Source organism: Rhodococcus sp. Leaf247 (genome assembly GCF_001426185.1).
In the GTDB taxonomy this organism is placed as follows: Bacteria; Actinomycetota; Actinomycetes; order Mycobacteriales; family Mycobacteriaceae; genus Rhodococcoides.
The window spans coordinates 343630-400741 of sequence record NZ_LMRP01000004.1 but is presented as its reverse complement, the minus strand read 5'-3'; the positions used below and the strand labels follow the sequence as shown (position 1 = coordinate 400741).

Below are 57112 nucleotides of genomic sequence, written 5' to 3'. Positions count from 1 at the left end.
CAGATCGCGCTGCAGTGCCGCTGCCTGTTCGGTCAGCGACTGGTTCTCCGCGCGCCCGGCACTGAGCAGATACGAGTCCTCGGCCGCCCGCGTACTGAGCAGAAGGGTCGAGGCCAACCCGATCGCGAGCAGCCCCATGATCGTGGCCACGAACGGCACCCGTCCGGCGAGGGATCGCTGCGTCCGAGCAGCGCGCGGATCCGACTCGTGGGACATCGCACGCTGTCGGCGCTTGTCGTACGCGCGTCGTGCCGCGCCGGTGCGAGCCGGTGGGCGGGGTGTACGAACGGTCTCGAGCGAAGAGCCGACGTCGCGGCGACCGCCCGTTCCGGGTGTATCCACCGGAACACTCATGACGACCTCCTGGAAATGCGTTCGGCTGCACGGAGTCTCACCGGTGCAGCACGGGGGTTGTCGTCGATCTCGTCTTGCGGGGCCTTCTCGGCCCCGCGGGTGAGTACGCGGAATTCCGGTCCGCTGCCGGGCAGCTCCATCGGCAGACCGTCCGGGGTGGTCGACCGAGTGAGCGGCGTCAGTTCCTGCTTGACGACGCGGTCCTCGAGCGACTGGTAGGACATGAAGACGATGCGGCCGCCGATCACCAGCGACTCGAGTGCCGGCGTGATGGCGTCGCGAAGCGAGTCCAGCTCTTCGTTGACGGCGACCCGGAGTGCCTGGAACGTCCTCTTGGCCGGGTGTCCCCCGGTACGGCGGGTGGCGGCGGGAATGCTGGCGTAAAGGAGTTCCACCAGTGGGCCACTGGTGACGAACGGCTCGGTCTCGCGGCGGCGCACGATGGCCGAGGCGATCCTGCCGGCGAACCGCTCTTCGCCGTACGTGCTGAGGATGCGGGCGATCTCACCGTGTGTCGCGGTGTTGAGGATGTCCGCGGCGGTCCGGCCGGTGGTGGGATCCATCCGCATGTCGAGCGGGGCATCGACGGAGTAGGCGAATCCGCGCTCGGCCGAGTCGAGCTGCATGGACGACACTCCGAGGTCGAACAGGATCCCGTCGACACTGTCCTTCGCTGCGAGGCCGGCGGTGTCCAGGGCGTCCTCGATGCCGTCGTACGTGGTGGCGATCAGAGTGACGCGGTCACCGAATCGTGAGAGACGCTCCGCTGCCATGGCCAGTGCATCGGGATCGCGATCGAGACCGATCAGGCGAAGGCGCGGGTACGTGTCGAGGAAATGTTCGGCATGTCCGCCGAGTCCGAGAGTGGCGTCGATGTAGACGGGATCTCGATCGGTGTCGACGGCTGCACCGAACGCGGGACCGAGAAGTTCGTCGGCGCGGTGCAGTCGGACCGGTACGTGAGAGAAGCGGGAAGCGGATCGGGGTTCGTCCTCCGCCATCGTGGTGATCTCCCGCCTGGTTCGCATGTCGTGCTGTGTGACTGTGCCGGAGGTGGCGGGGAGTGCGTCGAGGTCTCTGTCCGACAGTGGAACCTGGCGTTGGGGAAGTACGTCAGGGTCCGACCGGTACTTGGCGTTGGGGAAGTACGTCAAGGCCCGGTTTCGGGCAGAGGCCACGCGGCACTCGCCGCCGGCCCGAAATCTGTTACGACATACGGGTTTACAACATTCCCATCAATGATTCATCGACAGCTTGCGAGAAATCTTCTTCATGCTCCTGCGAGTACCGCTCCCATGCCGCGGCATCCCAGAGTTCGAGGTGATCCATCGAGCCGATGACGACGCAGTCCTTGGACAGCTTCGCGTACTCGCGATGCGAGGACCCGATGGTGATGCGACCCTGCGTGTCAGGCCGCTGCTCGTCGGTTCCGGCCGCCAGGTTGCGGATGTACGCGCGAGCCTGGGGGTTGGAACGAGAAGCCTTCGACAGCTTCTCCACCCGCTCCGCGAATACGTCACGGGGATAGATGGCCAAGCTGTAGTCCTGCCCTTTGCTCACCATCACTCCTCCCGCCAGGTCTTCGCGAAACTTCGCCGGCAGCGTCAGCCGGTACTTGTCGTCGAGTCTGGGCGTGTAGGTACCGAGAAACACTCGGCACCTCCTGCTCGGACCCGCATCGTGCATGTCGCGGGGCGTTCCTGATCTCCGCTGTCCACCACATTACCCCACTTTCCCCCACATTCAATCGATGTGGAGCATCGAATTAGTGAGGGATCACGAAAGATGCAGGTGACAGCGGTGGGGGTGGTGGGAGAAATTATTTCGCCCGGACAGTGGCCGCGGCAGGCCCACGGCAACAGATGGCCGAGTGGGGCTCACCGCAACGAATAAGGCCAGGTGAGAGGGGGCCCTGTAATCGGTGGTGTCCGCGATCAGCGATTGGTGAGTTGCTGTGGGGCGCGGTGGGGATTCGCGGGATCGCGGAGCCGATCGTGGGGCGAGGTGGGGCGCGAGTTGCCCGAGACCGCTATGCGACGCCACCGGACCCACACAGACGACAACAGCGCGGCACCCCGTCGGGGGTGCCGCGCTGTGGCGGTCGATGCGGACCAGGATCCGCGCGCGTCGGTTCTGTGCGCGCTACTCCTGGTCGAAACGGCGTTTGAAGCGGTCTTCCATACGTGAGGAGAAGCCCCGGCGGGGGCCGCGGCGCGGCGCGGATCCCGGACGACGTGTCTCCCCTGGCGACGCGGTGTCGGCGCCGCCGGATCGATCGGACTGTGACGTGGCGGGCTTGCGCAACAGGAGAAGCACGCCCGACCCGAACATGAACACGAAGCCGACGAGGCTGATGATCGGGAATCCACCGGGCTTGATCGGGAGAGCCACACCTGCGATGAGCAGAATGAGGCCGATCACGAACAGGGCGACGGCCTGGAAACGACGCCGCGTGGACGCGGCCCGAATCCGTCCGCCGCGCACGGTAGACGCGAACTTGGGGTCCTCGGCATAGAGAGCGCTCTCGATTTGATCGAGCATGCGCTGCTCGTGCTCGGAGAGTGGCACGGTACCTCCCCCGGCACTGGATGATGGCTCTCGCTTCTTTGCCAGAAGCGAGAGGTAGCCGATCGGTCCCGGCTACCTGTTGACGATGATACGAGCAGAATCGGCGGCGTACCACCTACCTGCACCACCAGTATGCGAGAAAAATCGCCGCCGTGGTGGCGACCGGCCCTAGGCGGGCACCGCGACGTCGTCGGAACGGACGTTCACGCGGTCTTCCACACGGTGCAGAAAGCGCCCGACCTGCAGGAAGAACTCGTCGGCCTCCGCCTCGTCGAGACGATCCGCGGATCCGGCCTCGATGGAGGCGCGGAGCGCGGAGTACGCGGAGAAGTACGCAGCCCACTCGGTGAAGTCCGGAGCAGCCACCTGCATGCGCACCCACGCGCTGCGTGACGCGCCGCGCTTGGGGACCGGATCGACCGCGTCGAGCAACGCGCCCGCGCCGCGCAGAGCCGCTACGTAGGACTCCAGGAAACGGTCCGCCGCCGACGGCGCACCGGCAGCATCCCCCAGGATGGCGTCGGCACGACGGAGCAGCATCCGAGCCCGCGCATAGGGACGCGGTGCCGACGTCTTCGCACCGATGGACACGACAGTGGAGCGCTCCGCACTACCGCCGACCGGGGCGCGGTGTGCCGCGTCTGCCTCTGCCGGACCGCGCGCCGCAGAACCGCGAACCGTCGAGCTGTGGACTGTCGGGTTTGCCATCATTGCCGGACCTCCCTGTCTGACCCATCCCTCGTGTCGGTGTTCTCTCCGTACAACACCGCGGACCCTTCGAACAGTCCGCCGAGCGGCCCGAACGAGGGCGATGTAAGCATGGAGGTCGGACATCGTTGCAGAATCGACCTGCCGGAACCGTTCGGCGCCGAGGCACGATCCATTCGAACGCGTGTTCGATGGATTCACCATAGCGCGGGCCACCGACAGGAAGCCAGGGATCGAGGCGAGGAATCGAGGTGAACACCGTGTCGGACGCCGCCGAACAGGTCTCGGACCACGGTCCGGTGCTGATCGAGCTGTCTCCACAGGAGATGCGGCGACGGCTCACCGAGGCGCTCTCGGTCTACGTCGCGGCGATGGGCTATCCACGCGGCACCGAACTCCACCGTGCGCCGATGTGGGCGGAACACATCCTGCGTCCCGGCTGGCGCGCCGTCGGCGCGCTGGCACCGGAGGGAGACGAAGGTCACCGCCCGCTCGTCGCCATCGCGTACTGCTACCGAGGCGCACCCCACCAGTGGTGGCACCAACAGGTTCGTGACGGAATGCGGCGAGCCGGGTGGTCACACGAGCGCTCCGAAGCGATGCTGGCCGACTACGTGGAACTCACCGAACTCCACGTCTCTCCGGAGGCGCAGGGGCACCGTCTGGGAGAACGCCTCCTGCTCGCGCTGCTCGACGGACGCCGAGAGAGCGCGGTGCTGCTCTCGACACCCGAAGTGGCGGGCGAGGACAACCGAGCATGGAGGCTCTACCGCAGAATGGGTTTCGTCGACGTCGTGCGACGTTTCCACTTCGCCGGTGATTCCCGACCCTTCGCCGTCCTCGGCCGCGAATTACCTCTGACAGAACGCGGCCTACCGTCGACAGAGGGAACCGCGTCACCGTTCACCACCACCACAGAAATGAGGCCGACCACGTGATCGATGCCGCCGTCATCGGATCCGGCCACAACGCACTGGTCTCCGCCGCCTACCTCACCGACGCAGGATGGTCGGTACGGGTGCTCGAACGCGACACCGTAGTCGGTGGGGCCGCCTCCACGGTGGAGCGCTTCCCCGGCCACAAGGTGGACCGCGGATCGTCCGCCCACATCATGATCCGGCAGACCGGCATCATCGAGGAACTCCGCCTCGGCGACCACGGCCTTCGCTATCTCGACTGCGATCCGTGGGCTTTCGCTCCCCCGCCCCCCGGAACGGATCAGCCCGGAATCGTCTTCTCCGTCGATCTCGACGCGACGTGCGCGTCGATCGAAGCCGCGTGTGGCCGCAAGGATGCGGATGCCTACCGGGCGTTCGTCGCGCTGTGGGGTCCCCGCAGCGCGCGGGTGATGAAGTCCTTCGGCAGTCCCCCGACCGGTCGTGCCCTGCTGTCGTCGTTCTGGGGAATGGACGCGAGTGATGGCGCGGCGGCTCTGTCGCGCGAGTTCCTCGCCTCGGGAGATTCCCTGTTGAACCGGTGGTTCGACAGCGAGCGGCTCAAGGCGGCTCTCGCATGGTTCGGCGCGCAGTCCGGTCCCCCGATGTCCGAGCCGGGAACCGCGCCCATGGTCGCGTTCAACGCGCTCATGCACACCACTCCGCCGGGCCGGGCGGTCGGCGGTAGCGGGGCACTGAGCGTGGCCCTCCAGACGAAGATCGAGGCGGACGGCGGAACGGTGTCACTCGGCGACGCCGTGACGTCGGTGACGCGACACGGTGACGGGTGGGCCGTCCGCACCGCCGGCGGCGAGGAGGTTCGCGCCCGGACCGTCATCGCCGGGTGTCACATCCTGACCACGCTCGACCTTCTCGACGCGGGTGGATTCGACACCGCCACGACCGAATCCTGGCGTCGACAGATCGACGTCGGCCCCGGCATCGGCATGGTCGTGCGTGCGTCGACGTCCGAGCTCCCGCAGTACCCGGGCGCTCCCAGCCTCGAATCGTCCACGCGGGGACTGCAACTGCTGGTGCACGACCGAGCACAGCTACGTCGTGCGCACGGTGCCGCATCTGCCGGAGACCTACCTCCGGCGCCGGTCGTGCTCGCCATGAGCTTCAGCGCGGTCGATCCGTCGATCGCCAAGCCGGGCGAGCATCAGGTGTCGCTGTGGTCCCAGTGGCATCCGTACACGCTCGCCGACGGACGGACCTGGCGAGGCAACAGCCCGGACGTCGCCGAGCTCGAAGGCGACCGGATCGTCGCCGAGGTCGACAAGTACGCCCCCGGTTTCGCGGACAGCATCCTCGAGCGCCATACCCAGTCACCGTGGGACCTCGAGCAGGAACTCGGGCTCATCGGCGGCAACGTCATGCACGTGGAGATGTCGCTGCACCAGATGATGATGTGGCGACCAATGCCCGCACTCGCCGGGATGACCGTTCCCGGAGCGCCGTCCTTCTTCCTCACCGGAGCATCCATGCATCCGGGCGGCGGGGTGTCCGGATCGAGTGGGCGTAGCGCGGCACGACTGGCGATGGCCGAGCGTGCGGGCAGCCCCCTTCGCCGCGCCGTGTCGCGGGTCGGGTCGGCGCTGCCCTCACGCCGATGACCCGGCCGTCCGTCCGGAACAGGGCGCCCACGCCGGTGGCACTGGCGTTCGCACTGGCGGCGGTGCTCGCACAGATCAGCTACCCGCTCGTCTCGGGCGGCACCAAGGACGCGGTGACGTTCTGCGTGGTCGCGCTGCTCGCCGCAGCGTGCATCACGCATGCTGCGTCGGCGCGAGGTGTCGGCTGGGCGACGGCCATGGTCGTCGTCACCGCCGGCATCGGGCTGACGGCCGAGATCATCGGGACCCGGACGGGCATGCCGTTCGGCTGTTACGCCTACGCGCAGGACCGGATCGGACCCTCGATCGCGCACGTGCCGGTGGTCGTTCCGTTCGCCTGGACCGCCGGGCTGTACCCCGTCTGGTGCGCGGCACGGGTCGTGACCGGGAGACTGCGCGCCCCCGTGCTCCCCCGCATCGCGCTGACCACCGTGGGCGTCGTCGGATGGGACCTGTATCTCGACCCGCAGATGGTGGCGGACGGCCAGTGGGCATGGTGCAGCACCTTCGCGGCTCTACCCGGGCTGCCCGGCATCCCGTGGACCAACTACGTCGGCTGGCTGCTCGTCGCGACGCTCATGGCCTGCGCCATGGAACTGCTGGGACGCGTCGGACGATCGAGAATTCGAGACGTCTCGTACGTCGTCCCGTGGGGGCTGTTCGTCTGGACATGGCTGGGATCGTCACTGGCGCATGCGGTCTTCCTGCCGAACCTCGGATGGTCGGCGCTGTACGGCCTCGTCGCCATGGGTGTCGTGGGCGTTCCGTTCCTGTTCGCCGTCACCGCCCGGCGGCGTGGTCTCGTCCGGGTCGACACGACGCGCGCGCTCGACAGACCCGTTCACTGACATCGGCGGGGCACCCTGGCACGATGACCGCTGTGTCCCAGCCCGCTGCCGTAGCCTCCACCAGACGCCTCCGCCCGTCGCGTCGAATTCTGTCCGTCCTCGTCCTCGCGCTGATGACGGTCCCCCTGCTGGCGGGCTGCCTGCGCGCGCAGGTGTCGATGGGAGTGTCGTCCAACGACCGGGTCTCCGGTCGCATCGTGGCGGCGACCGTGCCCACAGCCGACGGTGACACGGGCCCCGGCCTGGAAGTACCGCAGTCCCTCGGAAGCAAGATCCGCGTGCAGTCGTACAACTCCGACGGCTACGTGGGCAGCGAGGCGCTGTTCAACGACCTGACGTTCGGAGACGTGCAGCAACTTGCCGCGTTGTCCGAGCAGTCGGTCGGCCTGTTCCAGCTCTCCCTGGTCCGTTCCGGGGATCTGGTGACGCTGTCCGGACAGGTGGATCTGTCCAACATTCCCGCACAGGGCAGCGACGTGCAGTTCACCATCGCGTTCCCTGCGCGGGTCGCCACCACGAACGGTGCACGGGAAGGCGACAACGTCGTGTCCTGGAAGTTGCCCGCGGGCGAGCGGAGCACGCTACGGGCGGAGGTTCGCTACTCGGATCCGAACACCCGCAGCTTCGCAGGCTGGGCCGGGATCGTCTTCGGTGTGACCGTCGGCGTCGCCGCGATCGTGGGCGGCATGGCGTACGTCGCTCGTGGGGCCTCCCGGCCCGGGCGTCGTCAGCCGGCCGACAGGACGTGACGATCGGCCGTTCCTCCATGGCCGCAGTCGGTCGCCGGACGGTGATCGCGGGAACGCTCACCTCCGTCGCCGCCGCGGCGGTGGCGTCGGCGAATGCCCTCTCCGCGCCCGTCGTCCGCCCACGGGATGCCGCTGCGGTACGCGACGGAGAGCGGATCACCGTCTGCATCCCGGCCCGCGACGAAGCGGCGCGGCTGCCGCATCTCCTGCGCGACCTGATGGCCCAGCGGACCCGCTCACAGCTGACCGTGTTGATCCTCGACGACGAGTCGTCGGACGATACCGCCGAGGCTGCTCTGGCCGTCGTCGGTGACGACCCGCGTTTCGACGTGCTGCACGGACGCACCCGGGCGGGCATCGACGACGCCGGGATGGGCAAGTCCCTCGCGTGCATCGACCTGGGGACCCGCGCCCTGGCCACGACGGACCCCACCGTCGTCGTGTTCCTCGACGCGGACGTCCGCCTGCACCCCGACGCTCTGGACGCCGCCGCCGCGTCGATGCGTGATCTCGGCGCGGCCTTTCTCAGTCCGTGGCCCGGCGAGGTCGCCGTCACCGCGGTCGAGCGTCTCGTCCAACCCCTGCTGTCGTGGTCGTGGTCCGTCACGTTGCTGGTGCGCGCCGCGAACAGCGGGCGGCGCCCGTCGATGGGCGTCGCCAACGGACAGTTCCTCGTCGTCGACGCCGCGGCCTACCGCGATGTCGGGGGTCACGAGTGCACACGGTTCGCGGTCGCGGACGACCTCGCGTTGGTGCGGCATGTTCGACGACACGGTTTCTCGACCGCGGTGGCGTACGGCGGACGGGTCGCGAGCTGCCGGATGTACACGGACGCCGCCCAGGTTCGTGCCGGCCACGCGAAATGGTTGTGGTCCCAGTTCGGCGGTGCTGCAGGCACTCTCGCGGTATCGGCGGTCGCTACCGCGATCTGGGTCATACCGCCGGCAGCACTGGTCGTCGGTGGACCGATGCGCCGGTGGGGCGCTGTCGGCTACGCGGCCGGAGTGGTGTCGCGACTGGCTGCGAGACGAGCCGAGGGCAGTGGCGACACGTTCGCGCGGGACGTCGTCACGTCGGCACTGCACCCGCTGTCGATCGCTGCCGGCACGGCGTTGCTCGCCTCATCGGACCGGGGACGCCGCCAGGGAACCCTCGTATGGAAGTCCCGAGTTCTCGACACTCGGCGCTGACGCGACACCGGTCCCACCCGAGGACTCCGGAACAGGCCTGGCCAAGCCGAGGTTCTCGACGACCTCGGTGGTGGCCTTGGCAAAGTTCAAGGTGATGAAGTGCAGACCCGGCGCGCCCTCGGAGATCAGGCGCTCCCCCATCTCCGTGGCCAGTTCGATGCCGACGGCCCGAACGGCGGCGCGGTCCTCCTCGCTGCCCGTACCCGCGGCGGCGGTGAGGCGCTTCTCCACGGCGGGTGGAACCGAGGACCCGGAGAGCTCCATGGCTCGGCGGATGGTCCGCAGCGACGTGATGGGCATGATCTCGGGGATGATGGGCTTGAGTCCCTGCTCGGGATCGAAGGCCTCGACGCGGTCCCGCAGCCGCAAGTAGTCCTCGACGTCGAAGAACATCTGGGTGATCGAGTACTCCGCACCGGCGCGCAGCTTCGCCACCAGGTGCTTCGTGTCGTGGTCCAGGTCGGGAGCTCGGTGATGGCCCTCCGGGAACGACGCGACGCCGACATGGAAGTCGCCCAACTCGCAGACCAGTCGAACGAGTTCCTCCGCGTATTCGACGCCCTCGGGATGCTTCTCCCACGGTCCGAGCGGATCACCGGGCGGATCACCGCGGAGAACGAGGATGTTGGAGATACCGCGATCGGCGTAGGCACCGACCATCGACCGCAACTCCGTGCGACTGTGCGACACCGCCGTCAGATGAGCCACGGGCAGGAGTGTCGTCAGTTCCGCGAGCTCGCCGGTGACGCGCACGGTCCGGTCGCGGGTGGATCCGCCGGCCCCGTACGTCATGGACACGAAGGCCGGATGCATCTGCTCGAAGGATCGAACGGTCCGCCACAGGCGGTCTTCCGCTGCCTCGTCGCGCGGCGGCGAGAACTCGACGGAGAACGGAACGCTCCCGTGCGCGGCCGAATTCAACCGATCCACCACCGAGGGTGTGCGGCTCACGCGCGCAGTGCGCAGCTCGTCTGTCACACACACATCATAGATTCATCCGACGGGGCCTCTTCCCCGCCGGCCGCGGCGCAGCGTTCCGTGGATCACAGGGAGCCGAGTCGTCGCCCGAGCCGTCGTGTCCGAATAGACGGATAAGATTCTGCGTATCACCTCGAGATGCGCTCGTCCTACGTCACAGCAGCTATCACCGGAGGAAATCCTGTCCACCGCCTCGCACTCGCCGGTCATGTCCGACACGTCCACCAGCACGTCCGTCGGCGCGGACCGCTCCGAGTGGCCTCAGGGATCGTTCGTGACGTCGGTCGAACGGTCGTTGCGTACGTTCATCGCCTCACAGCAGAGCACGATCGACGCTGTCGGCCCGATCTACGCGGAGGCAGCGGAAGAACTGGCGGCCTTCGTTCTGCGCGGCGGTAAGCGCATCCGTCCCGCGTTCGCCTGGACGGGGTGGATCGGCGCGGGTGGTGACCCGCACAGCGTCGAGGCGGATGCCGCACTCGACGTGTTCGCGGCGCTCGAATTCGTGCAGGGCTGCGCGCTGGTGCACGACGACATCATCGACTGCTCGTCGACACGTCGCGGATTTCCCACCGTTCATGTCACCTTCGCCGAGCGGCATCGCGCCGCCGGGTGGAGCGGAGACTCCGACAAGTACGGCGAGTCGGTGGCCATCATTCTCGGCGACCTCGCGCTGACCTGGGCCGACGATCTGGTCCGTTTCGCAGCCCTCGACGCCGACGCCGCGAGACGCCTGACTCCGGTGTGGTCGGCGATGCGCACCGAGGTGCTGGGCGGGCAACTGCTCGACATCGCCGTCGAGGCGAGGGGGGACGATTCACTCGAGGCCGCCCTGCAGATCGATCGCTACAAGACGGCCGCCTACACGGTGGAGCGGCCGCTGCTGATCGGCGCCGCGCTCGCCGGAGCGGGCGAGGATCTGCAGTCGGTCTACAGCACGTTCGGCGCCGATATCGGCGTCGCCTTCCAGCTTCGGGACGACCTTCTGGGTGTGTTCGGTGATCCCGCCGTCACCGGGAAGCCGTCGGGAGACGACCTCCGTGAGGGCAAGCGGACGGTGCTCATGGCCGCCGCACTCGGCGAGGCCGATCGCAGCGCACCGGCAGCCGCCGCCCGGCTCCGCGCAGGACTCGGCACCGATATCTCCGACGAGGAGGTCGACGTCCTTCGCGCCCACATCGTCGACCTCGGCGCGGTCGAGGACGTCGAACGACGCATCACAGCACTGACGGAGAGCGCACTCGCCGCCCTCGACGCGTCGAACGTCACCGCGGACGCCAAGGCCCGCCTCACCGCCATGGCGTACACAGCAACCAGGAGAAGTTCATGACCCGTGCGACAGTGTCCGGACCCACCGATCACGTGGTCGTCGTCGGGGCGGGGTTGTCCGGCCTGGCCGCCGCACTGCACCTGCGCGGAACCGGCCGCGAGGTCACCCTGCTCGAGAAGTCGGACTCCGTCGGCGGCCGGGTGGGCTCCGTCGCGGCACCCGGGTATCGGATCGACACCGGCGCCAGCGTGCTGACGATGCCGCACCTCATCGATCAGGCGCTCGCCGCGGTCGGCGCGACCCGGGAATCGACGACGCCGCAACTACGTCTGCACGCGCTCCACCCGGCCTATCACACGCGTTTCGCCGACGGCACCACGATCGACGTGCACTCGAACCCCGAACGGATGATCGCCGAGGTCGAGGAGAAGTGCGGCCCCGACGAAGCACAGCGATACCGGACGCTGCGCGCCTGGCTGGGGTCGATGTTCGACGCCGAATTCGATAGGTACATCGACGACAACTTCGACTCACCGCTCGACCTGGTCGCGGAGAAGAAGGCCCGTGCGAACACTCTGACGTTGCTACGCCTCGGCGGATTCGCCAAGTTGGGCAAGCGTATCGACGCGTTGATCTCGGATCCCCGCTTGCGTCGGATCTTCACCTTCCAGGCTCTGTACGCCGGTGTCGCACCCGAGAAAGCTCTGGGTGTCTACTCCGCGATCGCGCACATGGACACCTCGCTGGGTGTGACGTTCCCCGAGGGCGGCATGCAGACCATCGCCCAGGCCATGGCAGACGCATTCGTCGGCGCGGGTGGCCGACTGGAACTGAACACCGGTGTCCGCAGCGTGGAGATGGGCGGCTCGCGCGCCAGGGCCGTCGTCACCGAGGACGGCGGCAGGATCACCTGCGACTCGTTGATCCTCACTCCCGACCTGCTGATCACCGACCGGCTGCTCGCCACCGCGGGCATCACCTTCCGCCGGAAGGTCAGAGCGTCACCGTCTGCCGTCGTGTTCCACGGACGCGTTCCCGTCGACGTCACCGCCGGCTGGTCGTCGCGATCGCACCACGTCATCGACTTCGGCCACAACTGGGCCGAGACGTTCCGTGAACTGACCGCGTCCCGTGGCCGCGGTCGCTTGATGTCGGATCCGTCCCTGCTGATCACGCGTACGTCGGTCACCGATCCCGGCCTGCGTGTCACTCACGACGGCGTGGTGCAGGAGCCGATCTCCATCCTCGCGCCGTGCCCCAATCTCGACAGCGCGCCCCTGGACTGGCCTGCCATCACCGATGCGTACGTCCGCGAGCTACTCCTCGAGATGGAGAAGCGTGGATACACCGGAGTGTCCGAGCACCTCGAGATCGACCACATCGACACCCCGCAGACGTGGCTCGATCAGGGAATGGTCGCCGGCACGCCGTTCTCCGCATCGCACATCTTCCGGCAGACCGGACCGTTCCGTCGTCGCAACCTGGTGAAAGGTGCCGACAACATCGTTCTGGCGGGATGCGGAACCACACCCGGAGTGGGCGTTCCGACGGTGTTGATCTCGGGAAGATTGGCGGCCGAACGCATCGACCCGTCGGTCAAGCGGTCGGCTCGCGTCGCACTCTGACGGCGGGCCGGTACGTCTTCCCGGCGGATGCCTCTAAACTCACATGCGTCCGCGCTCGGTCGCCTGTTCGGCGGCCGGCCATGTCACGTCTTCCGGGGAGGAACATGACGACGTCCTCCCCTATCCGGGCCACGGACGGCACCGAGGAATCGGCGCGCTGGCGCTCGATTCGACAGTTCTTCGGGGGACGCGCCGGACGGGCGACGCTCGTCGGGCTCGCCGGTTCGGCACTGATCACGTTCGGTGGTTTCGGGTCGGGCGCGGTGCGCCGCCGGGATCCGCTTCTCGAGGCCATGCATCTGTCGTGGCTCAGATTCGGGCACGGCCTGGTGCTGTCGACCGTCATGGTGTGGATCGGCGTCCTGCTCATGATCGCGGCCTGGGTGCGCTTGGGCCGCTCGACGCTCGGCCACCGCACCACCGTGCATCAGCTGCGATGGGTCGTCCCCATCTGGACGGCGCCCCTGCTGCTGTCGGTCCCCATGTTCAGCCGCGACGCGTACTCCTACCTCGCGCAGGGCGCTCTGCTCCGCGACGGCTTCGACCCCTACGCCGTCGGTCCCGTCGCCAATCCCGGTGTGCTGCTGGACAACGTCAGCAACGTCTGGACCACCACCACAGCGCCGTACGGCCCGCTCTTCCTGCTGCTGGGCGAGGGAATCACCTCCCTGACGGGCGACAACGTCATCGCAGGCACGATGTTGTTGCGGTTGACCATGCTCCCCGGCCTCGCGCTGACCATGTGGGCGGTACCTCGGATCGCCCGGCACTTCGGCGCCGACCCGTCCGTCGCACTGTGGTTGGCCGTCCTCAATCCCCTCGTGCTCATCCACCTCATCGGCGGCGTCCACAACGAGATGCTGATGGTCGGATTGATGACTGCCGGCATCGCCGCGGTGCTGGACCGTCGTCACGTCGCCGGAATGGGACTTGTCGCCGTGGCGGTCGCCATCAAGGCCACTGCCGGCATCGCACTTCCCTTCCTGGTGTGGATCTGGATGCTGCACGAACGCGAGCGACTGCGCATCGACAACGAGGCGCGCGCCGAACGCGGAGACCCACCTCGCCGCCAGCACGTCCTCCTGGTGTTCGCCAGAACCGCCGGCACGGGCTTCGCCGTATTTCTCGGCGTGTTCGTCGTCGCCTCGGTCGCAGCCGGGGTGGGCCTGGGCTGGCTGACGGCGCTCTCCGGCTCGGCGAAGATCATCAACTGGCTGTCCCTGCCCACGATCCTGGCGCATCTCGTCACCGTCGGGACCGGCTGGTTCACCGGGGCGCGCCTCGGTCCTGTCCTCGAAGTGACGCGCATGCTGTGTGCAGTCGCCTTGGCCGTGATCCTGGCCGCGGCCTGGTGGCGCTCACGGCACTCCGAGCGCGGCGCCCTGCTCGGCATCCTGGTCTCACTCGTGGCCATCGTGATCCTGTCGCCTGCCGCGCTGCCCTGGTACTACTCGTGGCCGTTGGCCGTGGCTGCCGGGCTCACCATGAGCACGACCACGCTCACCGTGCTGGTGGGACTGTCGGCGTGGCTCATGCTCGTGTTCCAGCCCGACGGATCCATCGGGCTCTACACGTTCCCGCACGTCGTCCTCGCGACCTTCGCGGGCGTCGTCGCAGCGCTGTCACTCCGCACCGTCGACCCGTTGCGTCTGCGGTCGGTCACCCATCCCGAGCACGAAAACACGTTCGTCCCCACGACGACTCCCCCGAGCACTCGGACCGACACTCGCGACGAGGCTCCGGACCACACCGAGGAGCAGAACCGAGCGTGACCGACTCAGACCTCGCCGAGGCCTATGCGCTGTGCCGCGACGTTGCGCGCGAACACGGCAAGACGTACTTCCTGGCGACGCGGTTGCTACCCGCGGACCGACGCCCGGCCGTGCATGCTCTCTACGCCTTCGCCCGCATGGTCGACGACATTATCGACGTCGACATGATCGCCGAGCGTGACGATGCCGACGCAGTAGCCGACGACCTCGCACTCCTCACCCGCATCGAGGAGCGCCTCGACGCCGGACTCGCGTCACCGGACGCGCACGTGAGCGTCGCGTCCAACGGACCCGACCGACGCAACGAGCTGATCCTCGCCGCCCTGTTCGACACCGCTCGACGGTTCGACATTCCCGCCGAGTACTTCACGGCCTTCATGACGTCGATGCGCATGGACGTTCCGCACTCGTCGATCTACAAGGATCGCTACGCGACCATGGACGAGTTGAAGACCTACATGTACGGGTCGGCGGCCGTCATCGGGCTGCAGATGCTTCCGATCCTCGGGACCGTGTGCCCGGTCGAGGAGGCGCGCCCCACCGCGTCGGCCCTGGGCGAGGCCTTCCAAGTGACGAACTTCGTCCGCGACGCCGGCGAGGACCTCGCTCGCGACCGCATCTACCTCCCCGGCGACGTGTTGAGCGCCTTCGGTGTGGACGAAGACCTGCTGTGGTGGTGCCGCCGGACGGGAAACGTCGACCCACGCGTCGTCCGTGCGTTGGCTGACATCATCGCCACCACTCGCGCGCTGTACCGCACCGCCGAATCCGGCATACAACTTCTCGAGCCGCGTGCACGGGACGGCATTGCCGTCGCCTTCGCTCTGTATCGCGACATTCTCGAAGCCGTCGAGAGTGACGGCTACCGGTGCCTGTCGACGCGAGCGAGCGTGGGCAATTCCCGACGCGCGCGGGTGGCAGCCACCGCTGCGGGCCGAGGTCTGCTGGTGCGGGCCGGCAGCACGGTGTCGCTGCGCTCCGCAGGATGAGCCGATCTTCCGGTCAGAAAGCCATCGCTTGTGCGCGCCGGATGATCTCGCGGGCATGATCGCCGCGGAGCACGTCGACCGGGGTGCCGGGCAGCGTGTCGTCCGGGGTGAACAGCCATCGGAGGATCGCCGGGTGGTTGTAGCCACCGTCGAGCAGCACGGCGATGGCACCGGCGAGGTGCTTGAGCGGTTGGCCGTCCGTGCCGAGGAACTTCGCGGGGACACACACCACGCGGTCTCTGCGGACGGCGATCAACTTGTGCTCGCGGATCAATTGATGCAGTCGCGTGACGGTGATGCCCAGCAGGTCGGCGGCGTCGGCAAGCGGCACCAGCACCTCGTCGGCGGGAAGAACATCGTCACAGTAGGGAAGCGCACTCACGCGACAAACGTAGTCACGGCGCCCGACAAGAACAATTCCGAGCCCGGTGTGACGCATCGGGCGCAGACCCCACGCGTCACACTGGCTACCATCGACCGTGGTCTCTCCGATCGAGAAGGAAAGTAGGCGCAGGTGACAACGTCAGGTCGGTCGCTGCTCGGTGCGCTGCTGGATCGGCGCTACCGCGTCGACGCCCCGATCGCACGAGGCGGGATGTCGACGGTGTACCGCGGTCTCGATCTGCGCCTCGACCGCCCCGTGGCCATCAAGATCATGGACCCGCAGTTCGCCGCCGATCCGGAGTTCGTCCGACGGTTCGAGTTCGAAGCGCGTGCCGTGGCACGTCTCAGCCACCCGGGATTGGTCGCCGTGTACGACCACGGCCGCGACGGAGAGCACGCGTTCCTCGTCATGGAACTGGTCGAGGGCGGGACCCTGCGCGAACTCCTCCGCGAGCGTGGACCGATGCCTCCGCACGCGGCGGTCGCCGTTCTCCAACCCGTTCTCGACGGCCTCGCCGTCGCGCACCGCGGCGGCCTGGTGCACAGGGACGTCAAACCCGAGAACGTCCTGATCTCCGATTCCGGCGAGGTCAAGATCGCGGACTTCGGATTGGTGCGGGCCGTCGCCGCGGCGACCACGACGTCCAACAGCGTCATCCTCGGCACCGCGGCCTACCTGTCGCCGGAACAGGTGACGGTCGGTGCAGGGGACGCGCGCAGCGACGTCTACTCCGCAGGGATCCTCCTGTTCGAGGTGTTGACCGGACGCACGCCGTTCCAGGGCGACACCTCCCTCTCCATCGCGTACCAGCGCATCGAGAACGACGTTCCGGCCCCGAGCTCGGTCATCTCGGGGATTCCGCCCCACCTGGACGCCCTCGTGCGCGACGCGACACAGCGCCGTCCGGACGACAGATTCCGGGACGCCGCGGTCATGGGCGACGCGATGCGGTCGGTCACCCGGATGTTGGGGCTCCCCCAGTACCGCGTGCCTTCTCCCTCCCGCTCCGCCGAGCACCTGAGCGCGGAAACCGTCGACGCTCCCCGGCCCTACGCCCCGCAGGCTCCGCGAACCCCGGAGACGGAGATCGTGTCCGTCCCCGCCGAGTCCATGGGTCACGCGCCGCCGTCGTCGGGCATGCAGCACACCAGAATGGTCACGACGGCCACTGCCCGCGGCGGCGAGGACGAGCGCCGCGCCACCGCCGCCGAACCGGTGGACAAACGCGCCTTCGCCTTCCCCGACTTCGACGCGGACAAGCGCCGCTCCCGTCGCCTGGCCCTGGTGTGGCTGGCCATCGTCGTCGTGGTCGCCGTCCTCCTGGGCACCGTCGGATGGTGGGCAGGCTCCGGCAGGTTCACGGCGGTCCCGTCGATCGAGGGCCTCGACCGATCCGCCGCGATCTCCGCCATCGAGTCGGCCGACCTGTCCGTCACGACGGAAGGCAGGTACACCGATTCCGATCCGGTGGATCGATTACTCGGAACCGAGCCTGCGCCCGGGTCACGGATCGCCAAGGGCGAGACCGTGACCCTTCTCGTTTCTCAGGGGCGCCCGTCCGTTCCCACCCTCGCCGGCAGCAGCGCGGCGGCTGCCGTCGATGCCGCTCTGCGTGAGCGGACCTTCGTTCCCGTCGACGGTGGAGAGGCGTTCAGCAGCACCGCTCCTGTGGGGGACATCGCCGCACTCGACCCGGCGCCCGGCACGGTGCTTCCCGTCGGTAGCGAGGTCCGTGTCCTCACCAGCAAGGGCGCTCCGCCGGTCGACATCCCCGATGTCGCGGGCCGCACCGAGGCAGAGGCACGCGCCGAACTCGACCGGGTCGGCATCGTCGTCGGCTCCGTCGAGAAGGTCTTCGACGCCGAGGTCGACGGCGGCAAGGTCATCGGCACGAACCCGGGGGGCGGCGCCACCGTCACCGCCGGCTCCAGCGTGGCACTGCAGGTGTCGACGGCCGTGACGCTGCCGTCGCTGCTGGGTCGGACCGTGGGATCGGCCAGGGCGGAGCTCGAGCGTCTGGGACTGACCGTCGTCGTCCGTCAGCTGGCGACGACGGATCGGTCCCTCGTCATCACCCAGAACCCGGGCCAGGGCGATCGCGTCGAACCGAACAGCACGGTCACCCTCGTCTCACTCCCCTGAGATACGGAGAACCCCCCGCGAGTACGTCCGGACTGTCGTGCCCGAGGGGCTTTTCACGACACTATCGACGTACTCGCGGGGGGGTGAAGGACTGGAAACAGAGTCAGCCTCGGAGCATCTCCGCGACCAGGAATGCCAGTTCCAACGACTGCTGCGTGTTCAGGCGGGGGTCGCAGGCAGTCTCGTACCGGCCGCTGAGGTCCAGGTCCGAGATATCCTGCGCACCGCCGAGGCACTCGGTGACGTTCTCGCCGGTGAGCTCGACGTGGATGCCGCCCGGGTGGGTGCCCAACTCGTTGTGCACCTCGAAGAACCCCTGGACCTCGTCGACGATGCGATCGAAGTGACGAGTCTTGTAGCCGGTGGACGCCTCGTGGGTGTTGCCGTGCATCGGGTCGCACTGCCAGATGACCTGGTGCCCGGTTGCCTGCACCTTCTCGATGATGGCGGGGAGCATGTCGCGCACCTTGCCGTTGCCCATACGCGAGATGAGGGTGAGTCGGCCCGGCTTGTTCGTGGGGTCGAGGCGCTCGACGTACTCGACGGCCATCTCCGGCGTCGTGCTCGGACCGATCTTGAGTCCGATGGGGTTGGAGACCAGTTCGGCGAAGGCGATGTGGGCACCGTCCAGCTGGCGGGTGCGGTCACCGATCCACAGGAAGTGCGCCGACAGGTCGTACAACTTTGCGTGCTCGTCGTCATTGTCCAGCCGGAGCATGGCGCGCTCGTAATCGAGCACCAATGCCTCGTGGCTGGCGAAGATGGTGGCCTGGTGCAGGTTCGGATCCGTGACCCCGCAGGCGTCCATGAACTTCAGACCGTTGTCGATCTCGGAGGCCAACTGCTCGTACCGGGCTCCGGCGGGCGAGTTGGTGACGAATTCGCGGTTCCAGTCATGCACGCGGTGCAGGTCCGCCATGCCCGCGCCGGTGAGCGCGCGGACGAGGTTCATCGCGGCGCTGGCGTTGGCGTAGGCGCGCACCAGTCGCGACGGGTCGTGCTGACGCACGGCATCGTCGGCGACGAGGGAGTTGATCATGTCGCCGCGGTACGACTTCAGGCCGAGGGCGTCGACGTCGGACGACCGGGGCTTCGCGTACTGGCCGGCGATACGGGCAACCTTGACGACGGGCATCGAGGCGCCGTACGTGAGGACGACGGCCATCTGCAGCAGTGTGCGGATGTTGCCCTTGATGTGCGGCTCGGTGTTGTCGACGAAGGTCTCGGCGCAGTCACCGCCCTGCAGCAGGAACGCCTCGCCACGGGCGACGGCGGCGAGCTTGTCGGACAGAGCCTCGACTTCGCTGGCCACCGTGATGGGCGGAACGCTCTCGAGCACCTTGCGCATCGCCTCGGCCTGATCGGCCGGCCACGACGGCTGCTGAGCGGCGGGCTTGGACAATGCGACATCGAGCTGAGCGCGCATCGACTCGGGCAGCGGAGGGAGCTCGGGCAAGCGTTCGATCGGAACGTCGACAGTCCAGTTCACGCGTACAGAGTAATCCGCTCGCGTGTCGTCTCTCACCATCGGGCCGTGTCCGCTTCCGTAAGACCCCCCAGCGCGGTCGTGCCGGACCTCGGAATCAGGTCCTGTCGGACCAGGCCCTGGCCGCTTCGATCGCCCGGAACTTGGCCAGGTTGTGACGTGCGTCGGCGAGCGCGTCGTGCGAGTCGTCGGGAACCGGGGGTAGTGCGGGCGACCCGTGCTCTTCCCAGTACTGCTTCAACTCACGCGTGTACCGCGGCATGACCCGAGGTAGGGCCGTCATCGATCCCCAGAGCTGGCACAGCGCCACGTGGTCGTACGCCGCGACCCATGCCCACATCTCGACGGTCGGGCCGATCGAGCCGTGCGGGGCGGAGACGAAGTCGAGGATGTCCTCGCGGATTCGGGAGCGCGATCGCCACAGCGGCGAGGAGAACGGGGGCAGTTTCGGCAGGACGTTCCGACGGACCCAGGTGCCCGCCCGCTCAGGATCGAAGTCGGTCGAGACCGCGTAATATTCACGCCCGTCCTCCGCGACGATGCCGATGGACACCAGATCGATCGTGCGACCATCCTCGATGAACTCGCAGTCGTAGAAGTAGCGCACGGTTACCGACCCTAGGTCACGCGCGCACAGCACCAGAAAGGGACAGCCCCCGACCATGACGTGGACTCTGCCGACCGCACCGCCCTACACCGGGCCGGGTGCGTCGTTGCCGCGTCCGGTGACCGTGATCGCGAAGGTCGCGGTCTGTGTCGGACTGGTGGCGGGGATCGCGTTCAACGTCATCGGGCTGCCTCCGCTGCGGGAGTGGGGCGCGATCTACCGACTCGATCTCGACGTGTACCGCATCGGCGGCCGGGCGCTGCTCGACGGCGTGAACCTCTACGGGGTGCTGCCGGCGACGTCGGTGGACATCCCGCTGCCCTTCACCTATCCCCCGATGGCCGCTGTGTCGTTCGCGCCGATGGCGATCCTGCCGCTCGAGGTCGCGTCGTCGATCATGACGGCGATGACGATGGTGCTCCTCGCCGTGACCGTCGCGGTGTGCCTGCGCTCGCTGGTCTCGCTCTCGACGTCCACGACGGCATGGGTCACCGGCGGGATCACCGCCGCGGCATTCGCACTGGAACCCGTCTGGTCGACCCTGGACTACGGACAGATCAACGTCGTCCTGATGTGTCTGGTCGTGCTCGATGTGCTGCTGAAGAAGACCCCCTGGCCGCGCGGAATGCTGATCGGCTTCGTGACCGCCGTGAAGCTCACCCCGGCAGTGTTCGTCCTGTACTTCCTCCTCCGTCGCCAGTACCGCGCCGCGGTGGTGACCGGACTGTCCTTCCTCGCCTTCACGGCACTCGGATTCCTCGCGACGTTCAGCGACTCGGTGCAGTACTGGACGGAGGTGCTGTTCGACTCCAGCCGCATCGGCGGTCCGGGGTACATCTCCAACCAGTCGATCACCGGCATGCTCGCCCGTCTGGGCCTGGACGAGGGCACCAGGTCACTCGTCTGGATCGCCTGCAGTGCGGTCGTCGGAGTGCTGGCCGTGCTGGCGATCCGACGCGCCCTCGCCGCGCAGGAATACCTGTTGGCTCTGTGCGTCAATGCCGCTCTGGGACTGCTGGTCTCACCTGTCTCGTGGTCGCACCACTGGGTGTGGACCGTGCCGATGCTGATGGTCCTGGTCCACGTCGGAGTCACCCGCCGCGCACCCGCGATGGTCGCGCTCGCGGTGATCGGCGCCGTGCTGCTGCACTACCCGTCGCACTGGCGACTGGCACCGGGCCGCTGGAACGGCCTGGGCTGGCCGCTGTGGGATCAGATCCAGGCGTCGTCCTACGTCTGGTGGGGACTGGTGTTCGTCATCGCGGTGGCCGTCGTCCCGCTGCGTGCGCGGTCCGTGACCGACACGCGCCCGGTCGCCGACGCGGTCTGAGCTAGCCCGCGCGGGTGTCGGGGATGCGAGCGGCCTCGGTCGACGGAGCCGGATCCACCGCGGGGGTGGGCGTCTTCTTCATGCTCGCCGCGTACACGTCGACGTACTGCTGACCACTGAGCTTCATCAGCTCGTACATGACCTCGTCGGTGACGGCGCGCTCGACGAAGCGGTTGCCCGCCATGCCTTCGTACCGCGAGAAGTCCAGTGGCTTACCGAACTTCACGCCGAGCTTGGTGGGGCGCGGAATCCGTGAGCCGATGGGGTTCATCTTCGCGGTGCCGATCATCGCGACCGGAATCACCGGTACGCCGCTCTCGAGAGCCAGACGCGCCATGCCCGTCTTGCCCTTGTAGAGCCGATCGTCCGGCGAGCGGGTGCCCTCCGGGTAGATACCCAGCACCTTGTTCTTCGCCAGCACGCGCAGGCCCGCGTCGAGCGCGTCCTGCGCGGCGGAGGCACCGGTGCGATCGATCGGGACCTGTCCCGCGGACGAGAAGAACCACTTCTGGAAGCGACCCTTGAGGCCCTTGCCGGTGAAGTACTCGCTCTTCGCGAGGAATGTGATGCGACGCGGTACGACCAGGCACGCGTAGAACGAATCGAACACCGCCTGGTGGTTGCTCGCGAGAATCACCGGCCCGTCGTCGGGGATGTTCTCCAGACCCTCCACGCGAGGACGGCCCATCACCTGCAACACCGGCCCGAGAAGGACGTACTTGAATATCCAGTACCACATGCCCGACATGCCTTTCTCGAAGTACCCGCGACCCGCACCGCGATGCCCGCGGCCCGCTCGGACATCTCGTGGGCGTAACTGTACCGGGGGTTTATGACACCAGCCACAGTTCGAGCGTCGGGTCGGACACATCTCACACCGCCGACATCGTCCGGCCATCACGTGGACATGAACGATGCCCGTTCCGGCTCCTCGCGCGTGCTCGAACGGGTGGTCAGGCGCGTGCTGCGCCCACCTCGACGCGGGCCAACTCGGCCGCGCCGATCATGCCGGCGGCCTCACCGAGCTGGGTACCGCGGATGCGCGCGAGCGGTCGATGGCCGGCGCCGGTGATCTGCGCCGCGTAGTGCTCGCGTGCCGTGTCGAGGAACAGTGCCGACGACGTGGCGACGCCGCCCGCGATGACCATGCGGTCCGGGTCGTACACATCGGAGACCAGCGCCAGACCGATCCCCAACCAGCGTGCGAACTCGGACATCGTCTCGATGGCGACCAGGTCGCCGTCCTGCGCGGCATTCGCGATCCGGCGGCCGGTCAGCGACCCGGGGTCGAGGAACGCCTCGCGCGCCAGCACCGTTGATCCCCGCGGGTTCGCTGCGAGGAGCTCGATCGCCGTGTCGACGAGAGCCGTTCCGCTGCAATATCTCTCCCAGCAACCGCGCTTGCCGCAGGCGCACTGGCGTCCGTCCGGGACGACCTGGAGGTGGCCGAGTTCGGGCGCGATGCCGTAGCTGCCGCGGTAGAGCTTGCCGTCGATCAACAGGGCAGCGCCGATGCCGGTGCCGATCGCGATCATGACGACGTTGCCACCACCTGCCGCAGCCCCGAACCGGTGCTCGGCCCACGCGGCGGCGTTGGCGTCGTGCTCGAGGATGACCGGGATACCGAGCCGTTCCGTCATCTCGCGGGCCACCGGCCGGTTGACCCACGGGAGGTGCGGAGCGAACCGCACCACGGTGCGATCGGAGTTGATGAAGCCCGCGACGGCGAGGCCGACGGCAGCGATGTCGTGCCGACCGGCCAGCTCGCGGACCGCGCGGTCGATGCCGTTCTCGAGCGCACGCGACGACTGCGGGGTGGGCGCCTGCGTGGAGTCGAGAACCTGACCCTCGACGTCCACGACGGATGCGCGAATGCTGGTGCCACCCACGTCGATGCCGATGGTCAGAGACCGGTTGGACCGGGACTGAGCGCTCACGTCTGCGGCTTCCTCTACTGATCGGGGTCGGGCTGATGCGGTGTCGGCCGTGAGCGGTGGGGCTCACATGTCCTGGTCACCGTAATCGGCTGGTAGGTCGCTGGGCGAACGACAGGCGGTGCACTCGCTCCGGGAGCGTCGCCGGGCGCGGAGTCGTGCCGCGCGGTGCCGTGCGACTGCAGGAAGTCGCGCAGCACGTCGATCAGTCCGTCCATCTCTCCGGACACCAGGGTCAACAGGTCGTGGCGCTCCCCGCGCAGCGCCGCGGCCAGCGCGCAGAACGGGCACCAGGAGCAGCCCTGCCACGCCGGCGCGTCGTCCGAGTCGAGTCTGCGCAGGACGGGCTCGACACGGTCGATGAGCAGTTCTGCGAGAACCCGGAACTCGGCCGCGAGGTCGCGGCGGCCGTCATCCATCGGTCGACCCCTGGAGGTTCTCGGGCCACAGAGCCGGGTCGGGCGCGAACGACACGGTGAGCACTCCGTCGTCGAACCCCGCGCCCGTGACGACGCATCGACGCAGCACCGACGCCAGCCTGAGCCGACGACGACTGCCCTGCGCACTCACGATCACGTCGTCCTCCACACGCCCCACCGCCACCGTGTCCGCCTCGACGAACGGAAGCGGCACTTCCATCTGGTACACGGTGTCGAGCCCACTGCCGGACTCCCGCCGCACCCGGGTGACCAGTGCGGGCAGGATCGCCGATCCGTACCCGTCCCCCACCTGCCCGTTCATCTGATCGGACACAGCACCCAGAGCATCGAAGCCTACCGGCTCGGTGGGGTGGGTCGAGACGACGTCGATGCGGAGGTCGCCCGTGGTCGCCGCGAAGGCGTCCAGAGCGGAGACGTGCTCGGCGCGGATGCGGGCCGTCCAGTACACCGCCGGGTGGGTGCCCAGCACGGACGTCGGCACGGCCCCGCCAAGGTCGGGCAGGACCGAGTTCGCGATGACACGGGCGACCGCGACCCCGTGAAAACTTGTGACCGCCAACAGGTCTCGGGTAGCGTCGAGCACCCTCGGGGTGGGAGTCGTCACCACCACGGCCGACGTTCTCGAGCCGTCGCCGAGCATCGCTTCCACGGACGACGCCGCGTCGACGATGCGATCGACGACGGCGACGAGCACCGCCGCACGCATGTCCGCGCCCGTGGACGCCACGACGCGAGCGTGACGCGGCCAGATGCGCTCCAGATACCCGACGATCGACGACGGGGTGGCCACCATCTCTCGCCATCCCGCGGCGCCCGGGCAGTCGACGACGACGTCGTCCCACTCCCCGCTGTCGGCAAGGCGGGCGACCTCGAGCAAGGCGATCAGCGGTTCGGCACCGGGCAGCGCGGTGAGTTCCTCGGGGTCCGGGAGACTCGGGCCCGCGCCGTGGTCGTGGCGGCCGGCCAGTGCGAGTGCCTCGGACATCGATCGGTACCGCGACTCGAGAACCCCGAGCGGATCCACGCGGTGCACCGGCACCTCGGTGCCGCCGAGAAGGCTCGCCGGGTCGGACCCGTCGACGGACATCAGCACGGCGCGTCGACCCTCGCGATGGAAGCCGACGGCCGACGCAGCGGCGATGGTGGACTTCCCGGTTCCACCTGCTCCGATGACGAACGTGATGCGTGCGGTGGTGCCGGGGGCGCGACCGGTCAGGCTTCGACCCGCTTCTTCAATTCCTTCAGAGCGGTGTCGGTGATGACCTTCTCCGCCTTGCGCTTGAACAGACCGATCATCGGGATGGCCAGGTCCACGGTGAGCTCGTAGACCACCTCGGTCACACCGTTCCCCTTGTCCGACAACGCATACGACCCCACCTGGGACTTCTGCATCTCACCGGCCACGAGGTGCCACGACACGGCGGATCCGTCCGCCTTCCACTCGTACTGCAGCTCGTAGGTGTCCTTCACCATCCCGGCGTCGAGGACGAACTTGACGCGTCGGGCGCGATCGTCCGATGCCGACTCGAGCACCTCGACCGACTTCACGGCGGTGACCCACTCCGGGTACTTGGGGAAGTCGGCGATGACCGCCATCACCTCGTCGGGGGTTGCGTCGACGACGATCGATTTAGTGGTCTTGTCTGCCATGGAACTGATATCCCTCCGGGCCCGTACTGCCGCTAGTTGTACCTATGATCGACCGCGCACCGCAGGGGCACGGACAGTGGGGTCGATTCGTCACTATCGGACCGCGCGCACGGGGGGTTCCCCGGCAGCGCGGCCGCGTTCGAGGAGGGCCTTGATCTCGAAGGACATGGTCTTTCCCGCCACCCGCCGACGGTGCGCATCCGGCGTCGACACCCCGACGGGTTCGGCATGCAGGAAGTAGTGGAGCACCACCCCGTCGAGCATCGGCTCGAGCCACACCTCCATGGTTCCGGTCAGCTCACCCGCCACCGTCCACCTGATGCCCTTCTCGCCGCGGTCCTCCTGCACCGTCAGGGTGAGACCAGGGAACCACGACCGCTGCCGACGGGTGTCGCCCACCAACTCCGCCACGTCCGACGCAGGGGCGGCGAGGAAAGTCTGATCGGCGATCTGCACGCTGCTCATACGCTCAGCGTCGCATGCCGGGGAACCACGGGCACCGTCGATCCCCGTCGGTGCGCCGCGTCGGTCTGCGACGTCACAACCGCGGACACGACTGCCCGTGACGACACCCGACGCAGCAGGTTTAGTGTGAACACCCGTCCGACCCGTTCCCATTATCGGAGGAATCCGTGCGCGAATTCACCGTCCCGGCACCGTTCTCGATCGAGGACGACGCGTCCGTCGTCGACTCGGTGTTCGCCCACGAGAGATCACGGCCCGACCTGGTGGTCTACCGGCGCGCCACCCGCGACGGGTGGGAGGACGTCCGCGCGGGGGACTTCGCCGCACAGGTGCGGGCTGTCGCGAAGGGCCTCATCGCCTCGGGCGTGACACAGGGTGACCGCGTCGCGCTGATGTCCGCGACGCGGTTCGAGTGGCCCCTGATGGACTACGCCATCTGGTCTGCCGGCGCCGTCACCGTCCCCGTCTACGAGACGTCGTCCGCGGACCAGGTCCGGTGGATCCTCGAGAACTCCGGAGCCGTGGCCGCCGTCGTCGAGACGGTCGCGCACTCGAACATCCTCGCGGACATCCTTCCCGACCTCCCCGGCGTGACCACGGTTCTCCAGATCGACGCGTCGCCGGAGAAGGTCGGTGCCGTCGACGTGCTGGTCGATGCCGGCCGCGACATCGCCGACTCCGAGGTGACCGACCGGATCGCAGCGCTGCGCGCCTCCGACCCCGCAACCCTGGTGTTCACATCGGGCACCACGGGCCGCCCCAAGGGCTGCGTCCTCAGTCACGCCAATCTGGTCGCGGAATCGCGTGGGATTGCCGCGAGCGCGATCGGCACGATGCTGGTCGAGGGACGGTCGACACTGATGTTCCTCCCGATGGCACACGTGCTCGCGCGCGCCGTGTCCATCGCCGCGTTCGATCGCGGCGCCACCCTGGGGCACACCCACGACATCCCGCACCTGGTGGACAATTTCGGCTCGTTCCAGCCGCACTTCATCCTCAGCGTGCCGCGCGTCTTCGAGAAGGTCTACAACACGGCCCGTCAGAAAGCGCACTCGGACGGCAAGGGCAAGATCTTCGACGCTGCTGCCGACACCGCGGTCGCGTTCAGCAAGGCACGCGACACCGGCGGAGCGTCGATCGTGCTGCGCGCCAAGCACGCTCTGTTCGACCGTCTCGTCTACGGCAAGCTCCGCACCGCCCTGGGTGGACGCTGCGAACTGGCGATCTCCGGTGGCGCGCCCCTGGGTGAGCGTCTGGCGCACTTCTACCGCGGTATCGGCGTGACCATCTACGAGGGCTACGGACTCACCGAGACCACCGCTGCCGCCGCAGTGAACACCCCGGACGAGCAGAAGATCGGCACCGTCGGAAAGCCGTTGCCGGGCAACGCTGTCCGCATCGCGCAGGACGGCGAGATTCTGCTGAAGGGCGGCGTGGTCTTCGACGGATACTGGAAGAACGACGACGCCACCTCCGAGGCGCTCACCGACGGCTGGTTCCACACCGGTGACCTCGGCGCCGTCGACGAGGACGGCTTCATCTCCATCACCGGCCGCAAGAAGGAGATCATCGTGACCGCCGGAGGCAAGAACGTCTCCCCCGCCGGTCTCGAGGATTCGCTGCGCGCCAGCACTCTCATCAGCCAGGCGATGGTGGTGGGTGATCAGAAGCCGTACATCGGCGCTCTGATCACCGTCGACGCCGAAGCGTTCCCCGGGTGGAAGCAGCGCAACGGCAAGGACGAGTCCGCAACCGTCGCGGATCTGACGTCGGACCCCGACCTGATCGCGGAGATCGACGCGGCCGTCGCCGAGGCGAACAAGTCGGTCTCGCATGCCGAAGGCATCAAGAAATACCGCATCCTGCCCGGTGACTTCACCGAGGAGGGCGGCGAACTGACCCCGACGATGAAGCTCAAGCGCAACGTCGTGCAGAAGTCGTACGCGAGCGACATCGAGGCGATCTACTCGAAGTAGCCCGTCACAGAAGCCCGGCCAAGCGGGCCGCGAGAACGTCCCACCGCCACTGCGTGGACACGAACTCGCGGCCCGCTGCTCCCATTGCCGCGGCCCTGTCGCGGTCGGACAGCACGGTGACGATCGCCGACGCGATGTCGTCGACGTCTCTGCCGTCGACGGTCAGTCCCGTCTCCCCCTCGACGACGGTTTCCGGCGCGCCCCCCGAACGACCGGCCACCACCGGAACCCCGCTTGCCGACGCTTCGAGGAAGACGATCCCGAGTCCCTCGACGTCCAGCCCGGCACCCCTCGTGCGGCACGGCATGGCGAAGACATCGGCGATCGTGTGGTGCGCGGCGAGTTCCTCGGCCGGGACGGATCCGGTGAACACGACGTGGTCGGCGACCCCGCACGTCTGCGCGAGTCGGCGCAGCGTGTCGGCGTACGGCCCACCTCCGACTATGACGAGTACGGCACCGTCGATCCGCGCGCGAATCGACGGGAGCGCCCGGATCAGCATGTCCTGTCCCTTGCGCGGCACCAGACGGGACAGACACAGGATCGTCGGTCGCTCCCCCAACCCGTACCGCGCACGGAGATCGTCGCGCGCCGCGGGATCAGGGGCGAAGACGGTCGAGTCGACGCCGGGCGGTAGGTGTTCGAGGGAGGCGTCCGCTCCGAATGCCGACGCGAACCGACCGCGGGTGTAGCGGCTGACGAACGTGATCACATCGGTCGTCGATCCGATGCGGGTCAGGACCTGGCGCGCCGCCGGCAGCATCGACCATCCGACCTCGTGGCCATGGGTGGAGGCCACGATGCGCTCGGCTCCTGCCCGTCGCAGATGTGGTCCGAGCACCGCCAGCGGCGCGGCGGCGCCGAACCAGACCGTGTCGCACTCACGGTCCGACACCAGCCCGGCGGCACGGCGCGCGACGGCGGGGCTGGGAAGCATCAGCGTGGTGGGGTGTCGGACGACCTCGTAGGGCTGCTCCGCGTCGAAACGCACGTGGGAGTCTCCGCGCCAGCGCGGCGCGTACACGACCAACTCGTCCGGTGGGAGCAACTGCGCGAACGTGTGCAGGTAGGACTGGATCCCACCCCGTCGAGGTGGAAAGTCGTTGGTCACCAGCAGCGTTCGGCGCATGCGACCACCGTAGACGGCTCAGGCCGGCGCGCCCGCCTGCTCGGCGACCCACGCGCCCCACTGCTCGAGGAATTCCGCGGTCCCGATGCCGAGAGTCGCCGAGAACGCGCGGTCACGCACCGTCGGATCGACAGGACCCGCCGCGAACCGGCGATAGAGGTTCTTCAGAACGGGTTCGCCGTAACGGTCGGCGACGAATGCACAGGCCGACCAGGCGGACTCGTAGGCGATCGCGCCCCGCGACCCACCCGCCGCGAAATCCGAGTCCTCGGCCAGCACCCTGGGCGGCCCCGCTGCTCGAACCACTGCTGCCAGAGTCGGCGCGATCTGCTCGAACGTCAGACCGGACCCGCGGTATCCCGAGTAATCGGCGTAGCCCTCGAGCATCCACAGCGGTGCGCCCTCCCCGGTGATCGACCGCGTCGCCACGTGGGTGAGTTCGTGCTGCAGCACTGTCCGCCGGGTGCTGTCCGTCAGACGATCCGCGGCCGTCGGGCCGAAGACGACACGCTGACCGGTGACCAGACCGTTCTCGACGGGGTCCGCAATGGTGGAAGCGGCGACATCGGTGAGGACCGAGCCATTGGCATTACTGGTGAATTCGGCGTCGGATCCCGCCACGACAAGCACAGCTCGCCGCGACCACCCGATGCCGACGAAGCCGGTCACGGCGTCGACAGCGGCCGGTAGATCGGCCGCCAGCGCGTCGATGAAGTCACGCTGGCCCTCGTGCCCGATCACCAGCGACGTCGTCGAGCCGGTGGGAACTCGGCGTACGACAACGGGGCCGAAGTCCCACGGTCCGCGCCACGTCGTGCGGGCGTACTGGGGCACATCGGCGTCGGACACCAGCGCCCACGTGTCTCCGCGGCGCGCGACGACCAAGGCGACATCACGCCGGGTGGGACCGATGTCGGAGTCCTGGTAGGCGTACCGCAGAACCACGTTCGGAGCCCACACCTCGGTGGCGTCCAGCGAATCGGCCAGGGTGGGCTCCACCGGCACCTCGGGCCCTGGCGTGATCTCGTACCCGAAGTCCGACAGCGGAACGTCCTGCAGGGATGCTGCACGCGCGACTTCGCGATCGACGAAGGCAGGGTCGGCTGACGGGTCGAACAAGCTACGCAAGGCCGCGTCGTCGTTGTCGCGCAACGCCGACGTCCATCTGTCGAGTAGTGCGGTCACTCCTGCTGTGCGAGCGTCGTCCGCGACCGCGGTGACCGGAACCGAGCCACCTCTGTCGTCCACAGCACCGGACGAGCATCCGGCGAGTACGGCCGCGACGACCAACAGTGCGGCCGTGGCGCGAAGGATCAGTATCGGCGAGCGCCGTAGAACGGCCACGACGCCATCGACTCCACTCGGACCGGCACCCCGAACGTCGACGCGTGGACGACGTTCCCGTTGCCTGCGTACAGGCCTACGTGGGAAGCGTCGTTGTAGAACAGAACCACGTCACCCGGCTGCAGGTCTTCCTTGGCCACCGGCGTTCCACCTGCGGCTTGCGCCTGGCTGGACCGCGGCAGCGTCTTGCCGACCTGCTTGTACGCCCACACGACCAGACCGGAGCAGTCGTACCCGTCGGGTCCGGTCGCACCCCAGACGTACGGCTTTCCGATCTGCGTGAACGCGGCCTGGAGCGCTCCCGTCTGCGACCCCGGTGTCAGGGCTCCCAGAATGGTGGCGGGATCGAATCCGGGGGGGAATGCCGCACCCGCGAGGCCTGCCTTCTCCGGCTCGGACAGCGCTCCGAAAGCGGCCATGACATCGGCGATCTCGCTCTGGAGCCTGCTCTGCTTGCCCTGGAGGTCGTCGCTGACCGCCTTGGCCTGCTCGGTCGCGGTGCGAGCGGCGTCCGCCGACTGCTGCGATGCAGCCTCGGCCGCGGCCGCCGCAGCGGTTGCCTCGTTGAACGTGCCGACGGTTGCCGCGGCATCGGTGGAGATGATGTCGAGGGCGGACATCTGGTCGAGCAGCTGCTGCGGAGAGTCGCTCACCATCACCGCGAACAGGCGGTTGGTGCGCGCTCCCTGGTAGTTGGCCCGAGCGATCTTGTCGACTGCCGGGCGGACCGAGTCGATCTGCGCGCGGGCATCGGCGAGGGCACGCCGATCGGCGTCGAGGCGCCCGTCCGCGTCGGACTGAGCTGCCAGCTTGGCATCGAGGTCGATCTGGGCGTTGTGCATGGCCTCGGTCGTCTGTTCCGACTCGCGGGACAGGTCCGCCAGGCGCGTGACCGCATCCGAGGCGGATTCGCCGGGAACAGGATCGGCCGACGCTGCGCCGACCGGGATGAACGCGAGAGCGGCGGTCAGAACGCCGGCGAGGATCGCCCCGCGCACACCCGACCGCGTGGATACCGAAGACGGCACGTGAGTGGTTCTCCGATCTGGAACTGATCCGAAACATGATGCGATCCGTTGCCGAATCGCGGGGAGTCACGGAAAGATTACGACGACACCGTGGATTCTGTCCACGAACCCCGCTTTTCGACGCGAAACATTCCCGAAAGTCGTCGACACCGGCAGTAACCGACCGCGTGATCGGTTACTGCCGGTGTCGGACGAGTACTCCTGCGACGGAGCTACAGCGATCGATCAGGCGTAGCGGCGCGCACCGTCGAACGGCATGGAGGACAGCGGAGCGACCTTGACGGGCTGGCTCTCCGTGGATGCGTGGACGACGTTTCCGTTGCCGACGTACATACCCGAGTGCGATCCACCGTAGAAGGACACGATGTCACCGGGCTGCAGGTCCGACTGCGAGACGGGGACGCCGGCGGCAGCCTGGTCGTAGCTGGTACGCGGCAGGTTGATGCCGGCCTGCTGGTACGCCCACTTCATCAGTCCCGAGCAATCGAAAGCGTTGGGGCCGGCTGCTCCGTACACGTACGGCGCGCCGACCTTGCTCTCGGCAGCCTGGACGGCGATCTGCGCTGCGCTCGACGTCGGTGCGGCAGGACCGGGAAGTGCCGGGACCTGCGGAAGCGGGGGGAGCTGGCTGAGGATCTGGTCCGGAACCTCGAACGTTCCGATACCGGGGATCTCGACGGGGGCCGCGAAGGCGGGCGCCGCCGGGACGACGACTGCGCCGGCCGTGATGGCTCCGGCGACGAGAACGTTGCGGACAGGCCGCGAGGTGGTGCTGGGCTTACGGTGTTTCGCCACGAGAAAGAGGTGCTCCGTTTCTTCCTGATATCCGCCGACCGAGTTAGCTGACGGGTTCGGGCTGGGAAGATCAGCCCTACTCATCGAGCCGCCACGCGACTCGATGGGATTCACCCCGGTGTAACGGTGGGTTCCCGGTACGACCACCCGGAAGAGGTGGCCGATTAGGCGGTGACCTTGCGACGCAGTCCCTGGTGGCGCTGCACGACTCCGCAATGTCTCGGAAAGATTACGAAATGGCATCCAAGATGTCGAGCCCACCGTCTCCGTGTCGCGGTTCGATCACGGGAAGCACTAGCCCGCGACGTGTTCCGGGCCCGAGTCACGCCGGTCGCGTGTCGACTCCTCGGGGGACGGGACGACCTTGCCGACCAGACGCAGCCGGGGTACCAACCCACTCTCCGCGAGGACGTCCATGGCGGCACGTTCGTCCTGCTCGAGCCTCAATCGGCGTGCCGCGAACGGTGCATCGGAGGGGCCGTCCGAGGGTGCCGACGGCATGCCCGGAACGCCCAGCAGCACCGACACGACACAGTCCGAACACGCGTCGCCCCGCACCACGCACTCGCCACAATCGACAATCATGTGATCCTCGTCTCATTCAAGTTTCGTGCTGTCGGCCGTGATGTTCGTACCGGATCACAAGGAGGCCGGGGCCGATCATCACGCGAATCGACGCCGACGCTAACGGCGCCCACCGACACGGCAGGCCGGCGAGAACGCCCCGTCGTTCTTGTCGGTGGCACCCCCTACGGTCCCGGATGTGCGAAGCGAGACCGGACCGGCCCGGCGTCCCGACGGGGCGTACGTGGCAGCTGCGTCGGCGACATCGGGCGCCGCGCCGACGGGCCTGCAACTCGCCTTCGACGAGATGGACATGTCGCTGCGGGAGACGACCTTCGTCGTCGTCGACCTCGAGACCACGGGCGGGCGTCCCGGCGAGGACGCGATCACCGAGATCGGGGCCGTCAAGGTCCGTGGCGGGCGGGTCATCGGAGAGATGGCCACCCTCGTCGACCCCGGTCGGTCCATCCCGCCCGGCATCGTCCAGCTCACCGGCATCAGCAGCGCGATGTTGATCGACGCTCCCCGTATCGAACGAGTGCTCCCCACCTTCGTCGAATTCGCTCGCGGAAGCGTCCTGGTGGCGCACAACGCCCGGTTCGACACCGGCTTCCTCCGTGCTGCCGCCACCCGGATGGATCTGGCGTGGCCGTCGTTCCGGGTCCTGTGCACCGTGAAGCTGGCCCGACGTGTCCTGTCCAGGGACGAGGCACCGTCGGTCAAGCTGTCGTCACTCGCAACGCTCTTCGAGGTCTCCACCCGGCCCACCCACCGTGCGCTCGACGATGCGCGCGCGACAGTCGACGTCCTGCACGCGTTGATCGAACGCGTCGGCAATCAAGGTGTGCACAGCTACGCCGAGCTGGTCGACTATCTGCCGACGGTCACCGCTGCCCATCGCGCCAAACGGACACTGGCGGCCGGGCTGCCCCACGCTCCCGGTGTCTACCTCTTCCGCGGCCCCTCGGACGAAGTGCTCTACGTCGGCACGTCGAGGAACCTCCACCGCCGGGTGCGCAACTACTTCACCGGCTCGGAAACCCGTGGCCGCATGAAGGAGATGGTGGCGCTCGCGACGCGGGTCGACCATGTCGAGTGCGCTCACGCCATCGAGGCGGGTGTCCACGAGCTGCGACTCATCAGCGCACACACCCCGCCGTACAACCGTCGATCGAAGTACCCCCGCAAGGGCTGGTGGTTGACGCTCACCTCCGAGGCGTTCCCGCGCCTCTCCATCGTCCGCACGCCCTCCCCCGGCGCGGTGGGCCCCTTCGCGGTACGGAGCGCCGCCGCCGACGCTGCCGCGGTCATCGCCGAGTACACCCGGCTCCGCTCGTGCACCCACCGCATTCCCGCCTCGGCGCGGCACGAGAAATGCGCCGTCGAGGCGGTCGGGGGGTGCACCGCGGCCGGTTCCGGGCCCATGGACGCCGAGGAGTACTCCCATGCCCCGGAGTCGTTCCGTCGTCTCGGAGCGGGAGCAGACCCGTCCGTGCTCGCGGCAGTCGCCGCACGGATCGACGCGTTGTCCACCGATCTCCTCTTCGAATCCGCGGCACGTCTGCGTGATCGCGCCGCGGCACTGATGACGGCCCTCCGCGCGGTCCAACGCCTGCATGCCCTCGCACGCATCGAGCAACTGGTCGCTGCCCGTCGCGCCGACGACGGCGGCTGGGAGTTCGTCGTCATCCGGTACGGCCGACTCGCCAGCGCCGGAGTGTCCCGCCGCGGAGTCCCGCCCATGCCCGTCGTCGACGCGTTGATCTCCGCGGCGGACACCGTCATCCCGGACGAGACTCCCCTTCGCGGAGCCACGCCGGAGGAGGTCGCGCTCCTGGCACGCTGGCTCGACTCGGGCGGAGTCCGCATCGTCGACACCACGGACGGTTGGTCCGAACCCGCTCACGGCGCCGGCCGATGGGCACCGTGGTGCGCCGCCGTACGGGATGCGAGCCGTCGCGAACGGGAGAGAACGATGGCGTGGGGGTGACGCGCCGGAGGACTCCGCCGAACTAGGCTCGGCCGCAATTCATCTCTCGGAAGGTTTTGCCATGATCACCGCCATCGTCATGATCCACGCAGAGGTGCACACGATTCCGGAGACCGCTCGGGCCGTCGCCGACGTCCCCGGCGTGTCCGAGGTGTTCTCCTGCGCCGGCGACGTCGACCTGATCGCCGTCGTGAAGGTCCGCAGCCACGAGGAGATCGCCGAGGTCATCACCGAGCGCGTGAACCGCATCGACGGCGTAGTCCGCACCGACACCCACATCGCGTTCAAGTCCTACTCGAGCGCGGACATCGACGCGGGCTTCTCCATCGGCGAGTAAAGCAGTCAGGCCGAGGTGAACTCGGCCCACCGACCGAGCAACGTCTGCGCTGCTCCGGTGTCGATCGCTGTCGCGGCCGCGGTGAGCCCGTCGGCCAGCGCGTCCTCCAGGGAGTCGCCGATACCCCGGAACGCGGCGATCGCGCCGGCCGCGTTCAGCAGCACCGCGTCCCGCACCGGACCCGTCTCACCGGCGAACACGCGCCGCGCCGCTGCCGCGTTGTCCTCGGCGTCGCCGCCGCGAAGAGCGTCGAGCGGCACTCGCTCTATGCCGAGATCGCGCGGATCGAGCACGGTGTGCTCGATGGTCCCGTCCCGGACGATACGTACCGACGTGGTCGTCGACGTCGTGATCTCGTCGAGCCCGTCGTCTCCCCGCACCACCAGCACCGAATTCCCGCGGGCCGCGAAGACGCTGGCCACGACGTCTATCAGGTCGTCGAACGCGCATCCCACCAGCCCGGCACGCGGACTCGCAGGGTTGGTCAACGGGCCCAGGACGTTGAACGCCGTGGGGATACCGATCTCCTTGCGAGGGGCGATGGCGAAGCGCAACGCAGGGTGGAACACGGGCGCGAAGCAGAATCCGATGCCCAGCTCGGCGACGCTCGCCGCGACCTGGTCCGGACCCTGGTCGATGCGGACCCCGAGTGCCTGCAGCACGTCGGCGCCGCCGCTCTTCGAGGACGCGGCACGGTTTCCGTGCTTGACCACGCGGATACCCGCAGCGGCCACGACGACCGAGGCCATGGTGGAGATGTTGACGGTGTTCGAGCGATCGCCGCCCGTACCGACGATGTCGACCACGTCCTCGTCCACGGGCACGCGCTTGGCATGGCCGAGCATCGAGTCGGCCAGTCCGCGCAACTCGTCGGAGGTGGGACCCTTCATCTTGAGAGCGACACCGAACGCCGCGATCTGGGCGGACGTGGCGTTGTCGGACATGATCTCGTCCATCACCCACGCCGTGTCCGCGCCCGTCAGGTCGTGGCGCGACGTCAAGGTCCCGAGGACCTTCGCCCATGTCCGCGTGCTGTCCCCTGCGCTCATGAGCGGGAAGCTTAGTGCTCGCCGGACGGCGGTTCCGCAGCCGGTTGAAGCGCATCCCAGCCCAGCACCACGCCGTCGCGTCGCTGAGCGAGGCCCGCCATCCTCGACCGTTCCTGCGAACAGTGCAGAGCGTCGAGAATCTGCACTCGCTGCAGAACCAGGAGCGTTCCCGTCGGCACGTCGGCGGGCAGGTGTCCGGGCGTCTGCGCCATAGGGCCCGTCGTCGCCTCGGCGTAGCCGTCCTGGGCGGCGACCGATACCGCGTCGGCCACCTGGTCGGCAGGAAGCAACAGGTGGTGACGCAGGACGCAGTCGTCGTCCGCGGACCAGGCCGGCTCCTCGCTCGCTGCACGCTCCAACGTGGCCGAGCACGCCTCCACGTCGTCGAAGCACGACGCGACCACGACGAGATCCTCCCGCGTGGCGTCGAGCGGCGGCGGAGGCGTCTTGCCGAACAGCCGCCGCCACCATGGAGTCCGCCCACGACCGGTGCCCGAAGTCATCCCTCGACAGTGCCAGACGGCGGTGGAGGAGACCTTCGCGCCACCGACTCTAGAGCTCGAGTCGAGACTCCACCGGTGGTGTCGCGAACACCACTGTCCGCCGACTCCGACCCGCTCCGACGTGGGCAGACCGGCCCTATTGAACTAAAAGTCCAGGAAGAGGGGCCGTACCGTCCGAGATTGCTCGTTCTTGCTACGCGCGCGCGAACGACGCTCGACGCGCCAACCGATACCCGGCTATGCCTTTCGTACTACGACGGGTCATACTTGCGGATGTGACGAGCGCAGTAGGTACTTCGGGATCCGCCATCACCCAGCGTGTCCATTCGCTGAACCGGCCGAACATGGTCAGCGTGGGCACGATCGTGTGGCTGTCCAGCGAATTGATGTTCTTTGCCGGCCTCTTCGCGATGTATTTCGTCGCGCGGGCCCAGGCCGAGCCGGGTCAGTGGCCCCCGGAGCCCACCGAGCTGAACCTGACGCTCGCCGTACCCGTGACGGCGGTGCTCATCGCATCGTCCTTCACCTGCCAGCTCGGTGTGTTCGCCGCCGAGCGCGGTGACGTCTTCGGCCTCCGCCGCTGGTACACCCTCACGCTGGTCATGGGCGCGTTCTTCGTCGCCGGCCAGGGCTACGAGTACTACCACCTGGTGCACGAGGGAACGTCGATCTCGAGCAGCGTCTACGGCTCGGTCTTCTACATCACCACCGGCTTCCACGGCCTGCACGTCATCGGCGGACTGATCGCGTTCGTCTTCCTGATCACCAGGACCCTGGTCAGCAAGTTCACGCCGGCCCAGGCAACCGCCGCCATCGTCGTGTCCTACTACTGGCACTTCGTCGACATCGTCTGGATCGCGCTGTTCGCGACGATCTACTTCATCCGCTGACCGAGCAGGCGTCGAATACCCGATGACAGCCTCATCGGTGACATCCGACAAGCCGTCCCGACACGACAAGGGATACAGATGAGTTCTTCACCCCCCGGCACACCCGACGACGACGGCGTCGTCGTCCAGAGCGGCACCCCGACTGCCTCCGCGAAGAAGGCCAACCGCCGTCGTCGCACACGTCGCCGGGTCAGTGGCGCGATGGTGCTGTTCATGGGCCTCGTCGGCGCGGGTTTCCTCGCGGCGGCTCTCACGCCCGATGCGCAGGTCGCCACCGCCCAGGAAGACAGCGCAGCCATGGTGCGCGAAGGTCAGCAGATCTACGACACGTCCTGCGTGACGTGCCACGGCGCCAACCTCCAGGGCGTCAAGGATCGCGGACCGTCGTTGATCGGCGTCGGCGAAGCTGCTGTCTACTTCCAGGTCTCCTCCGGACGTATGCCGATGGCACGTAACGAGGCACAGGCCGAGCGCAAGCAGCCGAAGTACAACCAGGCGCAGGTCGACGCCCTGGGTGCGTACATCCAAGCGAACGGCGGCGGCCCCACGGTCGTGCGCAGCGACAGCGGCGAGATCGAGCAGGAGTCGCTCCGCGGCGGCGATGTCGCCCGCGGCAGCGAGCTGTTCCGTCTCAACTGCGCGTCGTGCCACAACTTCACCGGGCGAGGTGGCGCACTCTCCTCGGGCAAGTACGCCCCGACGCTCGACCCGGCCAACGAGCAGCAGATCTACCAGGCGATGGTCACCGGACCGCAGAACATGCCCAAGTTCTCGGACCGCCAGCTCTCGCCCGAAGAGAAGAAAGACATCATCGCGTACGTCAAGTCGTCCTCCGAGACTCAGCCTCCCGGTGGATACGGACTCGGCGGATTCGGCCCCGGCACGGAAGCCATCGCCATCTGGGTGGTCGGCATCGGTCTGATCGTCGGAGCAGCACTGTGGATCGGAGTGAGGTCATGAGCGGCGACAACTTCCCGGAAGACGGCACTGCCGACGACCGCAGGGCATTCGATCCGGACCGTAAGTACACGGACGAGGAACTGTCCGCCATGAGCCGCGACGAACTCGTCGCACTCGGCACCAACCTCGACCACGTCGATGTGGCGTTCCGTCGTGCACGCTGGCCCGTCCCCGGAACCAAGGCCGAGAAGCGCGCCGAGCGCAGCGTCAGCCTCTGGTTCTTCCTCGCCGGTGTCTCCGCGATCGCCTTCATCGCCATCTACCTCTTCTGGCCGTGGCAGTACGCCGGCATGGGCGAGGACCAGTACGGCTTGTACAGCCTCTACACACCGCTGATCGGTCTGACCATGGGTCTGGCCATCCTCGGCGTCGGCGTGGGCGCCGTGCAGTTCACCAAGAAGTTCATCCCCGAAGAGGTGTCCATCCAGGATCGCCACGACGGTGGTTCGAGCGAGGTGGACAAGAGGACGGTCGTCGCCGAACTCAGCGACTCCTTCGACACGTCCACGCTGGGTCGTCGCAAGATGATCAAGCGCAGCCTCGTCTTCGGCGGCGGCGCACTCGGCATCATGTCGATCCTTCCGCTCGGTGGCCTGATCAAGAACCCGTGGGCCGAGGGCGACGAGTCGTCGCTCTGGGTCTCGGGATGGACCCCGAGCTACCCTGGAGAGACGATCTACCTGCGGCGTTACACCGGCCGCGTCGACGACGTGGTGCTGGTACGTCCCGAAGATCTCGATGCAGGCGCCATGGAAACCGTGTTCCCGTTCCGCGAGTCCGAACGCGGCAACGAAGAAGAGCTGTCACACGCTCTCAAGGGAATCCGTAACGCCGTCATGCTCATCCGTCTCCGCACCGAGGACGCCGACCGCACGGTCAAGCGCAAGGGCCAGGAGAGCTTCAACTACGGCGACTACTTCGCCTACTCGAAGATCTGCACCCACCTCGGTTGCCCCACATCGTTGTACGAGCAGCAGACCAACCGGATCCTCTGCCCGTGCCACCAGTCGCAATTCAACGCGTTGGAATACGCCAAGCCGATCTTCGGACCGGCCGCACGTGCTCTTCCGCAGCTGCCCATCACGGTGAACGAAGACGGTTTCCTCGTTGCCGCGGGCGATTTCATCGAGCCGCTCGGACCCGCCTACTGGGAACGTCCGGCCGGAGTACACGAGCAGGAGAACGCTTCTGCTGCGTCGTCATCGGAAGGTTCACGATGAGTCCAACCATCGCCACTCTCGCTGCGAAGCAGGCCGAGGGCGTCGACTCCCGCTATCACCTCTCTGCGGGCATGCGTCGACAGATCAACAAGGTTTTCCCGACGCACTGGTCGTTCCTGCTCGGTGAGATCGCGCTGTACAGCTTCATCATCCTGCTGCTGTCCGGCACGTACCTCACGTTGTTCTACGACCCCTCCATGTCCGAGACGATCTACGACGGCGCGTACGCACCACTCCGCGGCGTCGAGATGACCAGGGCCTACGCGACCACGCTGGACTTGTCCTTCGAGGTCCGCGGCGGTCTGTTCATCCGCCAGATCCACCACTGGGCAGCGCTGCTGTTCGCGTGCTCGATCATCGTGCACATGGCCCGCATCTTCTTCACCGGTGCGTTCCGCCGCCCGCGTGAGGCCAACTGGGTCATCGGTTCGCTGCTGCTCATCCTGGCCATGTTCGAGGGCTTCTTCGGTTACTCGCTCCCCGACGACCTGCTCTCCGGCACCGGCCTCCGCGCCGCGTTCTCCGGCATCACCATCTCCATCCCGGTGGTCGGCACGTGGATGCACTGGTTGATCTTCAACGGCGACTTCCCGGGCACGATCATCATCCCGCGCCTCTACGTCGCTCACGTTCTCCTGTTGCCGGCCATCATCCTGGCGCTCATCGCGGCTCACCTCGCGTTGGTCTGGTACCAGAAGCACACGCAGTTCCCCGGCCCCGGCCGCACCGAGACCAACGTCGTCGGCGTCCGCATCCTCCCGGTCTTCGCAGTGAAGTCGGGCGCGTTCTTCGCGATGACGTTCGGTGTCCTCGCGGTCATGGGCGGCGTTCTGCAGATCAACCCGGTGTGGGCCCTCGGCCCGTACAACCCGTCGCAGGTGTCCGCAGGCTCGCAGCCCGACTTCTACATGATGTGGACCGACGGCCTCGCTCGACTGTGGCCCGCGTGGGAGCTCTACCTCGGCAACTACATGATCCCGGCCGTGTTCTGGGTGGCCGTCATCATGGGTGCGGTGTTCGCGATCATGATCGCGTACCCCTGGATCGAGAAGCGCTTCACCAAGGACGACGCACACCACAACCTGCTCCAGCGTCCGCGCGACGTGCCGGTGCGTACTGCAGTCGGCGCGATGGCGATCGCCTTCTACGTGGTCCTCACGCTCTCCTGCGTGAACGACATCATCGCGTACAAGTTCGCCATCTCCCTGAACGCGATGACCTGGATCGGCCGCATCGGCCTGGTCGTCCTGCCTCCGATCGCCTACCTGCTGACCTACCGCTTCTGCATCGGTCTGCAGCGCAGCGATCGCCAGGTGCTCGAGCACGGCATCGAGACCGGCGTGATCAAGCGCCTGCCGCAGGGTGCCTACGTCGAGATCCACCAGCCTCTGGGCCCGGTGGACGAGCACGGACATCCGCTCCCCCTCGAGTACCAGGGCGCTGCACTGCCCAAGAAGATGAACAAGCTCGGATCGGCCGGCAAGCCCGGCTCCGGCAGCATCTTCACTCCGGACTCGGACGAAGAGCACCGGTTGCACGAGCGTCTGTCGCACGAGGGCGAGCACGATCAGCTCACGATGCTCCGCACGTACCAGGCGAAGGTTCTGGCGCAGGGCAACGGCCACTCGAACGGCAACGGAAGCTCGAACGGCAACGGCCTTGCGGACGGCAACGGTCACGCCAACGGCAACGGTCATGCGAACGGCAACGGTCACGATCCGGAGTCAAACGGACACTGACCCCACCGAGTAATGGATGAGAGGCGCCACCCGATACGGGTGGCGCCTCTTCTCGTTTCCCAGCACTCCCCTCCCCCACCGCCGGGTCGGGGTGGACGCGTCGGTTCCGGCGCAACCGCACACCTCCTCCAGCGCCAGGTCGGCGCGTCACCACGGCGAGTCCCGGTGCGGGTACTTGCAAGCGGTGTGCGCTCGCGTCGCTCCAGCACCATTTCAACGCGACACATGAGAATTAGCCGTCATGCTCCGCACCGTGCAGGGCCGCGCCACTCAGCACGACCGCACACCCCCTCCAGCGGGACACCGGCGTGTCACCACGGCGCGTCCCGGCGCGGGTAGATGGAGGGGGTGTGCGCTCCCGACGCCCGGCACCACTACGACGACATGCGCTGCAACGTGCGCGGCGGACCTAGAGGAGCCCGCCTCAGCACGACCGCACACCCCCTCCAGCGGAACACCGGCGTGTCACCACGGCGAGTCCCGGCGCGAGTACATGGACGGGGTGTGCGCTCGCGTCGCTCAGCACCCCTGCGTCGCGACAGATGAGCATTGGCCGTCAAGCGCCGCACCGCGCGGGCCGCGCCACCCCACCCGACCGCACACCCCCTCCAGCGCAACGACGGCGTGTCACCACGGCGAGTCCCGGTGCGGGTACTTGCAAGGGGTGTGCGCTCGCGTCGCTCAGCACCCCTGCGTCGCTACAGATGAGCATTGGCCGTCAAGCGCCGCACCGGGCGGGCCGCGCCATCCCACCCCACCCGACCGCACACCCCCTCCAGCGAAACGTCGGCGCGTCACCACGGCGAGTCCCGGTGCAGGTAAATGGAAAGGGTGTGCGCTCACAGCACAGCACCGCTACTGAGAATCGGCCGGCATGCGCGCACCGCCCATTACAGAGCGGACGTTGCAGAGTGCGCGTTCGGCTGCAAGGTGCGCGTCGAACCTAGACGAGCCCGCCTCAGCACGACCGCACACCCCCTCCAGCGGAACACCGGCGTGTCACCACGGCGAGTCCCGGTGCGAACGAATGGAAGGGGTGTGCGCTCGCACCAATCGCCACCACTCACCACCACAATCACCGCGCCGATCGGACCGACCAACCCCCCCAGCACACACTCCGACAACGCAGAACGCCCCCAGCATCAGCTGGGGACGTTCTGGGGAGAGTGTGTCAGTGCTTCTCGGGTCCCACGTGGTACTCGAAGACCAGGCCGGCAGCCGCACCGATGATGGCGAGGGCGCCCAGAGCCAGCATCCACGGCTCGTAGAAGGCGAAGGCCAGGGCCATGAAGGCACCGGATCCGGCGAGGATGATCGGCCAGAAGCTACCGGGGCTGAAGAAGCCCAGGTCGCCTGCACCGTCGGCAACCTCAGCGTCGTCGTAGTCCTCGGGACGGGTGTCCAAGCGACGAGCAACGAATCGGAAGTACGTACCGACGATCAGCGTCAGACCGGCGGAGAGGGCGATGGCGGTGAGGCCTGCCCATTCGATGCCGGTACGTGAGAAGCCGGTGAACACGCCGTAGAGAATTCCGACGAGGATGAAGAACCCGGTCAGGATCTCGAAGAGCTTCGCTTCGATCTTCATGTGGTGTCAGTTTCCTTCTGCCACGGTCGCACTCTTGAGCGTGCGATCTGTGTTGAACGGCGACGTGGAGGTCGCGAGGGGCTCCTGGCCGATGGACTCGAGTGCCTGAGCGTTGGTCTGTCCGTCACGACGGGCATCCATGTACGACTCGAATGCCTCGGGGCTGACGGCGCGGACCTCGAAGTTCATCATCGCGTGGTAGGTGCCGCACATCTCGGCGCAGCGCCCGACGAACGCACCTTCCTGCTCGATCTCGCTGATCTGGAAGACGTTGTCCGAGTGGTTCTCTTTCGGGTTCGGGAGCACGTCGCGCTTGAACAGGAACTCGGGCACCCAGAAGGAGTGGATGACGTCCGAGGACGCGATCTCGAACTCGATGCGCTTACCGGTCGGCAGCACGAGGATGGGCACCTCGTTGCTGGAGCCGACGGTCTCGATGTCGTTGTAGTTCAGGTACGACTGGTCGGACTTCTCGCGACCGAACAGCGGGCCGGGCTCTTCACCCTCGGTGGTGCCGGCCTCTTCGGCTGCCTGCTCGCGCTCCTCGTCGGTGCCGTCGTAGATCGCCCGGCCGTCCTTGAGGTCGACGGTGCGGTAGCCGAACTTCCAGTTCCACTGGAACGCGGTGACGTCGACGACGACATCCGGGTTGTCCTGCTTCTCCTGCACGTAGTTCTGCACCACGACGGTGAAGTAGAAGAGCACGGCGATGATGACGAACGGCACGGCCGTGTAGAAGAGCTCCAGCGGCACGTTGTAGGCCGTCTGGCGAGGGAACTCCGGGGAGTCCTTCTTCTTACGGTGGAACGCGACGGTCCAGAACGTGAGGCCCCAGACGATGACGCCCATGATGAGAGCCGCGATGACCGACCAGGTCCACAGCTCTCGCATGCGCTCGGCCTGCGGGGTGATGCCCGAGGGCCACCCGAACCGAAGAACCGAGTTGTCGATGCCGCAGCCCGACAGCACTACGGCGGCCACTGCAAGAGAAGCCACCAATCCGACTCGCCGTGTCATCCGACGGCCGGATCCACCACCACGCTGCGCCACGATCACGCCTTCCTGATTGCCAAGATGGAGAGTACGAACACGCCTCGCGCTGCAGGCCGAGCGGCCTGCGTGCACGATGTGTCCGTGTACTACGCAGCGTAGACCAAAGCGGCCTCGGTTCTCGTGTCGGGTGGGCCACGTGTTGGTCGGCGGCGCAACTGTGGTCGCGGCGGCGACTGCGGCATACTCGGACCGACACTCGCCGGGCCCGTGGTCCGGCGTTCCCCGACGGCCGAGCCTGCGCGATCGGCTGTCACATCGATCGAAACGAGGCTTGCCGACCGTGTGTGGACTGCTGGGACTGCTGACACCGAACGCATCCGCGGAAGATGTCGTCGATGCCGTCGGCTCCGCGTCGCAGTGCATGCGGCATCGCGGCCCGGACGAGCCGGGTACGTGGCACGACGCCGATCTGGCGCTGGGTTTCAACCGGCTCTCGATCATCGACATCGAGCACTCCCACCAGCCGTTGCGGTGGGGCCCCGAGGACAACCCGGACCGCTATGCGCTCGTCTTCAACGGAGAGATCTACAACTACCTCGAGCTGCGCGCGACGCTGACCGCCGAGCACGGCGCCGTCTTCGCGACGGAGGGGGACGGCGAGGCGATCGTCGCCGCATTCCACTTCTGGGGTGACGACGCCGTCCGCAAGCTGCGGGGCATGTTCGCCATCGCTCTGTGGGACACCGAGAAGCGTGAACTGTTCCTCGCACGTGACCCGTTCGGCATCAAGCCGCTCTTCTACTCCACGGGCACCGGCGGTACGGCGTTCGCGAGCGAGAAGAAGAGCATTCTCGATCTGATGGGGAAGCTCGGTGTGTCGGACGAGCTCGACCCCCGCGCGTTGGAGCACTACACAGTGCTGCAGTACGTGCCCGAACCGGAGACGTTGCATGCCGGCATCGTCCGCCTGGAGTCCGGCTGCTTCGCTCGGCTGACGCCGGGTTCCGCTCCCGTCGTCACGCGGTATTTCCGGCCGACGTTCCCGGTACGCCCTGTCGCGTCCGGTACCGAGGCTGCCCGTTACCGGGAGATCGCTCAGGCTCTCGAGGACTCCGTCGCCAAGCACATGCGTGCCGACGTCACGGTGGGCTCGTTCCTGTCGGGCGGTATCGACTCGACGGCGATCGCCGCGTTGGCGATGCGCCACAACCCCGATCTGGTCACGTTCACGACGGGCTTCGAACGCGAGGGGTACTCGGAGGTCGATGTCGCCGCCGAGTCGGCCGCAGCCATCGGTGCCAAGCACGTCATCAAGGTCGTCGGACCGGAGGAGTTCGCCGCGGCGATCCCCGAGATCGTCTGGTACCTCGACGACCCGGTGGCTGATCCAGCGCTGGTGCCGCTCTACTTCGTCGCCAAGGAAGCTCGCAAGCACGTCAAGGTCGTGCTGTCCGGTGAGGGCGCGGACGAGCTGTTCGGTGGCTACACCATCTATCGCGAGCCGCTGTCGCTCGCACCGTTCGACAAGCTCCCCTCCTCCCTGCGCCGTGCTGCAGGTCGGCTCAGCGAGCGCATTCCGGAGGGCACCCGCGGCAAGAGCCTGCTGAACCGCGGATCGATGACTCTCGAAGAGCGGTACTACGGAAACGCCCGCAGCTTCAACGACGCCCAGCTTCGCTCGGTGCTGCGGGAGTTCCGGCCCGAGTGGACCCACCAGGACGTGACGGCGCCGATCTACGCGCAGTCCGTCGGGTGGGATCCGGTGGCGCGCATGCAGCACCTCGACCTGTTCACGTGGCTGCGCGGCGACATCCTGGTCAAGGCCGACAAGATCACGATGGCCAATTCGCTGGAGCTCCGTGTGCCGTTCCTCGACAACGAGGTGTTCCGGGTGGCGGAGCAGTTGCCGCTCGAGCAGAAGATCACGAAGTCGACCACGAAGTACGCGCTGCGCAAGGCGCTCGACGGCATCGTGCCCGACCATGTGCTGAACCGCGCGAAGCTGGGTTTCCCTGTGCCGCTGCGGCATTGGTTGCGCGGCACCGAGTTGTTCGACTGGGCGCACCAGCAGATCGCCGACTCGCAGACCGACCACCTGCTGGACAAGGCGGCGATCACTCGCATGCTGAACGACCATCGAGAGGGTCGAAGCGATCACAGCCGTCGACTCTGGACGGTGCTGATCTTCATGGTGTGGCACGGCATCTTCGTCGAGAAGCGCATCGTGCCTGCCATCGCGGAACCGACCTACCCCGTCCGGCTCTAGCGGGTAGGTCGGCCGGGAGGATCTAGCGAGGAAGTACGGCGGCGATCTCGTTCGCGGCGTCGTCGCCGTACGCCTCGGTCAGACGCTTGATCGCGTCGTCACGCACCAGTGTCCATTCCTGAGTGCCGGTGGTCTCGAGGACCAGAACGGCGATGAACGATCCGAGCTGTGCGGCCCGCTCGAGACCGAGGCCCTTGGCACGACCGACGAGGAAGCCTGCGCGGAATGCGTCGCCCACTCCGGTGGGATCGACCTTGCTGGTCTCCGGGACCACGCCGACACGCAGGTCGGTGCCGTCCTTGCCGACGATCTCGACGCCGTTCTTGCCCAGCGTCGTCACGCGCAGACCCACCTTGTCGCGGATCTGCGACTCTGTGAGACCGGTCTTCTGACGCAGCAGGCCCCACTCGTACTCGTTGGTGAACAAGTACTCGGCGCCCTCGATGAGCTCGGTGGCCTGTGCGCCGTCGAGCCGAGCGAGCTGCTGGGACGGATCGGCGGCGAAGGGAAGGCCCAGTTCGCGGCACTCCGCGGTGTGGCGCATCATCGCGGCCGGATCGTTGGCCCCGACGAGGACCAGGTCGAGGTCACGCCCTTCGGAGATATCCGTGACGGAGATGTCCCCGGCCTCGGTCATGGCTCCGGGGTAGAACGATGCGATCTGTGCCATGTCCTCGTCCGTGGTGCAGACGAAACGGGCCGTGTGAGCCGTCTCGGACAGGGTGACCGCGGAGCAGTCGACTCCGTTGTCCTCCAGCCAGGACTGGTACTCGGCGAAGTCGGGACCGACAGCACCGATCAGCAGAGGTGCCGCACCCAGCACACCCATGGCGTATGCGATGTTGCCACCGACACCACCCTTGCGAATGACGAGGTCGTCGACGAGGAAGCTCAACGAGACGTGGGCGAGCTGATCGGCGAGGAACTGGTCGGCGAAGCGACCGGGGAATCGCATCAGATGGTCGGTAGCTATGGAGCCGGACACCGCAATGGTCACGTCCGAGGGCCTTTCGCAGCAGGTGCTTGTGAACTGAACTGCTGTGAACCTTACCCGGGTGAGCATGCGGTGAACCCCACATGCACGTCGTCCCCGGCTCCAGGTTCGGAGCCGGGGACGACGGTGGAGCAGGTCAGAGCATGTGACTCAGTTGAACGAGTCACCGCAGGCGCACGAACCCGTGGCGTTCGGGTTGTCGATGGTGAAGCCCTGCTTCTCGATGGTGTCGACGAAGTCGATCGAGGCGCCCTCGACGTACGGCGCGCTCATCCGGTCGACGGCCAGCGTCACGCCGTTGAAGTCCTTGACCAGGTCGCCGTCGAGCGAGCGGTCGTCGAAGAACAGCTGGTAGCGCAGTCCTGCGCATCCGCCGGGCTGCACTGCGATGCGCAGAGCCAGATCGTCGCGACCTTCCTGGTCGAGGAGTGCCTTCGCCTTGGACGAAGCGGCCTCGGTCATCAGGACGGCATGCGTCTCGGTGTCGGCACCGGTGGTGGTCACGTCGCTGGTAACGACGTCGTTCTGCACAGTCATGGGTTCTCCCTATCGTTCGTGCCCTCTCGGCATAACGCCAGCGAACATGGTCAACGGTACTCCCGACCCCGGTATTCCACACGATCGCCGGGGTGCGTCACACCGAGAATCGGTGACGTGCGACCTCTGCCGACAGCGCCGTCAGCTGCGCTCGGGCGTCCGACATCGCGAGCTCGACCGATCCGGCGAAGTCGGTCACCGAATGTGCAGCCTCGATTCCCGCACCACGCATCTCGGCCTCGTCGAGGTGCACCTGACCTGCGAGGACGATGGTGCGGATGCGGTGCTCGGATGCGGCCGCCGCCAGCGCCGTGACCACCTTGCCGCGCAGCGACTGCGAATCGAACTTGCCCTCACCGGTGAGAACGAGGTCCACGGTGGGCATCACCTCGTGGCGACGAGTGCGCCGGGCGACGACGTCCGCGCCCGACGTCCTGGTGGCCCCCAACGCCAGCAGGGCCGCACCGAGGCCACCCGCGGCGCCGGCGCCCTCGAGATCCGCGACGTTCCGCCCGGCAATACGGTCGAGTTCGCTGCACCACTCGGCGTTGCGCGCCTCGAGCAGCTCGACAGTCTTCGCGTCGGCACCCTTCTGCGGTCCGAAGACCGCGGCTGCGCCGGGCGGTCCCAGCAGTGGGTTGTCGACGTCACTGGCCGCGACCAGCTCGATGTCGCGCAGTGCGGCCGACGCAGCATCGGGTCCGCCGAGCGCGTGGATCATGCCGTAGCCACCGTCCGTGGAGCTGCTGCCGCCGAGCCCGACGACGACGGTGCGCGCACCGCGGCCGATCGCCTCGGCGATCAGCTGTCCCACTCCCCTGCTGTGCGCCCCGACTGCCGTCTCGACGTCGGGTGTGCACCCCAGGAGGTGCAGCCCGACGGTCTGCGCGACCTCGATGTAGGCGGTGGTGCCGTCGAGCAGCCATCGCGCCGTCACGTCGTGTTCCAGAGGACCCGCCACGACGGTCTCGACCACCTGCCCGCCGTCCACGGCCAGAGCGTCGACGAAGCCCGGCCCGCCGTCGGACTGCGGAGCGAGGATCAGGTCGTCGTCGCGTTCGCTCGACCATCCGGCCGCGATGGCGGCGGCGGCGTCGGCCGCGGTCAGGGTGTCTCCGAAGGAATCGGGGGCGATGAGAACGCGCATCGGGTCACTCTATCGACGGACTGCGGTGTTCACCCTGTCGTCTCCGTCGAATAGCCTGTGCGTGTGAAGCTGCCCTTCGGTAAGTCCGGTGACAAGTCCGTCGACCACGAGTCGACCGCCGCGGATCGGACCGAGCCCACCACCGCGTCGCCTGCTACCGGCAAGGTCAGCGTGAGCAAGGGCCGTCCGACACCGTCCCGCCGCGAGGCGGAAGGTCGCCGACGCGGTCCTGTCGCGCCGGCTCCGTTGACGGCCAAGGAAGCGCGTGCGCGGCGCAAGGCCACGCGCGGGTCGAAGGAAGAGCGCAAGATCGCCTCCGCGGAGCGTCGTGCCAAGTCGGCCGATCAGCGCGCCCGCATGATGGCCGGTGAGGACAAGTTCCTTCTGCCTCGCGACAAGGGACCCGTCCGTGCGTACGCCCGCGACCTCGTCGACTCGCGGCGCAACTTCGTCGGACTGTTCATGCCGATGGCGTTGATCCTGCTGGTAGCCCTGTTCCTGAGCCCCGCGGTCCAGTCGATCGTCACCCTGGCGCTGTTCATCATGATGATCTTCATGGCCATCGACGGGTACTTCCTCGGCCGACGGGTCAACAACCGGGTGCGCGATCGTTTCCCGGAGACGCCCGACGGTGGCTTCAAGCTCGGGTGGTACACGTTCGTCCGCGCGTCGCAGGTCCGCAAGATGCGCGCACCCAAGCCGCGCGTCGGCCCCGGCGACGCGGTCTGATCCGCACATCGCGGTGACACACCGGACACTCGTTCTCGGTGGTGCACGCTCCGGCAAATCCGGCCACGCGGAAGCACTGCTCGCCGGCCGCTCCGCCGTGCGCTACATCGCGACGGGACGACGCAACCCCGGCGACACGGACTGGGACGACCGCATCGATCGGCATCGCCGCACCAGACCGAGCCACTGGTCGACGTTGGAGATCTCCGCGCACGACGACCTCGCTGCAGCTCTGACAGACCACGGCATGCCGACTCTCGTCGACGACCTCGGCACGTGGCTCACCGGCGCACTGGACGACCTCGAGGCGTGGGATGCGCCGCGTGGCACCGTCCAGCCGGCCGTCGACGCCCTCGTCGACGCGGTCGACCGTCATCCCGGACCGCTGGTGATGGTCTCTCCCGAAGTCGGTCTCGGCGTGATCCCCGAGACGCGGGCGGGCCGACTCTTCCGCGACGAGATCGGGTCGGTGAACGCACGACTGGCACAGACGTGCGACGCCGTCACCCTCCTGGTCGCCGGACTTCCGCTACCCCTCACACACCCGACGCACACACCGTCGACCGATCGACCGAGAGGCACGTCGTGACCGACAGCCCCGCACTGTTCAGCCCGGTGGACCCTCCCGACGCGGAAATCGCGCGTCAGGCTCGCTCGAGGCAGGCCGTCCTGACCAAGCCTGCCGAGTCGCTCGGGCGTCTCGAGGATCTGGCCGTGTGGATCGCGTCGTGTCAGGGTGTGTGCCCACCCCATCGTTTCGCGCGCGCTCGGGCCGTGGTCTTCGCCGGAGATCACGGCATCGCCCAGCACGGAGTGTCCGCCTACCCACCCGAGGTGACGGCCCAGATGGTCGCCAACATCGCCGCCGGCGGTGCCGCCATCAATGCCTTGGCGACGGTATCCGGCGCAAGCGTCCGCGTGGTCGACATGGCTGTGGACGCGGAGACCGACGAGTCCGTGTCGACGTACAAGGTGCGCCGGTCGAGCGGGTCGATCGACCGTGAGGACGCGCTCTCGGACGACGAGGTGCGCGCAGCCCTCGCCGCGGGTCGCGACATCGCCGACGAGGAGGTCGACGGCGGAGCCGACCTCCTGATCGCGGGCGACATGGGCATCGGGAACACCACTCCGGCAACGGTTCTCATCGCCGCGGTGACCAATACCGAGCCTGTCGCCGCCGTGGGGCGGGGCACCGGAGTGGACGACGCGGGATGGATCCGTAAGACGGCGGCCATCCGTGACTCGTTGAGACGCGCCCGCCCCGTCGTCAAGGATCCGATCGCGTTGCTGCGCACCGTCGGCGGCGCCGATCTGGCGGCCATGACGGGATTCCTGATCCAGGCCGCGGTGCGCCGGACCCCTGTCGTCCTCGACGGAGTCGTCGTCACGGCGGCAGCGTTGGTGGCGAACGATCTGTCGGTCGGTGCTTCCGCATGGTGGCTGGCCGGTCACCGGTCGACGGAGCCGGCGCACGCCCTCGCGCTCGCGCACCTCCGCATGGATCCACTGCTGGACCTCTCCATGCGCCTCGGGGAGGGATCGGGAGCGATGGTCGCTCTGCCCATCCTGTCGGGGGCCGTCGCCACCCTCGCCGACATGGCGACCTTCACCGATGCCGGTGTCACCGACAACGGCCGATGAGGTCGTTGCGGCTCGCGTTCTCCTGGCTCACCGTCTTCCCGGTGCGGGGACCGGACACCGTCGATCGTGACGACGCGCGCCGCGCCATCGCGGTGGTCCCGGTCGTCGGGGCGGCGCTCGGCGCACTCGTCGCGGCGCTGGTGTGGCTCACCGTGACGGGCGGACTTCCCCCGGCAGCGGCCGGTCTGATCGGTGTCGCGGCGCACGCTCTGCTGACCCGCGGAATGCACCTGGACGGTCTCGCCGACACTGCGGACGGCCTGGGGTGTTACGGCCCTCCGGACCGCGCTCGTGAGGTGATGAAGTCGGGATCCACGGGTCCTTTCGGGGTGGCGACCGTCGCGCTGTGTCTCGGCCTGCAGGGCGTGGCGATGGGGACACTGGTGGATCGAGGCCATGGGTTCGCCGTCGTCGCGGCAGCCGTCGCCGCACGATGCGCTGTCGTTCTCGCGTGCCGACGCTCCGTCACAGCGGCCGGCACCACCGGCTTCGGGTCGCTGGTCGCCGGGACTCAGACGACCGTGACGACGGTGTCGTGGTCCGCCGTCGCACTCGTCGTCGGCGCGCTGGCGGGACCGAGGTGGTTCCAGGGTGTCGCCGCGGTCGCCGTGGCCCTCGCGGTCGGCGCCGTGCTGGTCCGGCACTGCGTCCGACGCTTCGGCGGCATGGTCGGCGACGTCCTGGGCGCTGTCATCGAACTGACGACGACGCTGGTGCTCGTCCTGTGTCTTATCGAGATCTGACCGACTCAGGCGGTCGCGGGGCGCAGCGTGCTCATCCACCCGTGCGTATCGGCGAAGGTGCCACGCTGGATGCCGGTCAGGGTGTCGCGCAACGCCATCGTGACCTCGCCCGGCTCCCCGGTGCCGATGGTGAACACGCCGTCCGCGGACTTCACGCTGCCCACCGGGGTGATGACGGCGGCAGTGCCGCACGCGAACACCTCGGTGATCTCTCCCGACTCGGCCTTCTTCTGCCACTCGTCGGTGGAGATCTTGCGTTCCTCGACGGGGAAACCGGCGTCGGTCGCCAACGCCAACAACGAGTCTCGCGTGATGCCGGGCAGCAGAGACCCGGACAGCGACGGCGTCACCAGCCGTGCGTCAGCGCCGGAGCCGAAGACGAAGAACAGGTTCATCCCGCCCATCTCCTCGACGTAGCGACGCTCGAGGGCATCGAGCCACACCACCTGGTCGCAGCCCTGATCCGCGGCTTGAGCCTGCGCCAGCAGGGAAGCCGCGTAGTTGCCGGCGAACTTCGCGGCACCCGTTCCACCCGGCGCGGCGCGGACGTACTCGGTGGACAGCCACACGCTGACCGGCTTGACCCCGCGCGGGAAGTACGCGCCGGCCGGTGAGGCGATGAGGAGGTAGCGGTACGACGACGCGGGACGCACGCCCAGACCGGCCTCCGTGGCGAACATGAAGGGCCGCAGGTACAGCGCGTCCTCGCCGCCCGCGACGGGCACCCACTCATGGTCGACCTCGAGAAGCTGCTCGATCGACTCGCGGAAGACCTCGACCGGCAATTCGGGCATCGCGATACGGGCGGCGGACGACTGCAGACGCTCCGCGTTCGCACCGGGGCGGAACGACGCGAGGCTGCCGTCGGGCTGACGGTAGACCTTGAGTCCCTCGAAGATCGCCTGCCCGTAGTGCAGCACCATCGCGGCCGGGTCCAGCAGGAACGGCGCATACGGCGTCACGACGGCGTCGTGCCAGCCGACGGCCGTGTCGTAGTCGATGGACACCATGTGGTCGGTGAAGTGCACACCGAAACCGGGAGCCGCCAGAATCTGCGCGCGCGCCTCATCGGTGACGGGCGCCGGATGCGTGACACGGGTGAACTCCAGACCACTCATGCGCAACATCCTAGGCCAGCCCTCCGACGTCGTTCACCGCACGTTCGGCTCCACGAACGGTGGCCTGACCACCTCGCACGCGAGGGCTCGACCACGCACGTCGACGTCGACCGAATCGCCGACGGCGACACCCGCCGACGTGTCGAGCAACGCCAGGGCGATCCCCACCTTGGTACTCGGAGAGAAGGTCCCCGACGTCGTGACACCGACGGTCTCGCCGGAGCGCAGGACCGACAGTTCCGGTCGCAGCACTCCGCGTCCGACAGCACGGAGCCCGACGAGGGTCCGGGGAGCGCCGGCCTCCTTCTGGGCGAGGAGGGCGTCGCGGCCGCGGAACGCCTCCTTCTTCCAGCCCACCGCCCATCCGCATCGAGCTTCCAATGGCGTGATGTCCACCGAGAGTTCGTGTCCGTGCAGCGGGTAGCCCATCTCGGTGCGCAGAGTGTCGCGGGCACCCAGACCGGCCGGCTCGCCGCCGACGGCGCGCACGGCGGCGAGCAACGCGTCGAACAACGGGGTGGCGGTGTCCCACTGCGGCAGGAGTTCGTAGCCGTGCTCGCCCGTGTAGCCGGTGCGACACACGCGAACCGATCCGTGCTCGAAGTCGACGTCCTCGAACGCCATGTACTCCAACGAGGACGGCAGACCCACGGCGGCGAGCACCTCGGCCGACCGCGGACCCTGCACGGCGAAGACGCCGTACTCGCGGTGAGCGGATCGCACCGTGACGCCGTCGGGCGCTCCCGCGGCGAGAACCTCGACGACGGCAGCGGTATTGGCCGCGTTCGGCACCAGGAACACCTCGTCGTCGGAGACGAGGTAGGCGATCAGGTCGTCGACGACGCCCCCGGATTCGGTGCAGCACAGCGTGTACTGCGCCTGGCCGGGTCCGATGCGGTCGAGGGAATTGGTCAGCACCGAGTCGACGTACGCGGCGGCGCCCGGACCCGTCACGACGGCTTTGCCGAGGTGGCTCACGTCGAACAGCCCCGCGGTGGTGCGGGTGGAGGTGTGCTCGGACACCGTGCCGGCATAGGAGACCGGCATGGTCCACCCGCCGAACGGGGCGAACGTCGCGCCGAGAGCCACGTGCGTGTCGTGGATGGGTCCGTGCAGCAGTTCTTCGCTCATGGTGGGAACGCTAACGCAGAACACACCCGGCCTACGATCGTCGGAGCGCTCGATTCGCACGACAACCACAACGACATCAGGAGCCTTCACACGTGAGCAGTCAGCTGCAGCGCACACTCGGACCGGAACTCGTCCTCGCGGGAACCATCGACAAGTCCGTCGAGGTCGTGATCATCGGGCTGGAGAAGACCGACGGCGGCCCGCGGATCGTCGGCGACGACTTCCTCGGCGACGCCGCCGCGGAGGTCCTGACCGCCGTCACGGCGCTGGGAGCCACCGGCAAGGCCGACCAGATCACGCGGGTGCCCTCCCCCGCGTCACTGTCCGCCACCAGCGTTCTCGCCGTGGGTCTCGGATCCGCCGCCGACCGGACCGACGACACGGTGCGACGAGCTGCCGGTTCCGCGGCACGCGCGCTGACCGGTGTCGGCCACGTGGCGACGACACTGTCCCCCGCCGGACTCGGCGCCGTCGCCGAAGGGCTCTTCCTCGGCGCCTACCAGTTCAGCGAGTTCAAGCAGAAGTCCGCGCCGACCGACGACGCGACGCCGATCTCGCGCGTCGACCTGCTCGTCGGATCGCCCCGGGACAAGGCGCTCAAGGCCGAGCTCGCGCGGTCCACTGCCATCGCGGTGGCGGTCGCAACCGCCCGCGATCTGGTGAACACCCCGCCCAGCCACCTCTACCCCGCCGAGTTCGCCGAGCGCGCCCGCGTCCTGGGGACCGACGCCGGACTGACCGTCCAGGTGCTGGACGAGCGGGCACTCGAGCGCGGCGGTTACGGCGGCATCATCGGCGTCGGCAAGGGGTCGTCGCGTCCTCCCCGCCTGGTCCGGATGACCTACCTCGGCGGCAAGAAGAAGTCTCCGTCCGTCGCCCTGGTCGGCAAGGGAGTCACCTTCGACACCGGCGGCATCTCGATCAAGCCGGCGGCCGGCATGGAGAACATGACCTCCGACATGGCGGGTGCGGCAGCGGTCGTCGCGACGGTCGTCCTCGCCGCGACGTTGGAACTGCCCATCAACGTCACCGCGACGGTGCCGATGGCGGAGAACATGCCGTCCTCGACGGCGCAACGGCCGGGAGACGTCCTGACCCAGTACGGCGGCACCACGGTCGAGGTCATCAACACCGACGCCGAGGGTCGACTCATCCTTGCCGACGCCATCGTCCGCGCCTGCGAGGACGAGCCGGACTACCTGATCGACACCGCCACGCTCACCGGCGCGCAGATGGTCGCTCTGGGTAATAGGACTCCCGGCGTCATGGGCACCGAGGCGTTCCGTGACCGAGTCGCCGCGATCTCTCAGCGGATCGGGGAGAACGGGTGGCCGATGCCGCTTCCCGCCGAACTGCGACCCGACCTCGACTCACGGGTCGCGGACCTGGCCAACGTCACCAACCACCGATGGGGCGGGATGCTCGCTGCCGGGCTGTACCTGAAGGAGTTCGTCGCCGAGAATGTGCAGTGGGCGCACATCGACGTAGCGGGTCCCGCGTTCAACACGGCCGGTCCCCACGGCTACACCACCAAGGGCGGCACCGGTGTCCCGGTCCGGACCATGATCTCCGTGCTCGAGGACATCGCCGAGAACGGCTGACAGCCCGACCTACGCGAGCAGGGGTGTCAGAGCCCCTGCTCGCGTTTGCGGATGATCTTCTGGCGGGCGTCGTGATCGCGCATGCGCTGCGGGTAGCCCGTCTTACGCACGTCGTAGACCGGGATCTTCAGGTCCTCGCCGAGTTTGCGTGCGCCCTTGTCCCCACCGACCGCCCGACGTGTCCATTCCCCGTCGTTCGCCACCAGAACCACCGTCACCGGAGTGACCGTCGTCTGCGGCTCGACATACGCCTCGACGCCGATTCGACTCGACGCCCAGTCCGCGAGATGCGAACGGTCGGTCGGTGACGCAGCGCCTCCCGAGCGGCGCGATCTCCTGAACCTGTCGAACAGTCCCACGTTCTCCTCCATCTGTCGTCGAGACCTACGCGATGCACGGTCGGTCCGCGAACACAAAGCACTCAATCCGATCCACCCCGACATCCCGGCGGCACGCCGACCCCGGCGGGCGCGAACCTCGCGCCGAAGTGACAGGATGTTCGGAGCATCGCGTGAACCATCTCACGGTGTGCGCCACTCATGAGAGGCACAACTCGCCTCGCAATCGCAGTGACGCGGCCACAATGGTGCACGCATCGCCTCCGGCTAGACCACGCCCGCTAGCGACCACGAGCCGCTACACCCGCACAACAATGTCGAGGAGTCAACAGAGATGACCTTCTCCGTCCAGATGCCAGCTCTCGGTGAAAGCGTCACCGAGGGAACTGTCACACGGTGGCTGAAACAGGAGGGGGACACGGTCGAAGTCGACGAACCCTTGCTCGAAGTCTCCACCGACAAGGTGGATACGGAGATCCCGTCACCGGCTGCGGGTGTCCTGACCAAGATCACCGCCCAGGAAGACGACACCGTCGAGATCGGCGGCGAGCTGGGCATCATCGGCGATGCCGGCGACGACTCCGGTAGCGACGACTCGGGAAGCGACACCGCCGCCGACGACAGCGACGATGCAGGCAGCGACGACGAGGCCGACGCAGGCCCGTCCGACGCAGCCGAGCAGGCATCCGTCGAGGGCGAGAGCGAAGCGGAAGAGCCCGCA

The 57112-nt window shown here is 67.8% G+C and carries 55 protein-coding genes and 1 riboswitch (2 of these 56 running past the window's edge); of the genes, 25 read left to right on the top strand and 30 right to left on the bottom strand.

All coding sequences use genetic code 11. The features are described 5' to 3' along the window. The 5 genes from ASG64_RS19875 to ASG64_RS19855 form a co-directional block, all read right to left on the bottom strand. A protein-coding gene (locus ASG64_RS19875) for a hypothetical protein (protein ID WP_052493294.1) crosses the window boundary here: on the bottom strand, nucleotides 1-354 show its beginning. Its footprint begins 438 nt before the window's first position; only the first 354 of its 792 coding nucleotides appear in the window; its start codon is at nucleotides 352-354; the stop codon falls past the left edge of the window. Further along, nucleotides 351-1355, bottom strand: a complete 1005-nt coding sequence (rsmH, locus tag ASG64_RS19870) for a 16S rRNA (cytosine(1402)-N(4))-methyltransferase RsmH (RefSeq protein ID WP_042575280.1) — start codon at nucleotides 1353-1355, stop codon at nucleotides 351-353. The genes ASG64_RS19875 and rsmH overlap by 4 nt, the downstream gene beginning before the upstream one ends. A 220-nt stretch (nucleotides 1356-1575) precedes the next feature. Continuing rightward, complete coding sequence (gene mraZ, locus ASG64_RS19865) at nucleotides 1576-2007, bottom strand: division/cell wall cluster transcriptional repressor MraZ (protein ID WP_056075822.1); 432 nt, start codon at nucleotides 2005-2007, stop codon at nucleotides 1576-1578. Nucleotides 2008-2496: 489 nt separating this feature from the next. After that, nucleotides 2497-2922 carry a DUF3040 domain-containing protein gene (locus tag ASG64_RS19860; RefSeq protein WP_042575178.1) on the bottom strand — a complete coding sequence of 142 codons (426 nt, stop codon included), beginning with the start codon at nucleotides 2920-2922 and terminating at the stop codon, nucleotides 2497-2499. Between the two features lie 168 nt (nucleotides 2923-3090). Then, nucleotides 3091-3630: an SAV_6107 family HEPN domain-containing protein gene (locus tag ASG64_RS19855; protein WP_235579625.1), complete on the bottom strand. Its 540-nt coding sequence runs from the start codon at nucleotides 3628-3630 to the stop codon at nucleotides 3091-3093. Between the two features lie 326 nt (nucleotides 3631-3956). Here ASG64_RS19855 and ASG64_RS19850 point away from each other — a divergent pair, with 326 nt between their 5' ends. From ASG64_RS19850 to ASG64_RS19830, 5 genes are read left to right on the top strand one after another with little or no spacing between them, the layout of a single operon-like run. Next, complete coding sequence (locus ASG64_RS19850; protein WP_082518597.1) at nucleotides 3957-4568, top strand: GNAT family N-acetyltransferase; 612 nt, start codon at nucleotides 3957-3959, stop codon at nucleotides 4566-4568. Next, a complete protein-coding gene (locus ASG64_RS19845) occupies nucleotides 4565-6181 on the top strand; it encodes a phytoene desaturase family protein (protein WP_056075819.1) in 1617 nt (538 codons plus the stop codon). Before ASG64_RS19850 ends, ASG64_RS19845 begins: the two co-directional genes overlap by 4 nt. After that, nucleotides 6178-7029, top strand: a complete 852-nt coding sequence (locus ASG64_RS19840; RefSeq protein WP_056075818.1) for a carotenoid biosynthesis protein — start codon at nucleotides 6178-6180, stop codon at nucleotides 7027-7029. The genes ASG64_RS19845 and ASG64_RS19840 overlap by 4 nt, the downstream gene beginning before the upstream one ends. A 23-nt stretch (nucleotides 7030-7052) precedes the next feature. Further along, nucleotides 7053-7778 carry an LppM family (lipo)protein gene (locus ASG64_RS19835; RefSeq protein ID WP_056075815.1) on the top strand — a complete coding sequence of 242 codons (726 nt, stop codon included), beginning with the start codon at nucleotides 7053-7055 and terminating at the stop codon, nucleotides 7776-7778. 17 nt (nucleotides 7779-7795) lie between these two features. Beyond that, nucleotides 7796-8968, top strand: coding sequence for a glycosyltransferase (locus ASG64_RS19830; protein ID WP_082518596.1), 1173 nt, complete (start codon nucleotides 7796-7798; stop codon nucleotides 8966-8968). On the opposite strand, the gene ASG64_RS19825 is transcribed toward ASG64_RS19830, so the two are convergent. Then, complete coding sequence (locus ASG64_RS19825; RefSeq protein WP_082518595.1) at nucleotides 8900-9919, bottom strand: methylenetetrahydrofolate reductase; 1020 nt, start codon at nucleotides 9917-9919, stop codon at nucleotides 8900-8902. The two genes, ASG64_RS19830 and ASG64_RS19825, sit on opposite strands and share 69 nt — an antisense overlap. 235 nt (nucleotides 9920-10154) lie before the next feature. Here ASG64_RS19825 and ASG64_RS19820 point away from each other — a divergent pair, with 235 nt between their 5' ends. The 4 genes from ASG64_RS19820 to ASG64_RS19805 all read left to right on the top strand — a co-directional run bounded on the left by ASG64_RS19820 (nucleotide 10155) and on the right by ASG64_RS19805 (nucleotide 15602). Then, nucleotides 10155-11276 (top strand): polyprenyl synthetase family protein, encoded by a 1122-nt coding sequence (locus tag ASG64_RS19820; protein WP_056075809.1) that lies wholly within the window; start codon nucleotides 10155-10157, stop codon nucleotides 11274-11276. Next, on the top strand, nucleotides 11273-12841 hold the full coding sequence (crtI, locus tag ASG64_RS19815; protein ID WP_056075806.1) for a phytoene desaturase family protein: 1569 nt from the start codon (nucleotides 11273-11275) through the stop codon (nucleotides 12839-12841). The genes ASG64_RS19820 and crtI overlap by 4 nt, the downstream gene beginning before the upstream one ends. Before the next feature lie 104 nt (nucleotides 12842-12945). Beyond that, nucleotides 12946-14613 carry an alpha-(1->6)-mannopyranosyltransferase A gene (locus ASG64_RS19810; RefSeq protein WP_082518522.1) on the top strand — a complete coding sequence of 556 codons (1668 nt, stop codon included), beginning with the start codon at nucleotides 12946-12948 and terminating at the stop codon, nucleotides 14611-14613. Continuing rightward, nucleotides 14610-15602, top strand: a complete 993-nt coding sequence (locus ASG64_RS19805) for a phytoene/squalene synthase family protein (RefSeq protein WP_056075803.1) — start codon at nucleotides 14610-14612, stop codon at nucleotides 15600-15602. Before ASG64_RS19810 ends, ASG64_RS19805 begins: the two co-directional genes overlap by 4 nt. 13 nt (nucleotides 15603-15615) lie before the next feature. Here ASG64_RS19805 and ASG64_RS19800 read toward each other — a convergent pair whose 3' ends face one another. Then, nucleotides 15616-15984, bottom strand: a complete 369-nt coding sequence (locus tag ASG64_RS19800) for an Rv2175c family DNA-binding protein (RefSeq protein WP_056075800.1) — start codon at nucleotides 15982-15984, stop codon at nucleotides 15616-15618. A gap of 132 nt (nucleotides 15985-16116) precedes the next feature. Between ASG64_RS19800 and pknB the strand changes: the two genes are divergently transcribed. Next, entirely contained in the window at nucleotides 16117-18129 is a 2013-nt protein-coding gene (pknB, locus tag ASG64_RS19795; RefSeq protein WP_056075797.1) for a Stk1 family PASTA domain-containing Ser/Thr kinase, read from the top strand. Between the two features lie 103 nt (nucleotides 18130-18232). Here pknB and ASG64_RS19790 read toward each other — a convergent pair whose 3' ends face one another. Both ASG64_RS19790 and ASG64_RS19785 read right to left on the bottom strand, forming a co-directional pair. Further along, nucleotides 18233-19618: a class II 3-deoxy-7-phosphoheptulonate synthase gene (locus ASG64_RS19790; protein ID WP_042575187.1), complete on the bottom strand. Its 1386-nt coding sequence runs from the start codon at nucleotides 19616-19618 to the stop codon at nucleotides 18233-18235. A 94-nt stretch (nucleotides 19619-19712) separates the two neighbouring features. Then, complete coding sequence (locus ASG64_RS19785; protein ID WP_056075794.1) at nucleotides 19713-20222, bottom strand: polyadenylate-specific 3'-exoribonuclease AS; 510 nt, start codon at nucleotides 20220-20222, stop codon at nucleotides 19713-19715. Between the two features lie 55 nt (nucleotides 20223-20277). Between ASG64_RS19785 and ASG64_RS19780 the strand changes: the two genes are divergently transcribed. Beyond that, a complete protein-coding gene (locus ASG64_RS19780; protein WP_082518521.1) occupies nucleotides 20278-21552 on the top strand; it encodes a glycosyltransferase 87 family protein in 1275 nt (424 codons plus the stop codon). A gap of 1 nt (nucleotide 21553) precedes the next feature. Here ASG64_RS19780 and ASG64_RS19775 read toward each other — a convergent pair whose 3' ends face one another. The 6 genes from ASG64_RS19775 to ASG64_RS19750 all read right to left on the bottom strand — a co-directional run bounded on the left by ASG64_RS19775 (nucleotide 21554) and on the right by ASG64_RS19750 (nucleotide 26041). After that, a complete protein-coding gene (locus tag ASG64_RS19775; protein WP_042575249.1) occupies nucleotides 21554-22291 on the bottom strand; it encodes a lysophospholipid acyltransferase family protein in 738 nt (245 codons plus the stop codon). Between the two features lie 214 nt (nucleotides 22292-22505). Then, nucleotides 22506-23489, bottom strand: a complete 984-nt coding sequence (locus ASG64_RS19770; RefSeq protein WP_042575189.1) for an ROK family protein — start codon at nucleotides 23487-23489, stop codon at nucleotides 22506-22508. 14 nt (nucleotides 23490-23503) lie between these two features. Next, a complete protein-coding gene (locus tag ASG64_RS19765) occupies nucleotides 23504-23905 on the bottom strand; it encodes a hypothetical protein (RefSeq protein ID WP_056075791.1) in 402 nt (133 codons plus the stop codon). Further along, nucleotides 23898-25013, bottom strand: coding sequence for an ArsA family ATPase (locus ASG64_RS19760; RefSeq protein ID WP_042575250.1), 1116 nt, complete (start codon nucleotides 25011-25013; stop codon nucleotides 23898-23900). Before ASG64_RS19760 ends, ASG64_RS19765 begins: the two co-directional genes overlap by 8 nt. A 125-nt stretch (nucleotides 25014-25138) precedes the next feature. Continuing rightward, complete coding sequence (locus ASG64_RS19755) at nucleotides 25139-25576, bottom strand: SRPBCC family protein (protein WP_042575191.1); 438 nt, start codon at nucleotides 25574-25576, stop codon at nucleotides 25139-25141. A 93-nt stretch (nucleotides 25577-25669) separates the two neighbouring features. Further along, nucleotides 25670-26041, bottom strand: coding sequence for a hypothetical protein (locus ASG64_RS19750; protein ID WP_042575192.1), 372 nt, complete (start codon nucleotides 26039-26041; stop codon nucleotides 25670-25672). Nucleotides 26042-26208: 167 nt separating this feature from the next. Between ASG64_RS19750 and ASG64_RS19745 the strand changes: the two genes are divergently transcribed. Then, nucleotides 26209-28017 carry an AMP-dependent synthetase/ligase gene (locus tag ASG64_RS19745; RefSeq protein ID WP_056075788.1) on the top strand — a complete coding sequence of 603 codons (1809 nt, stop codon included), beginning with the start codon at nucleotides 26209-26211 and terminating at the stop codon, nucleotides 28015-28017. Between the two features lie 4 nt (nucleotides 28018-28021). Here ASG64_RS19745 and ASG64_RS19740 read toward each other — a convergent pair whose 3' ends face one another. The 5 genes from ASG64_RS19740 to ASG64_RS19720 all read right to left on the bottom strand — a co-directional run bounded on the left by ASG64_RS19740 (nucleotide 28022) and on the right by ASG64_RS19720 (nucleotide 32898). Next, nucleotides 28022-29146 (bottom strand): glycosyltransferase family 4 protein, encoded by a 1125-nt coding sequence (locus tag ASG64_RS19740; RefSeq protein WP_056075784.1) that lies wholly within the window; start codon nucleotides 29144-29146, stop codon nucleotides 28022-28024. Nucleotides 29147-29164: 18 nt separating this feature from the next. Next, nucleotides 29165-30490: a hypothetical protein gene (locus ASG64_RS19735; RefSeq protein ID WP_156388427.1), complete on the bottom strand. Its 1326-nt coding sequence runs from the start codon at nucleotides 30488-30490 to the stop codon at nucleotides 29165-29167. Next, entirely contained in the window at nucleotides 30460-31518 is a 1059-nt protein-coding gene (locus tag ASG64_RS19730; protein ID WP_056075781.1) for a C40 family peptidase, read from the bottom strand. The genes ASG64_RS19735 and ASG64_RS19730 overlap by 31 nt, the downstream gene beginning before the upstream one ends. Before the next feature lie 225 nt (nucleotides 31519-31743). Then, a complete protein-coding gene (locus ASG64_RS19725) occupies nucleotides 31744-32313 on the bottom strand; it encodes a C40 family peptidase (RefSeq protein ID WP_042575196.1) in 570 nt (189 codons plus the stop codon). A 17-nt stretch (nucleotides 32314-32330) separates the two neighbouring features. Beyond that, nucleotides 32331-32494: riboswitch (cyclic di-AMP (ydaO/yuaA leader) on the bottom strand. 113 nt (nucleotides 32495-32607) lie between these two features. After that, on the bottom strand, nucleotides 32608-32898 hold the full coding sequence (locus ASG64_RS19720; RefSeq protein ID WP_082518520.1) for a hypothetical protein: 291 nt from the start codon (nucleotides 32896-32898) through the stop codon (nucleotides 32608-32610). Nucleotides 32899-33184: 286 nt separating this feature from the next. Here ASG64_RS19720 and ASG64_RS19715 point away from each other — a divergent pair, with 286 nt between their 5' ends. Both ASG64_RS19715 and ASG64_RS19710 read left to right on the top strand, forming a co-directional pair. Then, entirely contained in the window at nucleotides 33185-34867 is a 1683-nt protein-coding gene (locus ASG64_RS19715; protein ID WP_056076328.1) for a DEDD exonuclease domain-containing protein, read from the top strand. A 61-nt stretch (nucleotides 34868-34928) separates the two neighbouring features. After that, nucleotides 34929-35204, top strand: coding sequence for an Lrp/AsnC family transcriptional regulator (locus ASG64_RS19710; RefSeq protein ID WP_042575198.1), 276 nt, complete (start codon nucleotides 34929-34931; stop codon nucleotides 35202-35204). Between the two features lie 5 nt (nucleotides 35205-35209). Here ASG64_RS19710 and trpD read toward each other — a convergent pair whose 3' ends face one another. Then, a complete protein-coding gene (gene trpD, locus ASG64_RS19705; RefSeq protein WP_056075778.1) occupies nucleotides 35210-36253 on the bottom strand; it encodes an anthranilate phosphoribosyltransferase in 1044 nt (347 codons plus the stop codon). An 11-nt stretch (nucleotides 36254-36264) separates the two neighbouring features. Further along, complete coding sequence (locus ASG64_RS19700; protein ID WP_056075775.1) at nucleotides 36265-36756, bottom strand: hypothetical protein; 492 nt, start codon at nucleotides 36754-36756, stop codon at nucleotides 36265-36267. A gap of 275 nt (nucleotides 36757-37031) precedes the next feature. Here ASG64_RS19700 and ctaE point away from each other — a divergent pair, with 275 nt between their 5' ends. The 4 genes from ctaE to qcrB all read left to right on the top strand — a co-directional run bounded on the left by ctaE (nucleotide 37032) and on the right by qcrB (nucleotide 41565). Further along, on the top strand, nucleotides 37032-37646 hold the full coding sequence (gene ctaE / locus ASG64_RS19695; RefSeq protein ID WP_042575201.1) for an aa3-type cytochrome oxidase subunit III: 615 nt from the start codon (nucleotides 37032-37034) through the stop codon (nucleotides 37644-37646). A 78-nt stretch (nucleotides 37647-37724) separates the two neighbouring features. Beyond that, on the top strand, nucleotides 37725-38606 hold the full coding sequence (gene qcrC, locus ASG64_RS19690) for a cytochrome bc1 complex diheme cytochrome c subunit (RefSeq protein WP_082043121.1): 882 nt from the start codon (nucleotides 37725-37727) through the stop codon (nucleotides 38604-38606). After that, nucleotides 38603-39826, top strand: coding sequence for a cytochrome bc1 complex Rieske iron-sulfur subunit (gene qcrA / locus ASG64_RS19685; RefSeq protein ID WP_082518519.1), 1224 nt, complete (start codon nucleotides 38603-38605; stop codon nucleotides 39824-39826). The genes qcrC and qcrA overlap by 4 nt, the downstream gene beginning before the upstream one ends. After that, a complete protein-coding gene (qcrB, locus tag ASG64_RS19680) occupies nucleotides 39823-41565 on the top strand; it encodes a cytochrome bc1 complex cytochrome b subunit (RefSeq protein ID WP_056075769.1) in 1743 nt (580 codons plus the stop codon). Before qcrA ends, qcrB begins: the two co-directional genes overlap by 4 nt. A gap of 1171 nt (nucleotides 41566-42736) precedes the next feature. Here qcrB and ASG64_RS19675 read toward each other — a convergent pair. Further along, entirely contained in the window at nucleotides 42737-43153 is a 417-nt protein-coding gene (locus tag ASG64_RS19675; protein WP_042575204.1) for a cytochrome c oxidase subunit 4, read from the bottom strand. Nucleotides 43154-43159: 6 nt separating this feature from the next. Further along, the gene (ctaC, locus tag ASG64_RS19670) at nucleotides 43160-44170 is read right to left on the bottom strand and encodes an aa3-type cytochrome oxidase subunit II (RefSeq protein WP_197074781.1); all 1011 of its coding nucleotides are present in this window, start codon (nucleotides 44168-44170) and stop codon (nucleotides 43160-43162) included. 316 nt (nucleotides 44171-44486) lie between these two features. Here ctaC and asnB point away from each other — a divergent pair, with 316 nt between their 5' ends. Further along, nucleotides 44487-46412, top strand: coding sequence for an asparagine synthase (glutamine-hydrolyzing) (gene asnB / locus ASG64_RS19665; RefSeq protein WP_056075766.1), 1926 nt, complete (start codon nucleotides 44487-44489; stop codon nucleotides 46410-46412). A 22-nt stretch (nucleotides 46413-46434) separates the two neighbouring features. On the opposite strand, the gene ASG64_RS19660 is transcribed toward asnB, so the two are convergent. The 3 genes from ASG64_RS19660 to ASG64_RS19650 all read right to left on the bottom strand — a co-directional run bounded on the left by ASG64_RS19660 (nucleotide 46435) and on the right by ASG64_RS19650 (nucleotide 49090). Beyond that, nucleotides 46435-47409, bottom strand: coding sequence for a carbohydrate kinase family protein (locus ASG64_RS19660; RefSeq protein ID WP_042575207.1), 975 nt, complete (start codon nucleotides 47407-47409; stop codon nucleotides 46435-46437). Between the two features lie 147 nt (nucleotides 47410-47556). Next, nucleotides 47557-47943 carry a HesB/IscA family protein gene (locus tag ASG64_RS19655; RefSeq protein WP_042575208.1) on the bottom strand — a complete coding sequence of 129 codons (387 nt, stop codon included), beginning with the start codon at nucleotides 47941-47943 and terminating at the stop codon, nucleotides 47557-47559. Between the two features lie 97 nt (nucleotides 47944-48040). Continuing rightward, a complete protein-coding gene (locus ASG64_RS19650) occupies nucleotides 48041-49090 on the bottom strand; it encodes a glycerate kinase family protein (protein ID WP_056075764.1) in 1050 nt (349 codons plus the stop codon). A 69-nt stretch (nucleotides 49091-49159) separates the two neighbouring features. Between ASG64_RS19650 and ASG64_RS19645 the strand changes: the two genes are divergently transcribed. Genes ASG64_RS19645 through ASG64_RS19630 form a run of 4 tightly spaced genes read left to right on the top strand, consistent with a single transcriptional unit; the run spans nucleotide 49160 to nucleotide 52203 of the window. Next, nucleotides 49160-49819, top strand: a complete 660-nt coding sequence (locus ASG64_RS19645; RefSeq protein WP_052493293.1) for a DUF3043 domain-containing protein — start codon at nucleotides 49160-49162, stop codon at nucleotides 49817-49819. 7 nt (nucleotides 49820-49826) lie between these two features. Continuing rightward, nucleotides 49827-50408 (top strand): bifunctional adenosylcobinamide kinase/adenosylcobinamide-phosphate guanylyltransferase, encoded by a 582-nt coding sequence (locus ASG64_RS19640; RefSeq protein ID WP_056076325.1) that lies wholly within the window; start codon nucleotides 49827-49829, stop codon nucleotides 50406-50408. After that, nucleotides 50405-51460: a nicotinate-nucleotide--dimethylbenzimidazole phosphoribosyltransferase gene (cobT, locus tag ASG64_RS19635; RefSeq protein ID WP_056075761.1), complete on the top strand. Its 1056-nt coding sequence runs from the start codon at nucleotides 50405-50407 to the stop codon at nucleotides 51458-51460. Before ASG64_RS19640 ends, cobT begins: the two co-directional genes overlap by 4 nt. Further along, the gene (locus ASG64_RS19630) at nucleotides 51457-52203 is read left to right on the top strand and encodes an adenosylcobinamide-GDP ribazoletransferase (protein WP_056075758.1); all 747 of its coding nucleotides are present in this window, start codon (nucleotides 51457-51459) and stop codon (nucleotides 52201-52203) included. The genes cobT and ASG64_RS19630 overlap by 4 nt, the downstream gene beginning before the upstream one ends. Before the next feature lie 5 nt (nucleotides 52204-52208). Here the strand turns inward: ASG64_RS19630 and ASG64_RS19625 are convergent, their stop codons facing one another. Continuing rightward, complete coding sequence (locus ASG64_RS19625; RefSeq protein WP_056075755.1) at nucleotides 52209-53321, bottom strand: branched-chain amino acid aminotransferase; 1113 nt, start codon at nucleotides 53319-53321, stop codon at nucleotides 52209-52211. A 33-nt stretch (nucleotides 53322-53354) separates the two neighbouring features. Next, nucleotides 53355-54452 (bottom strand): glycine cleavage system aminomethyltransferase GcvT, encoded by a 1098-nt coding sequence (gcvT, locus tag ASG64_RS19620; RefSeq protein WP_042575213.1) that lies wholly within the window; start codon nucleotides 54450-54452, stop codon nucleotides 53355-53357. A gap of 92 nt (nucleotides 54453-54544) precedes the next feature. Between gcvT and ASG64_RS19615 the strand changes: the two genes are divergently transcribed. Then, nucleotides 54545-56053, top strand: a complete 1509-nt coding sequence (locus ASG64_RS19615; RefSeq protein ID WP_056075751.1) for a leucyl aminopeptidase — start codon at nucleotides 54545-54547, stop codon at nucleotides 56051-56053. 26 nt (nucleotides 56054-56079) lie between these two features. On the opposite strand, the gene ASG64_RS19610 is transcribed toward ASG64_RS19615, so the two are convergent. Continuing rightward, the gene (locus ASG64_RS19610; protein WP_042575256.1) at nucleotides 56080-56412 is read right to left on the bottom strand and encodes a hypothetical protein; all 333 of its coding nucleotides are present in this window, start codon (nucleotides 56410-56412) and stop codon (nucleotides 56080-56082) included. 313 nt (nucleotides 56413-56725) lie between these two features. Between ASG64_RS19610 and sucB the strand changes: the two genes are divergently transcribed. Further along, nucleotides 56726-57112, top strand: partial view of a 2-oxoglutarate dehydrogenase, E2 component, dihydrolipoamide succinyltransferase gene (sucB, locus tag ASG64_RS19605; RefSeq protein ID WP_056075748.1) — the start only. 1470 nt of this gene lie beyond the right edge of the window; only the first 387 of its 1857 coding nucleotides appear in the window; the start codon lies at nucleotides 56726-56728; the stop codon falls past the right edge of the window.

Bases quoted from the DNA above. Each gene is read 5' to 3' on its own strand.
- ASG64_RS19775 (WP_042575249.1), bottom strand. From the start codon at position 22,291: ATGTGGTACTGGATATTCAAGTACGTCCTTCTCGGGCCGGTGTTGCAG.
- ASG64_RS19810 (WP_082518522.1), top strand. From the start codon at position 12,946: ATGACGACGTCCTCCCCTATCCGGGCCACGGACGGCACCGAGGAATCG.
- crtI (WP_056075806.1), top strand. From the start codon at position 11,273: ATGACCCGTGCGACAGTGTCCGGACCCACCGATCACGTGGTCGTCGTC.
- ASG64_RS19740 (WP_056075784.1), bottom strand. From the start codon at position 29,146: ATGCGCCGAACGCTGCTGGTGACCAACGACTTTCCACCTCGACGGGGT.
- qcrA (WP_082518519.1), top strand. From the start codon at position 38,603: ATGAGCGGCGACAACTTCCCGGAAGACGGCACTGCCGACGACCGCAGG.
- ASG64_RS19710 (WP_042575198.1), top strand. From the start codon at position 34,929: ATGATCACCGCCATCGTCATGATCCACGCAGAGGTGCACACGATTCCG.
- gcvT (WP_042575213.1), bottom strand. From the start codon at position 54,452: ATGAGCGAAGAACTGCTGCACGGACCCATCCACGACACGCACGTGGCT.
- trpD (WP_056075778.1), bottom strand. From the start codon at position 36,253: ATGAGCGCAGGGGACAGCACGCGGACATGGGCGAAGGTCCTCGGGACC.
- rsmH (WP_042575280.1), bottom strand. From the start codon at position 1,355: ATGGCGGAGGACGAACCCCGATCCGCTTCCCGCTTCTCTCACGTACCG.
- ASG64_RS19850 (WP_082518597.1), top strand. From the start codon at position 3,957: ATGCGGCGACGGCTCACCGAGGCGCTCTCGGTCTACGTCGCGGCGATG.
- qcrB (WP_056075769.1), top strand. From the start codon at position 39,823: ATGAGTCCAACCATCGCCACTCTCGCTGCGAAGCAGGCCGAGGGCGTC.
- ASG64_RS19820 (WP_056075809.1), top strand. From the start codon at position 10,155: ATGTCCGACACGTCCACCAGCACGTCCGTCGGCGCGGACCGCTCCGAG.
- ASG64_RS19750 (WP_042575192.1), bottom strand. From the start codon at position 26,041: ATGAGCAGCGTGCAGATCGCCGATCAGACTTTCCTCGCCGCCCCTGCG.
- ASG64_RS19700 (WP_056075775.1), bottom strand. From the start codon at position 36,756: ATGACTTCGGGCACCGGTCGTGGGCGGACTCCATGGTGGCGGCGGCTG.
- ASG64_RS19830 (WP_082518596.1), top strand. From the start codon at position 7,796: ATGGCCGCAGTCGGTCGCCGGACGGTGATCGCGGGAACGCTCACCTCC.
- ASG64_RS19655 (WP_042575208.1), bottom strand. From the start codon at position 47,943: ATGACTGTGCAGAACGACGTCGTTACCAGCGACGTGACCACCACCGGT.
- ASG64_RS19760 (WP_042575250.1), bottom strand. From the start codon at position 25,013: ATGTCCGTCGACGGGTCCGACCCGGCGAGCCTTCTCGGCGGCACCGAG.
- ASG64_RS19780 (WP_082518521.1), top strand. From the start codon at position 20,278: ATGACGTGGACTCTGCCGACCGCACCGCCCTACACCGGGCCGGGTGCG.
- ASG64_RS19755 (WP_042575191.1), bottom strand. From the start codon at position 25,576: ATGGCAGACAAGACCACTAAATCGATCGTCGTCGACGCAACCCCCGAC.
- ASG64_RS19675 (WP_042575204.1), bottom strand. From the start codon at position 43,153: ATGAAGATCGAAGCGAAGCTCTTCGAGATCCTGACCGGGTTCTTCATC.
- ASG64_RS19835 (WP_056075815.1), top strand. From the start codon at position 7,053: ATGACCGCTGTGTCCCAGCCCGCTGCCGTAGCCTCCACCAGACGCCTC.
- ASG64_RS19765 (WP_056075791.1), bottom strand. From the start codon at position 23,905: ATGGATGACGGCCGCCGCGACCTCGCGGCCGAGTTCCGGGTTCTCGCA.
- ASG64_RS19720 (WP_082518520.1), bottom strand. From the start codon at position 32,898: ATGATTGTCGATTGTGGCGAGTGCGTGGTGCGGGGCGACGCGTGTTCG.
- ASG64_RS19715 (WP_056076328.1), top strand. From the start codon at position 33,185: ATGGACATGTCGCTGCGGGAGACGACCTTCGTCGTCGTCGACCTCGAG.
- ctaC (WP_197074781.1), bottom strand. From the start codon at position 44,170: ATGACACGGCGAGTCGGATTGGTGGCTTCTCTTGCAGTGGCCGCCGTA.
- ASG64_RS19855 (WP_235579625.1), bottom strand. From the start codon at position 3,630: ATGGCAAACCCGACAGTCCACAGCTCGACGGTTCGCGGTTCTGCGGCG.
- ASG64_RS19625 (WP_056075755.1), bottom strand. From the start codon at position 53,321: ATGAGTGGTCTGGAGTTCACCCGTGTCACGCATCCGGCGCCCGTCACC.
- qcrC (WP_082043121.1), top strand. From the start codon at position 37,725: ATGAGTTCTTCACCCCCCGGCACACCCGACGACGACGGCGTCGTCGTC.
- ASG64_RS19650 (WP_056075764.1), bottom strand. From the start codon at position 49,090: ATGCGCGTTCTCATCGCCCCCGATTCCTTCGGAGACACCCTGACCGCG.
- ASG64_RS19630 (WP_056075758.1), top strand. From the start codon at position 51,457: ATGAGGTCGTTGCGGCTCGCGTTCTCCTGGCTCACCGTCTTCCCGGTG.
- ASG64_RS19840 (WP_056075818.1), top strand. From the start codon at position 6,178: ATGACCCGGCCGTCCGTCCGGAACAGGGCGCCCACGCCGGTGGCACTG.